47 protein-coding genes and 2 pseudogenes (1 of these 49 running past the window's edge) are annotated in these 57,671 nt (G+C 43.9%); 17 read left to right on the top strand and 32 right to left on the bottom strand.

Features of this window, described 5'->3' with window-relative positions; genetic code table 11:
- The 4 genes from ACE1CD_RS22030 to ACE1CD_RS22015 all read left to right on the top strand — a co-directional run.
- Window positions 1-182, top strand: the final stretch of a protein-coding gene (locus ACE1CD_RS22030) for a ribulose bisphosphate carboxylase small subunit (RefSeq protein ID WP_374794606.1). Its footprint begins 1,453 nt before the window's first position; the window shows 182 of its 1,635 coding nt (coding positions 1,454-1,635); the start codon falls outside the window, past its left edge; the stop codon is at window positions 180-182.
- Between the two features lie 167 nt (window positions 183-349).
- A complete protein-coding gene (locus ACE1CD_RS22025) occupies window positions 350-1,057 on the top strand; it encodes a carbon dioxide concentrating mechanism protein (protein ID WP_374794605.1) in 708 nt (235 codons plus the stop codon).
- Window positions 1,058-1,257: 200 nt separating this feature from the next.
- The gene (locus ACE1CD_RS22020) at window positions 1,258-1,995 is read left to right on the top strand and encodes a carbon dioxide-concentrating mechanism protein CcmK (protein ID WP_374794604.1); all 738 of its coding nucleotides are present in this window, start codon (window positions 1,258-1,260) and stop codon (window positions 1,993-1,995) included.
- Between the two features lie 261 nt (window positions 1,996-2,256).
- A complete protein-coding gene (locus tag ACE1CD_RS22015; protein WP_374794603.1) occupies window positions 2,257-3,198 on the top strand; it encodes a LysR substrate-binding domain-containing protein in 942 nt (313 codons plus the stop codon).
- 115 nt (window positions 3,199-3,313) lie between these two features.
- Here ACE1CD_RS22015 and ACE1CD_RS22010 read toward each other — a convergent pair whose 3' ends face one another.
- The 3 genes from ACE1CD_RS22010 to ACE1CD_RS22000 all read right to left on the bottom strand — a co-directional run bounded on the left by ACE1CD_RS22010 (window position 3,314) and on the right by ACE1CD_RS22000 (window position 8,566).
- Window positions 3,314-4,411 (bottom strand): DnaJ domain-containing protein, encoded by a 1,098-nt coding sequence (locus ACE1CD_RS22010; RefSeq protein WP_374794602.1) that lies wholly within the window; start codon window positions 4,409-4,411, stop codon window positions 3,314-3,316.
- A 26-nt stretch (window positions 4,412-4,437) separates the two neighbouring features.
- The gene (locus ACE1CD_RS22005) at window positions 4,438-7,776 is read right to left on the bottom strand and encodes an EAL domain-containing protein (RefSeq protein WP_374826249.1); all 3,339 of its coding nucleotides are present in this window, start codon (window positions 7,774-7,776) and stop codon (window positions 4,438-4,440) included.
- Between the two features lie 430 nt (window positions 7,777-8,206).
- The gene (locus tag ACE1CD_RS22000) at window positions 8,207-8,566 is read right to left on the bottom strand and encodes a hypothetical protein (RefSeq protein WP_374826248.1); all 360 of its coding nucleotides are present in this window, start codon (window positions 8,564-8,566) and stop codon (window positions 8,207-8,209) included.
- Between ACE1CD_RS22000 and mrdA the strand changes: the two genes are divergently transcribed.
- On the top strand, window positions 8,553-10,220 hold the full coding sequence (gene mrdA / locus ACE1CD_RS21995; protein ID WP_374826247.1) for a penicillin-binding protein 2: 1,668 nt from the start codon (window positions 8,553-8,555) through the stop codon (window positions 10,218-10,220). The two genes, ACE1CD_RS22000 and mrdA, sit on opposite strands and share 14 nt — an antisense overlap.
- A 220-nt stretch (window positions 10,221-10,440) precedes the next feature.
- On the opposite strand, the gene ACE1CD_RS21990 is transcribed toward mrdA, so the two are convergent.
- Window positions 10,441-15,969, bottom strand: a complete 5,529-nt coding sequence (locus ACE1CD_RS21990; protein WP_374826246.1) for an AAA family ATPase — start codon at window positions 15,967-15,969, stop codon at window positions 10,441-10,443.
- Window positions 15,970-16,274: 305 nt separating this feature from the next.
- Here ACE1CD_RS21990 and ACE1CD_RS21985 point away from each other — a divergent pair, with 305 nt between their 5' ends.
- Both ACE1CD_RS21985 and ACE1CD_RS21980 read left to right on the top strand, forming a co-directional pair.
- Window positions 16,275-16,388, top strand: coding sequence for a type II toxin-antitoxin system HigB family toxin (locus tag ACE1CD_RS21985; protein ID WP_374826245.1), 114 nt, complete (start codon window positions 16,275-16,277; stop codon window positions 16,386-16,388).
- Complete coding sequence (locus ACE1CD_RS21980) at window positions 16,342-16,770, top strand: type II toxin-antitoxin system HigA family antitoxin (protein ID WP_374826276.1); 429 nt, start codon at window positions 16,342-16,344, stop codon at window positions 16,768-16,770. Before ACE1CD_RS21985 ends, ACE1CD_RS21980 begins: the two co-directional genes overlap by 47 nt.
- 128 nt (window positions 16,771-16,898) lie before the next feature.
- Here ACE1CD_RS21980 and ACE1CD_RS21975 read toward each other — a convergent pair whose 3' ends face one another.
- From ACE1CD_RS21975 to ACE1CD_RS21960, 4 genes are all read right to left on the bottom strand, one after another.
- Window positions 16,899-17,081: a hypothetical protein gene (locus tag ACE1CD_RS21975; protein ID WP_374794597.1), complete on the bottom strand. Its 183-nt coding sequence runs from the start codon at window positions 17,079-17,081 to the stop codon at window positions 16,899-16,901.
- A gap of 99 nt (window positions 17,082-17,180) precedes the next feature.
- Window positions 17,181-17,420, bottom strand: a complete 240-nt coding sequence (locus ACE1CD_RS21970) for a DUF2283 domain-containing protein (RefSeq protein WP_374794596.1) — start codon at window positions 17,418-17,420, stop codon at window positions 17,181-17,183.
- A gap of 30 nt (window positions 17,421-17,450) precedes the next feature.
- The gene (locus ACE1CD_RS21965) at window positions 17,451-19,958 is read right to left on the bottom strand and encodes a tetratricopeptide repeat protein (RefSeq protein WP_374794595.1); all 2,508 of its coding nucleotides are present in this window, start codon (window positions 19,956-19,958) and stop codon (window positions 17,451-17,453) included.
- Window positions 19,955-21,112 (bottom strand): hypothetical protein, encoded by a 1,158-nt coding sequence (locus ACE1CD_RS21960; protein ID WP_374794594.1) that lies wholly within the window; start codon window positions 21,110-21,112, stop codon window positions 19,955-19,957. The genes ACE1CD_RS21965 and ACE1CD_RS21960 overlap by 4 nt, the downstream gene beginning before the upstream one ends.
- A gap of 137 nt (window positions 21,113-21,249) precedes the next feature.
- On the opposite strand from ACE1CD_RS21960, the gene ACE1CD_RS21955 reads away from it, so the two are divergent.
- Window positions 21,250-22,221 (top strand): SGNH/GDSL hydrolase family protein, encoded by a 972-nt coding sequence (locus tag ACE1CD_RS21955; protein WP_374826244.1) that lies wholly within the window; start codon window positions 21,250-21,252, stop codon window positions 22,219-22,221.
- Window positions 22,222-22,230: 9 nt separating this feature from the next.
- Here the strand turns inward: ACE1CD_RS21955 and glsA are convergent, their stop codons facing one another.
- Window positions 22,231-23,256: a glutaminase A gene (gene glsA, locus ACE1CD_RS21950; RefSeq protein ID WP_374826243.1), complete on the bottom strand. Its 1,026-nt coding sequence runs from the start codon at window positions 23,254-23,256 to the stop codon at window positions 22,231-22,233.
- Window positions 23,257-23,357: 101 nt separating this feature from the next.
- Here glsA and ACE1CD_RS21945 point away from each other — a divergent pair, with 101 nt between their 5' ends.
- Window positions 23,358-24,395, top strand: coding sequence for a sodium:calcium antiporter (locus ACE1CD_RS21945; RefSeq protein WP_374794591.1), 1,038 nt, complete (start codon window positions 23,358-23,360; stop codon window positions 24,393-24,395).
- A gap of 251 nt (window positions 24,396-24,646) precedes the next feature.
- Here the strand turns inward: ACE1CD_RS21945 and ACE1CD_RS21940 are convergent, their stop codons facing one another.
- Window positions 24,647-24,841, bottom strand: a complete 195-nt coding sequence (locus tag ACE1CD_RS21940; RefSeq protein WP_374794590.1) for a hypothetical protein — start codon at window positions 24,839-24,841, stop codon at window positions 24,647-24,649.
- 307 nt (window positions 24,842-25,148) lie between these two features.
- Between ACE1CD_RS21940 and ACE1CD_RS21935 the strand changes: the two genes are divergently transcribed.
- Complete coding sequence (locus ACE1CD_RS21935) at window positions 25,149-25,466, top strand: Mo-dependent nitrogenase C-terminal domain-containing protein (protein WP_190475025.1); 318 nt, start codon at window positions 25,149-25,151, stop codon at window positions 25,464-25,466.
- Window positions 25,467-25,490: 24 nt separating this feature from the next.
- Here the strand turns inward: ACE1CD_RS21935 and ACE1CD_RS21930 are convergent, their stop codons facing one another.
- On the bottom strand, window positions 25,491-25,982 hold the full coding sequence (locus tag ACE1CD_RS21930) for a 2TM domain-containing protein (protein WP_374826242.1): 492 nt from the start codon (window positions 25,980-25,982) through the stop codon (window positions 25,491-25,493).
- 450 nt (window positions 25,983-26,432) lie between these two features.
- Here ACE1CD_RS21930 and ACE1CD_RS21925 point away from each other — a divergent pair, with 450 nt between their 5' ends.
- Window positions 26,433-27,551: a site-2 protease family protein gene (locus tag ACE1CD_RS21925; protein WP_374826241.1), complete on the top strand. Its 1,119-nt coding sequence runs from the start codon at window positions 26,433-26,435 to the stop codon at window positions 27,549-27,551.
- Between the two features lie 332 nt (window positions 27,552-27,883).
- On the opposite strand, the gene ACE1CD_RS21920 is transcribed toward ACE1CD_RS21925, so the two are convergent.
- The 4 genes and pseudogenes from ACE1CD_RS21920 to ACE1CD_RS21905 form a co-directional block, all read right to left on the bottom strand.
- Window positions 27,884-28,576, bottom strand: a complete 693-nt coding sequence (locus tag ACE1CD_RS21920) for a hypothetical protein (RefSeq protein ID WP_374826240.1) — start codon at window positions 28,574-28,576, stop codon at window positions 27,884-27,886.
- The gene (locus tag ACE1CD_RS21915) at window positions 28,576-29,208 is read right to left on the bottom strand and encodes a ParA family protein (RefSeq protein ID WP_374794586.1); all 633 of its coding nucleotides are present in this window, start codon (window positions 29,206-29,208) and stop codon (window positions 28,576-28,578) included. Before ACE1CD_RS21915 ends, ACE1CD_RS21920 begins: the two co-directional genes overlap by 1 nt.
- 281 nt (window positions 29,209-29,489) lie before the next feature.
- Window positions 29,490-29,636 (bottom strand): annotated as a pseudogene (locus tag ACE1CD_RS21910) (IS200/IS605 family accessory protein TnpB-related protein); the annotation flags it as partial.
- 76 nt (window positions 29,637-29,712) lie between these two features.
- Window positions 29,713-29,934 (bottom strand): hypothetical protein, encoded by a 222-nt coding sequence (locus tag ACE1CD_RS21905; RefSeq protein WP_374826239.1) that lies wholly within the window; start codon window positions 29,932-29,934, stop codon window positions 29,713-29,715.
- Between the two features lie 121 nt (window positions 29,935-30,055).
- Here ACE1CD_RS21905 and ACE1CD_RS21900 point away from each other — a divergent pair, with 121 nt between their 5' ends.
- Both ACE1CD_RS21900 and cydB read left to right on the top strand, forming a co-directional pair.
- Complete coding sequence (locus ACE1CD_RS21900) at window positions 30,056-31,498, top strand: cytochrome ubiquinol oxidase subunit I (RefSeq protein ID WP_374826274.1); 1,443 nt, start codon at window positions 30,056-30,058, stop codon at window positions 31,496-31,498.
- An 8-nt stretch (window positions 31,499-31,506) separates the two neighbouring features.
- A complete protein-coding gene (gene cydB / locus ACE1CD_RS21895; protein ID WP_374826238.1) occupies window positions 31,507-32,535 on the top strand; it encodes a cytochrome d ubiquinol oxidase subunit II in 1,029 nt (342 codons plus the stop codon).
- 140 nt (window positions 32,536-32,675) lie between these two features.
- On the opposite strand, the gene ACE1CD_RS21890 is transcribed toward cydB, so the two are convergent.
- On the bottom strand, window positions 32,676-33,839 hold the full coding sequence (locus tag ACE1CD_RS21890; protein WP_374826237.1) for a glycosyltransferase family 4 protein: 1,164 nt from the start codon (window positions 33,837-33,839) through the stop codon (window positions 32,676-32,678).
- Window positions 33,840-34,065: 226 nt separating this feature from the next.
- On the opposite strand from ACE1CD_RS21890, the gene ACE1CD_RS21885 reads away from it, so the two are divergent.
- The 3 genes from ACE1CD_RS21885 to ACE1CD_RS21875 are packed head-to-tail and all read left to right on the top strand — an operon-like array spanning window position 34,066 to window position 37,122.
- Entirely contained in the window at window positions 34,066-34,902 is an 837-nt protein-coding gene (locus tag ACE1CD_RS21885) for an ABC transporter permease (RefSeq protein ID WP_374826236.1), read from the top strand.
- A 3-nt stretch (window positions 34,903-34,905) separates the two neighbouring features.
- Window positions 34,906-36,213: an ABC transporter ATP-binding protein gene (locus ACE1CD_RS21880; RefSeq protein ID WP_374826235.1), complete on the top strand. Its 1,308-nt coding sequence runs from the start codon at window positions 34,906-34,908 to the stop codon at window positions 36,211-36,213.
- Window positions 36,214-36,222: 9 nt separating this feature from the next.
- The gene (locus ACE1CD_RS21875; RefSeq protein ID WP_374826234.1) at window positions 36,223-37,122 is read left to right on the top strand and encodes a hypothetical protein; all 900 of its coding nucleotides are present in this window, start codon (window positions 36,223-36,225) and stop codon (window positions 37,120-37,122) included.
- A gap of 33 nt (window positions 37,123-37,155) precedes the next feature.
- Here the strand turns inward: ACE1CD_RS21875 and ACE1CD_RS21870 are convergent, their stop codons facing one another.
- From ACE1CD_RS21870 to ACE1CD_RS21850, 5 genes and pseudogenes are all read right to left on the bottom strand, one after another.
- Entirely contained in the window at window positions 37,156-38,007 is an 852-nt protein-coding gene (locus ACE1CD_RS21870) for a class I SAM-dependent DNA methyltransferase (protein WP_374826233.1), read from the bottom strand.
- 40 nt (window positions 38,008-38,047) lie between these two features.
- Window positions 38,048-39,088: a UbiA family prenyltransferase gene (locus ACE1CD_RS21865; protein ID WP_374826232.1), complete on the bottom strand. Its 1,041-nt coding sequence runs from the start codon at window positions 39,086-39,088 to the stop codon at window positions 38,048-38,050.
- Window positions 39,081-39,611 (bottom strand): annotated as a pseudogene (locus ACE1CD_RS21860) (glycosyltransferase); the annotation flags it as partial. The pseudogene ACE1CD_RS21860 and the gene ACE1CD_RS21865, both read right to left, overlap by 8 nt.
- Before the next feature lie 62 nt (window positions 39,612-39,673).
- A complete protein-coding gene (locus tag ACE1CD_RS21855; RefSeq protein WP_374826231.1) occupies window positions 39,674-40,435 on the bottom strand; it encodes a hypothetical protein in 762 nt (253 codons plus the stop codon).
- A 73-nt stretch (window positions 40,436-40,508) separates the two neighbouring features.
- Window positions 40,509-41,594 carry a glycosyltransferase family 2 protein gene (locus ACE1CD_RS21850; protein WP_374826230.1) on the bottom strand — a complete coding sequence of 362 codons (1,086 nt, stop codon included), beginning with the start codon at window positions 41,592-41,594 and terminating at the stop codon, window positions 40,509-40,511.
- Between the two features lie 293 nt (window positions 41,595-41,887).
- On the opposite strand from ACE1CD_RS21850, the gene ACE1CD_RS21845 reads away from it, so the two are divergent.
- Complete coding sequence (locus tag ACE1CD_RS21845; protein ID WP_374826229.1) at window positions 41,888-42,217, top strand: hypothetical protein; 330 nt, start codon at window positions 41,888-41,890, stop codon at window positions 42,215-42,217.
- Window positions 42,218-42,231: 14 nt separating this feature from the next.
- On the opposite strand, the gene ACE1CD_RS21840 is transcribed toward ACE1CD_RS21845, so the two are convergent.
- The 11 genes from ACE1CD_RS21840 to ACE1CD_RS21790 all read right to left on the bottom strand — a co-directional run.
- Complete coding sequence (locus ACE1CD_RS21840; RefSeq protein WP_374826228.1) at window positions 42,232-44,964, bottom strand: glycoside hydrolase family 10 protein; 2,733 nt, start codon at window positions 44,962-44,964, stop codon at window positions 42,232-42,234.
- 225 nt (window positions 44,965-45,189) lie between these two features.
- Window positions 45,190-47,850, bottom strand: a complete 2,661-nt coding sequence (locus ACE1CD_RS21835; RefSeq protein WP_374826227.1) for a DEAD/DEAH box helicase — start codon at window positions 47,848-47,850, stop codon at window positions 45,190-45,192.
- A 230-nt stretch (window positions 47,851-48,080) separates the two neighbouring features.
- Window positions 48,081-48,260 (bottom strand): photosystem II assembly protein Psb34, encoded by a 180-nt coding sequence (gene psb34 / locus ACE1CD_RS21830; protein WP_374794571.1) that lies wholly within the window; start codon window positions 48,258-48,260, stop codon window positions 48,081-48,083.
- Between the two features lie 304 nt (window positions 48,261-48,564).
- Window positions 48,565-51,567: an O-antigen ligase family protein gene (locus ACE1CD_RS21825; RefSeq protein WP_374826226.1), complete on the bottom strand. Its 3,003-nt coding sequence runs from the start codon at window positions 51,565-51,567 to the stop codon at window positions 48,565-48,567.
- Window positions 51,564-52,556, bottom strand: a complete 993-nt coding sequence (locus ACE1CD_RS21820) for a PEP-CTERM sorting domain-containing protein (protein ID WP_374826225.1) — start codon at window positions 52,554-52,556, stop codon at window positions 51,564-51,566. Before ACE1CD_RS21820 ends, ACE1CD_RS21825 begins: the two co-directional genes overlap by 4 nt.
- 92 nt (window positions 52,557-52,648) lie before the next feature.
- Window positions 52,649-53,248 carry a hypothetical protein gene (locus tag ACE1CD_RS21815; RefSeq protein WP_374826224.1) on the bottom strand — a complete coding sequence of 200 codons (600 nt, stop codon included), beginning with the start codon at window positions 53,246-53,248 and terminating at the stop codon, window positions 52,649-52,651.
- A gap of 335 nt (window positions 53,249-53,583) precedes the next feature.
- Window positions 53,584-54,219 (bottom strand): hypothetical protein, encoded by a 636-nt coding sequence (locus ACE1CD_RS21810; protein ID WP_374794567.1) that lies wholly within the window; start codon window positions 54,217-54,219, stop codon window positions 53,584-53,586.
- Window positions 54,220-54,829: 610 nt separating this feature from the next.
- Window positions 54,830-55,672 carry a thiazole synthase gene (locus tag ACE1CD_RS21805; RefSeq protein ID WP_374794566.1) on the bottom strand — a complete coding sequence of 281 codons (843 nt, stop codon included), beginning with the start codon at window positions 55,670-55,672 and terminating at the stop codon, window positions 54,830-54,832.
- 53 nt (window positions 55,673-55,725) lie between these two features.
- Window positions 55,726-56,970: a glycine oxidase ThiO gene (gene thiO, locus ACE1CD_RS21800; RefSeq protein WP_374826223.1), complete on the bottom strand. Its 1,245-nt coding sequence runs from the start codon at window positions 56,968-56,970 to the stop codon at window positions 55,726-55,728.
- A 46-nt stretch (window positions 56,971-57,016) separates the two neighbouring features.
- Window positions 57,017-57,262 carry a hypothetical protein gene (locus ACE1CD_RS21795; RefSeq protein WP_374794564.1) on the bottom strand — a complete coding sequence of 82 codons (246 nt, stop codon included), beginning with the start codon at window positions 57,260-57,262 and terminating at the stop codon, window positions 57,017-57,019.
- Between the two features lie 123 nt (window positions 57,263-57,385).
- Window positions 57,386-57,671, bottom strand: a 286-nt coding sequence (locus ACE1CD_RS21790) for a zinc ribbon domain-containing protein (RefSeq protein ID WP_374826222.1), incomplete at its 5' end; no start/stop codon positions are given.

Genomic DNA, 57,671 nt, shown 5'->3' with positions numbered 1-57,671 from the left:
TCCGCACCAGCTCCTGGCAAAGCTGTGCCCCTGCACAGTCCAACAGCGCCTCGGAAGTATATGCTGCTCTGGAAGCTTGTATGAAAGAGCATAGCGGCGAATACGTGCGCTTGATCGGCATTGACCCGAAAGCGAAGCGTCGCGTCCACGAGCAGATTATTCAACAACCAACAAGCCGTTAAATAAGGGGGTATGGTGTCGGGGATATCAGATTTAATTAATTTCAGATTGCAGATTTGAGATTTCAGATTCAAAGCTTTGAAATCTCAAATCTTAAATTTGAAATTAATTTAAATCTGAAATTACCCGGTCGCCCAGTCAATGGCCCTCATTTGAGGTGATAGTTTAAATGCAATTGCCGCCACTGCAACCGCTCGAAAACTTGCAATCTTACGTTAGTGGCAATGTCACTATCGATCCGAGTGCGGCGATCGCGCCAGGGGTCTTACTTATTGCAGATGCAAACAGCCGCATCATCATCGCCGCCGGAGTTTGTATAGGCATGGGGTCAATTATTGACGCTCGCAATGGCATTGTGGAAATTGAGGCGGGAGCTCTCCTGGGCGCAGGCGTCTTGGTAGTCGGCAAGGGCAAAATAGGGGCAAACGCTTGCATCGGCTCAGCTGCGACGATTTTCAACACCTCGATCGCACCACGCCAAGCAGTACCCCCAGGTTCTATCATCGGAGATTCGAGTCGTCCCCTCAAGGAAAAGCCAATCCCAGAAGCCCCAACTAAGTCGGCTTCAGGGCCTAACCCAAACAAAACGACGCTGCCGACAATCGTCATCTTGCCTTTGGTAGAAAAACCACAGCCCGTGGAAAGCAGCGCACCCGATAAGCCTGCTGCCACTGTCGATCTCAAAGAGCCCACTCCAGAAGCATCTGCCTCCAAAAGTAGCACCGAAGTAGCTCCAGCTCCCACTCCGCCTGACTCACAAGAGACTGCTGGGATGCAATTTGCCTACGGACAAGCTCATTTAAACCGACTCCTGGTGACCCTTTTTCCCCAAAATCAATCTTTAAAACCGCCGCGTCAAGACGACAAGAGTGATTAGCTGTTAGTTTTTAGGTGTTAGTTATAAGAATTTGGTAGGAAATTCAGAATTGGGAAATATGTGATGGATGATGGGTGATGGGTAAAGACAAAAGTCTTTCCCTGTCCGCTAGCGGCTTTTCGCAAAAAGCTCTTACCCACTCGCCAGTTACTTACTAACAATTAACAAACTAACAACTAAAAACTAAATGGAGGTTTTATATGCAGCTACAGCCCAGTCAAAAGAGAGATTTTAGGGATACTGCTTTGGGTTTAGTATCTACGCGCAGTTTTCCCGCGATCGTCGGATGCGCTGATATGATGCTCAAGTCAGCTGGAGTAATGTTAGTCGGGTATGAGAAAACAGGTAGCGGTCACTGCACTGCGATCGTCCGTGGTGGCATTGCCGATGTCCGCTTAGCTGTCGAAGCTGGTGCCCAGACAGCCCAACAGTTCGGTGAATTAATTTCCAGCTTGGTCATTGCCAGACCCCTAGCTAATTTAGAAGCTGTGCTTCCCATTGGCAATCGGTTGTTCCAACTATCTCAAAACCAAGGCTACAGCCGCTTAAGCAATATGGCGATCGGTCTATTGGAAACGCGAGGATTTCCAGCTATGGTCGGAGCAGCCGATGCCATGCTCAAAGCAGCTGAGGTACACCTGTCATCTTATGAAACTATTGGGGCTGGTTTGTGTACGGCCATTATCCGAGGTTCTGTGGCAGATGTGGCAGTAGCTGTTGAGGCGGGAATGTACGAAGCCGAACGCATCGGCGAATTAAATGCCGTCATGGTCATTCCTCGACCTTTGGACGATCTGGAACAAACTCTGCCAGTAGCCAGTTGTTGGATTGAGGAGCGGCAACCACTAAACTTACCAATAAGTGTTAAGGAAGTGGAAAAAGAGTTAGTCAAACTGCCCGATTTAGCAAAATTACCTGTGCCGATGCCACAAGAATAGAGGAAAATACGAAAAAGCGTTGCAAATCTAAGACATGATGCTGATAGAGACTTTCTTTTGCTATTGCCGTTGGCAATAGGTGGGTTTGGTAGAAAGACTCGCTTCAGCGATCGTGACCCAGTATGCAACGCTACATTGAAGATGTCTTACGCTCTTGCCGGTGAGTACATCATAGCCCGAACTTTTTATAAATAAAAATAGTTGTTTCAAATGGTTATAATAGATAAATATCTATACTTAACGCTTCTAGGAGTGTGAGCCTTGAAGCATACCACGCTTCATCAGTTAAAAGTATTTGAAGCCGCAGCTAGGCATAGCAGCTTTACCCGTGCGGCTGAGGAACTGTTTTTGACCCAACCCACCGTATCGATGCAGGTGAAACAGCTCGCCAAGGCAGTTGGCTTACCGTTGTTTGAGCAAATCGGTAAGCGCCTATACCTGACAGACGCGGGTCGCGAATTGTTGGCAACTTGCCGGGATATTTTCGACAGGTTAGCTCAGTTTGAAATGACGATCGCCGACCTCAAAGGCGTAAAGGCAGGACAGTTGCGGCTGGCAGTAATTACCACCGCTAAATACGTTGTGCCGCGTTTGTTGGGGCCGTTTTGTCAGCGTTATCCGGGAATTGATGTATCCCTCCAGGTGACAAATCACGAAATCATCCTGGAACGGTTTTCCCAAAATCAAGACGATCTCTATATTATCAGCCAACCGCCAGAGAATTTCGAGGGGCTGATGCACCCGTTTCTGGAAAATCCTTTAGTCGTCTTAGCACCCAGCAATCATCCACTGGCCCAACAAAAAAATATCCCGCTGGAAAGCCTTTCCGGGGAACCTTTTATCATGCGGGAACCGGGTTCCGGTACGCGCCAAGCAGTGCAAAAATTATTTGAGCAGCGCGGAATTAGTGTCAAAGTTAAGGTAGAGTTGGGCAGCAACGAGGCGATTAAGCAAGCGATCGCCGGTGGTTTGGGTATCTCAGTTTTGTCCAGCCACACTGTAGCTTTGGAAGGAACAACCAGTCATCTTACCATCTTGGATGTGGAAGGTTTTCCGATCGAAAGATATTGGTATGTGGCTTACCCTTCAGGCAAACAACTATCTGTCGTTGCCCGCACATTTTTCGACTATTTGCTTAAGGAAGGAAAACAAATTTTAGAAGAAACAGCCTCTCACAGTATTACCGGTTTTGGTTCCTGTTAGGGCTAGGGGTTAGGGGAAGAGTTAAAAGCCAAAAGCCAAAAGCCAAAAGTCAAAAGCCAAAAGTCAAAAATTTCTCTTCCCGACGCCCTCATCCCTAACTCCTAACCCCTAAACTCTAGCTTTTCTCCTCGAATTTAGCATAAGCCTCATTAATTGCCTGCATCATATCTTTAGCATTTACAGAATGATTGATATCGGGATGATATTGTTTAATTAAACGACGATAAGCTAGTTTAACTTCTTGAGGAGAAGCTAACTTATCCACTCCCAAAATTTGCCACCATTCCCCAGATAGCTTCGGCGCGATTGCGGATTCGCTAACAGCAAAAGACTGTCGCCAAATTTTGATAGTAAAGGCATCACCACCAGTAACGAGCGTTTTGCCATCAGGACTGAAAGCCACCGGATTGCGCCCAGAAAGAGTTTGCGTAAGTTCGGCAGAAGCTATGTTCCAAAGATTAACTTCCTTCTTGCTACTGCTGACGATATTTTTGCCATCAGGACTGAAAGCAAGAGACCAAACAGCAGCTGAATGTCCTGTTAAAGTGCAGAGTAATTTCCCTGTAGCAAGATGCCACAATTTAATTGTTTTGTCTGTACTGCCGCTGGCAATAATTTTACCATTACGACTGATAGCAATCGATGTTACCCAACCGGAATGGCCGCTAAGAATGCGCGGGTTTTCCCAACTCTTCAAAGGCCAAATTCTCATAGTTTTATCAGCACTAGCACTAACGAGAGTTTTACCGTCGGGAGAGATCGCCACAGACCAAACTGCATCTGTATGACCTGTTAAGGTGCGCGTTGACACCCATCTGGGGATATCCCAAATTTTGATAGTTTTGTCCGCACTGCCGCTGGCCAGAGTTTCGCCATCAGGCGTAAATGCAAGTGAAAAAATGTAGCTGGAATGATTGTAGGCGGAATCAGAATTGCACAAGCTACGCACCACTTTGGTATCCAGATTCCAAGTAGCGATCGTTTTATCGAGGTCGCCACTAACGAGAAGGGGCGATCGCGGACTGAACGCGACGGCAAAAACCCCGTTCAAAAGTCCAAAAAAAGTGAAAATATGTTTTCCTGTATTTAAATCCCACAAACTGACCGTTTTGTCATCGCTACCGCTGGCAAGGATATTACCTTGTGGGGCGATGGCAAAAGTATTGACAGAGGCTGTATGTCCGGTCAGTTTGTGTACGCATTTCCAATCCACCGCAAATTCTCACTAAAAAAAGCTTTTCACTTGACCAAATTTTTTTCTAGAAAAGCTGAAGCAGCTTTTCTATCTAAGGGTTTAGCGAAAAAGTAGCCTTGGCCGTATTCGCATTTTAACGCCTCAAGGAGCGCTATTTGTTCGACATTTTCTACTCCTTCCGCTATCACATCCATTCCTAAATTATGAGCCAAATTGACAATGACGCGCACAATTTCTAAATTTTCGGTATCCACACTCATTTGACTGACAAAAGAACGATCGATCTTTAAAGTATCGATCGGAAAACGGTGCAGATAGCTTAAGGATGAATAACCCGTTCCGAAATCATCGATCGACAGTTGAATTTTTCTTTGTTTTAGTTCTTTAAGCAGACCGATCGCGAATTCGGTATTGCTCATAATGGTGCTTTCTGTAATCTCCAGTTTCAGGGTATTTGGTGCTATCCAAATTTCTTGGAGAATTTCATCAATTTGGGCAATAAAATTCTGTTCTCCTAACTGAATTGGGGATAAATTGACGCTGACAGTCAAATTACGACCAAATTGGCGTTGCCACATCCGCAGCTGACCACAAGCCGATCGCAATACCCACTGACCGATGGGAACGATCAGTCTCGTTTCTTCCGCTACCGGGACAAACTCAGAGGGGGGAACTAGACCCCGTGTGGGGTGGAACCAACGCAGCAGCGCCTCGAAACCGATCACTTGGCCAGTTGACAGAGAGACAATCGGTTGGTATTGCAGCTCGAACTCCTGCCGCTCAATCGCTCGTCGCAAGTCTGTGTCCAGCTGCAAGCGAGCTACAGCAATAGCGTGCCATTCTGGCTGAAATATGATTGGACCTCCACGTCCCCTGGCTTGGTGCATAGCTGTATCGGCAGCACGCAGGAAGTCTTCGGGGCGATCGTAATCCGGGGAACCAAATAGATTTGCTGCGATGGCAATACCGATGCTGCAAGTGCAGTATATTTCGTGGCCATCCAAATTGAAAGGCAACAAGAGCCGATTGTAAATGCGATCGGCTATATTCTTGGCAACATCGGCATCTTCGATATTTTTCAGCAAAATTGCAAACTCATCTCTACCCAGATAAGCAACCTTATCTGTGTTATCTGTGCATCTCAAACACGCCTCGATCTGGCGAGAAGTAGCAATTAACAATTTATCTGCAATCAGATGTCCAAGGCTGGATTTAACAACCTCGAAACGGTCTAAACTGAGCAGAAGTACGGCGAAATTGGCGATTTGTCGATCGGAATTAATTTGAGATTTTTTTAGTATTTCAGATTCGGGTTTGCGTTTTTCAATTTGGTATTGGGAACCGGGAACCTGCCTTTGAAATTTGATTTTCTCTTCTTCTACTTGCAATTGTAAATCTGAAATTTGCGTTCCTTGCAAAATTTTTCCTAGATTTTCTAAGAACCAAGCGCGGTTTGGCAGTCCCGTCAGCGCATCGTAAAACGCATACCTCATGCGTTCTTCCTGAGCTTGCCTGCGCTCGGTAATATCTTGAACCATGAGAAGATGACCGAAGACTTTCCCATCAGCTTCCTTCAGGGGGGTATTCTGCCACTCGCAAAGGATTATCTTGCCATTTTTTGTGATATTTTCGTTAACGCTGTGGGCTGTCATATCCCCTTGTTCAAGGCGCTGCAAAATTATGTCCACTTCAGCTTTAGCTGATTCTGGCACAATTAGGGAAATTTTTTTGCCCAGAACTTCTTCTTTAGTAAAACCGAATATTGTTTCGGCGGCAGGATTCCAATCTAAGAAATGAAAGTCTTTATCAGTGAGAATAAATCCTATAGGCATCCGCTCTATTTGCAATTCTCGAAATTTCTCTAATTGCTGAGTTTGTTGGTAGAGTTGGGCGTTCACAATTGCCATTGCACAACGTTCTGCTGTAATTTGCAGCAGATGGGTTTCGCGATCGCTATAAGGATGGATGTCTAACCATCCCAGATGAAGAACGCCAACACAACTTTCGTTGCGCTTGAGCGGTACGCCTAACATTGAACGAATACCCATATTTAAGATGAATTGTAAGCTAGTAGGTTGCAATATTTCTACAGTGGGACTCTTCAAGGGATCTTCCACATACAGTGGTTGCAAACTTGCGGCAATAGTTCCTGCAAAGCCTTCCCCGATAGGCATTGTATAGTTAGCACTAACTTCGTGGCTGACTCCCATACCGAAGGCGTAATTTAAAATGCCATTATCTGCCAATAAAATTACTGCTATATCTGCTGCCAGTACTTCTACAATTTGCTTAAGCAGCTTATCCAAAAGTTGTTCTAGATTCAACGTGGTGGGAGCATTGGCAGTTACTTCTGTAAGTGCAGCTAAGTCTTGAGTATCGCGTCTGAGTTGTTCGAGCAGCTGGAAGCGTTCGTGCTCTGCCTGTTTGTAATCGGTGATATCTCTTAGTATGCTAATCAAACCCAGCAAGTTACCTTGGTAGTCACCATAAGGGCTTTTGCTAATTATAAGTATCCGCTCGGAGCCCATTAATGTAGCAATTTGTTCGTATGTTTCAGTTTCTTTGCTGGCGATGACTCTGCGATCGCTCTCTCTTAGTTGTTGGGCGATTTCACGCGGGAATAATTCCCAGTCATGCTTACCAATTATTTTATTAACTGATTTACCCACATAGTTAGCGGCGGCGGTATTAACCATCAAATACTGCCCTTGAAGGTTTTTGACAAAAACCGCATCTGTCATTCCTTCAATTACTGCTCGTAAAATGTTATTGCTTTGTTCTGGTAAATTTTGTTCTGTTTCGGTAGCAGATCTGGTAATATCTACGACTCTACCTTGGTAGTATAACAGCACGCCAAATTTATCGCGAACTGCCTGGATATTTTCCGCTGTCCAGATAATACTGCCGTCTTGCCGATAAACCTCGAATTCGACTCGCACGACAGTATCAACTTGTTGTAATCTGTTGAGGACATCGGTACGCTTGCTGGGGTCTACATCTAATTTTTGCCAGCTGAGTTTGGCCAGTAGTTCCTCTGGGCTGGAGTAACCGTATATTTTTGCTAATGCAGAATTTACCTGAAGAAAATGTCCGTCTGGGGCTACCTGATAGAAACCTTCATCGGCGCGATCGAATATGCTGCGATACTGCTGTTTGACTGAGTGCAGCTGGCCCTGGAAACGGTTACTGACCTCATACAGAAACCAACTGGTAAGCAGTATAAAAATCCAACCTTTAAACGTCTGTAGATAAGTTAAAAGAGTTTTGTCATTTGTCAAAAGCTTCAGCAGCTGGTCAGAACATACAATCCAAAGGCTGCTTAAGAAGGCATAAAAAAATATGTTACGTCCCAATTGGTGTGCTGACAAAGCTTTGCCTTTCATCGAATTTTCCCTGATGAATATTTGATTATCTTGTGGATAAGGCGCTTTAGTAGCGTTCCGAGTTGTCAGTGTTATAGTTGCCTCGTGTGGCGGTTTAATAAACTTGCCACCGCACGAGTCGGAATAAGATAGCTTATATGAAAACCCGGCTTTTGAAGTTTTCCTTCTAGCTTAATGTTTATGCACGGTTGTAACAACAAGGAATAAGGCAAAAGCGGTAATTTTCGACGGATTGTATAGTTTTTCAAGGAAAGAAAAAGGTTGCCTCCGATTATTTTGATTTTGCTGCTGCTGGCTGTGGGTTGGTTGTTTACTGACTTTATAGTATTAATTCCCCTAGAATTCATAAGGAATTTCAGCATACCGAGCTGGATTGGCTTGTTAACGATCGCGCTTTTGCTTTGCTGGTGCTTCGGCGAATAAGTTGCGCTCACAGAAGTAATTTAACTCGCCCTCTGGGGTTGTGGGGTGTGGGGTGTGGGGGAGTGGGGGAGTTTTTGTTTTCACTTTTGACTTTTGTGAGGATCGTTTGCCAATACCAGATTCCGGATCGAGAAGAGAGTGCGATGCACAGTCGGATAACACACTTGTCGATCGCAAAACAGTAAGGCGTGAAAATGTCTACCAGACTTCCTTTCCCTTCTCGATCGCGTTTTACTCGTAGGGCAAACAGATCGGGCTGGGCTAACGCGGCTTTCCAGGGAAAAGTAGTAAACGCACCAGCAGGAAACCGATCGCTGCGGGCGATCGCATTAATGTCGATCGCCACCCTTTTTATGAGCGTTTGCATCGCTCGTCTGGTACAACTCCAACTGATTGAAGGGGAGTACCACCGAAAAAGAGCAGAAAACAACCGAGTTCGCTTAGTTCCGATTACCGCAGAACGAGGAAACATTATAGATCGAAAAGGTAAACTGATAGCAACAAATCGCCTCTCCCGGTCTGTGTACTTGTGGCCAAAGGAAGAATCCCCCGCCCAATGGCAAGTTACAGCAGTCGAGCTGAGCCGTATATTAAATATTAAGAGCGATGAAATCCTCGAAAAGTTAGGGCAAGCCGACTATACATCGGCAATGCCCGTGCGAATCAGCCAGAATCTGACTCCAGAAGCTTTTATCGCCCTAGAAGAGCGATCGGCTCAATTTCCTGGATTGGAAATCAGAATAGAATCCAACCGCTACTATCCACATGAAAATTTAGCTGCCCATCTCTTAGGATATATTGGCGAAGCGACTGCAACAGAAATGAAAGCCCACCCGGAATTTCCCGTCGGGATGATTGTCGGTAAAGCGGGTATCGAACGCATCGCCGACCCAAAGTTGCGAGGTATCTGGGGCAGTCGTTTAATTGAGGTGGATGCCAGACGGCGAGAATTGCGCGAGTTGGGAATCAGTTCCCCGACGGCGGGGTCTGACCTGCAACTCACCCTCGACCTCGACCTTCAAAAAACGGCTGAAAAAGCCCTGGCAAATCGGCGAGGTGCAGTGGTGGTGATGGATATCAAAACGGGGGCGGTACTGGTGCTGGCTAGCGGGCCAACTTTTGACCCCAATATTTTTACCGACAAGGTAACAAAAGCCGAGTGGCAAAGTCTTCAGCAGACAGAAAATCCGTTGTTGAATCGCGCCCTTCAAGGTTATCCACCCGGCAGTACTTTTAAAATTGTCACTGCGGCGGCGGCAATGCAGTCAGGCAAGTTTTCACCCAATTCAAAGGTGGCAACTTCTGGTTATATCACCGTTGGTGGAGTTCGTTTCCGGGAACACGGCGGTAGCGGTTACGGTGTCATCGGTTTTCCCGATGCGTTTGCTTACAGCAGCAATACGTTTTTCTACCAAGTGGGTATGGCAACCGGTCCGGAAGAGATCTCAAAATGGGGTCATCGGTTGGGCATCGGGGAAGGGAATAATTTGGGGCTGACTGGGGGGAAAGGCGGTTCTATCCCCACACCCGATCGCAAAAAGCAACTTTACGGTCAACCCTGGTATGTTGGCGATAGCGTGACTATGGCCATCGGTCAGGGTTTGGTACTGGTGACTCCTTTGGAAATGGCGATGATGGTGTCTGCGATCGCTAATGGTGGTTTCCGTGTCAAACCGCATCTATTCACCTCTCATACCAATACGCCCGAAACTAAACCAGTACCGATCGGTTTGGCACGCGGAACGATCGATACAATTCGCGCTGGATTAATTGCTGTGGTAAAAAAAGGCACAGCCAAACGTCTCAATGACGGTTCTATCCCCCTGACTGCGGGTAAGACCGGTACCGCTGAAGTGCCGGGAGGCGCAGACAATGCTCTGTTTGTGGGCTATGGCCCTGTTGACAATCCGCAAATTGCTGTGGCAGTCGTGGTCGAAAATGGCGGATTTGGTGCTGTTTCTGCCGTACCCATAGCTCATGAAATTTACAAGGTTTATTTTAAGAAAGGGGCTAGGGATTAGGGGTTAGGGGTTAGGGAAGAGGGAAGAGGGAAGAGGGAGGAGGGAGGAGGGAAGAGGGAGGAATTTTGAATGATTGGCTTTTGAATGATTGACTTTTGAATGATTGACTTTTCCCTCTTCCTCTTCCTCTTCCCTAACCCCTAACCCCTAGTCCCTTTTTTGACTTTTGACTTTTGACTTTTGACTTTTGACTCCCCCGCTCCCCTAGCTATATTGCATATCACTCGATCGGGATGACGATCGCAAACTCCGTACCCTGTCCAATTGAAGAAGTACAACTTAGCTTGCCGGAGTGTTCTTTTTCGACAATTTGGCGTGAAATTGATAACCCCAAACCCGTACCTTTACCGACTGGTTTTGTGGTAAATAAATGCTCAAAAACGCGGTCTTTCACTTCCGGCGGTATGCCGATGCCATTATCGGCAATCCGAATCGCGACTTGACTGTTATCTCGATCGATTTCTGTGGTAATAGTAATCCGGTTGGGGTTTTTTTCGATTTCTTTATAAGTCTTACCATTATTTGCTTCGTCCAAAGCATCAATCGCATTTCCCAGGATATTCATAAACACCTGATTCAGTTGTCCGGGATAGCACTTTATTTCTGGTAAGTCACCATAATTTTTGACAATTTCAACGGCAGGACGAGTGTCTTTTGCCTTGATGCGATGATGCAAAATTACCAGTGTGCTGTCAATGCCTTCGTGAATGTCAAATCGGATTTTATTACTGGTATCCAACCGCGAAAACGTCCGCATCGAATTACTGATATTGCGAATGCGATCGGTTCCCTGTTTCATGGAAGAAAGCATTTTCGGCAAGTCTTCTAGTACAAATTCTAAATCGATGTCTTCGGCATCGTCTTCAATTTCTGGTGCGGGTTCGGGGTAGTGTTGCTGATAAAGTGACAGGTGATTAATCACGTCTTCAGTATATTCGAGCGCGTGATCGATATTGCCGGCAATAAAGCCAAGGGGATTGTTGATTTCGTGAGCGATCCCTGCCATTAATTGACCGAGAGTTGCCATTTTTTCGCCCTGTACGATCTGGATTTGGGCTTCTTGTAGTTTTTCTAGGGAATCTTCCAACTGTTTGGCATAATTTTGAGATTCCTGATAAAGTCTGGCATTTTCTAGGGAAATTGCAGCTTGAGAACAAAGAACTTTTAGCACTTCTAATCTGTCGCTGGTGAAGGCTCCTTTGGTGAGATTATTTTCCAGGTAAAGTATAGCGATCGTGTGGCCTTGATTGAGCAGCGGAGTACACAATATACTTTTGGGTTGATGTTCTATTATGTAAGGATCGGCAGCAAAGCGATCGGCACTCGCGCCATCATCCATGACTAGCGTTTCTTTCGTATTTTGCACGTAATTAACGATACTCATTGGAGTATCAGTGGAGCAATAAATCGGAATCGATTGGATGATGGACTCGGTTTGGCTGACTCCATTCGCACTACCACAAATGGCAAGTGCTTCCATGTCCAAATTCTCCGATTTGGTCAAGATGAGACAAGCTTTTTGGGCACCAGCATTTTCCATCAATACTTGCATTAATTTAGAAAGCAACTTATCGAGATTAATTTCCTCTGATAGCGCTTGAGAAGCTTTGATTACCGAATAGATGTCCAGCACGTCTGAAATTGTTTTGCTAGTAGAACTGATTGTTTTGTTTATGGGATGCGTCGCGAGCGCGTCGCGGAGGTTGAAAGTAATTTTTTCTTGTTGCAGAATAGGAGTGAGTAATTCGGGATAGCGTCTTTCCAAATCCTCTACTTTAGCTTTAGCTCCCCAACGACTGTAGGCGTAGTAAGCATCAATCATGTAAGTTTGGGCAATTTTAGCTTTTCCCCATTCCAGGTAAAACTTTGCTGCGAGTTCGTCAGCGAGAGCTTCTTCTTGAATATACCCGTTTTCTTTAGCTCCGGCAATGGCGCAATCGTACATTTTCATCGCTTCTATTTTTTTGTCCAAAACTCTATTTAGTTCTGCCTGGACTAAATCGAGCTTATGTAAATGATTCATGGGAGCAAAATTTGCCCAGTTTTCCATTTTTTTCTGATTGGCGATCGCTTTTAACAAAATATTTTTTTGTTCGGATTCGGGAGCCTCATTATAAAGCGCCAGCCGCGCCAAAGAATCGTACAAATAAAATGTTGGAATTACCAGCATTCCCGTCACACCGTCTAAATACTTTTCCGCTTGTTCTGCATTGGCTAAAGCTTGCTGAAATTCTCCAAATATATAACTGAGAGTAAGTTTATTAAAATATAATATATGCAGCGCAAGGCGATCGTTAACTTTTTCGTGTTGCGGTAACGATTCCGTTTCATTGTAAGCTTGTCCTACCAAACAGGACGGACGATCCGATCGCTCCATTAAATTTAATACAGTTTGTCGATGAATCGCACTCCAAGTACATACCGTTTCTTGCTTGAATTGACTGAAAGCACGGCTGTAGATGGCTACCTCTTGTTCGTGTTGAGACAATTCTGCACCGATTAAGTAAGAATTGAAACATTCATATACTCCACAATAAGCTGCAAATTCTAAATCTCCCGTTTCTAACCCAATTTGATATCCCGATCGCAAAAATTTTAGCGTTTCTCGTCCATGTTCTTGCCAATGCTTGATGTCTCCACCTACATTGATCGATACTTTAGCTGTAATTTCTTTAGCATTGAACCGCGCCAGTGTCTTTAAAGCTAATTGACCGAATTGATAACCCGCTTCTAAATTTCCGACTACGCCACACAAAATTGTGCCATAGATAGCATAACTGTATGCTGATAGCGGAGCATTTCCATATTTGATGGATAAATTTATTTCTTCGCAGACAATCAGCGGTAACAATTGAGGAATAGCTATATAAGCAGCGGCTGTTATACTTGCCAAAAAACGTAGCGCGGCTTTTTTATCTGGTTCGGTCATGTCCGGCAGATTGATTAAATCCTCGATCTGCTTGCTATTCCAATTGGCAGCAGTTGATTCTAATGCGTATTGAATATCCAACTGGCTGGGGGATTTGGGAAAACTTACACCTAACTGTTCTAAAATTGGCAGTGCAGTTTCTATCGCTTCTACAAACTTCTTTTGCGCTGCATAAGCCTGAAGTTTAACTTCATAAACTTTTACTTTATCCAGCAAAGTTTTAGCTTGTTGCAGCACATCTTCAAATAGCGAATTCATCAGATCGAATTTGCCGCATAAGTATCCAGCTTCTGCGGCTTCTTCGTGCAAAGCTAATGTCAGATCGTAATGATTTTGCCAGCTATCTTTTGGCAGCAATTTCATGCCACTGTTTAAGTATCTGAGTGCAGCAGTGTAAGCCGTTGAAGCTTTTACTTTGCGTCCGGCAATCAGATTCAGTTGCGCTAATTGACTGCGTTCGGCTGGATCGCTAATTAACGGGGCTCCATAATTTAACTGATTGACAATATCTAAAATATTCTCTTCTTGTCGCTCTACAGGTGTATTGCTCAATAGCAGTTGCCCAATTTTTAGGTGAGTAGCTTTTTTTCGCTCTTCTGGAATTAGAAAATAAGCTGCTTGCTGGACGCGATCGTGCAAAAATTTGTAAGCAGCTAATTCATAATTGGCAATCTGTAATTGCTGAAATTCTGACTCATTGGCTGTTAGTAATAAATTGCGATCGCTTGATTGAAAAAATTTGTAAATTTCGCTTTTGGGTATAATCAACCCTTCTTGCAGCGCTTTCCACAGATCGGCTGCCGTTTCTGCGGGCGACTTCTCGTATACAATCGCAAGAGTGTTTAAATCAAAAGAGTTGCCAATACAGGCAGCCAGTTTCAGCACTTCCTGAGTAGTTGCCGGCAACTTCTGTAACTGAAGCGCCATAAACTCCACCACATCATCTGTCAAACACTGCGCCTTAACTTGAGCGAGATCGCATTGCCAATACCTCGCCTCAAAATTAAAATTAATCAATCCATCTTCATATAAAGCTTTGAGAAATTGATTGCTAAAAAAGGGATTTCCCTTAGTTTTTGTATAAACCTGTTGGGTAAGCGGCAGGGCAATTTCTGGCGGACAGATGAGCGTGTCGGCAATCAGACGATTTAAGTTGTTTGAATTTAAAGGTGCGAGGGTAATTGTATTAACAGTTATCTCTTTTTTGCGAAGTTCCTCTAAGGTCAGCATCAAAGGATGCCCGTTCAAAACTTCGTTATCTCGATAAGCACCGATGAGCAACAAATAGCCCATATCGGTTTCGCTCATCAACAATTCGATTAACTTTAAAGAAGCAGAGTCTGCCCACTGCAAATCATCCAAAAATATCACCAGAGGATGAGTTGGGCTGCTCAAGGAGCGCATAAACTTTAAAAACACCAAGTTAAACCGATTTTGAGAGGCACTTGGTTCTAATTCCGGCACTGGTGGCTGTGCCCCTATCAGTAGTTCTAGTTCGGGAACAACATCAATAATTACCTGTCCGTTTTCTCCAACTGCATCGAGAATTTTTACTTTCCACTGTTCTAATTGTTGAGGAGTTTCGCTGTGCAGTTGACTTATCAAGTCGCGCAAAGCTTGCACGAGTGCAGAAAAAGGAATGTTGCGCTGGAATTGGTCAAATTTTCCCCTAATGAAACAGCCGCGTTGCCGCACGATCGGTTTGTGGACTTCGTTGACGACGACGGTTTTGCCAATTCCTGAATAACCTGTCACCAACATTATTTCGATGTTGGATTTGGGATTGTGGATTTGGGATTGGGGGTTAAATTCTCCTCCAATTCTATTGTCCCTGTTTTCTTCTCTACTGACTGGATTGTCCTGGGGACACGCGACGCGATCGAACGCCGCCAGCAGGGTAGCGACTTCATTTTCTCTACCGTAGAGTTTTTCGGGGATGAGAAAGCGATCGGAAATATCCCGCGCACCTAACGCAAAATTGGCAATCTTTCCAGAATTTTCCCAGTCTCGCTGGCAGATTTCTAGGTCGTGCTTCAACCCCAAGGCACTCTGATAGCGCTCTTCCGTCATCTTCGCCATCAGTTTCTCAACGATATCAGAAATAACTTGGGGAATTTCCGGGTTAATACTGTGTACCGAAGGGGGACGCTTGGCAATGTGACAGTATACTAACTCCATTGGGTCGGTTGTAGTAAAGGGTAACTGTCCGGTCAGCAGCTCGTAGAATGCGATACCCAAGGAGTAAAAGTCGCTGCGATAATCAATCCCTCGGTTCATTCGTCCTGTTTGTTCGGGAGACAGGTAAGTGAGGGTACCTTCCAAGACGTTGGGTGAAACAAGTGCTTGACTTTCGCGGGGAAGAAGGGAAGAAATACTGAAGTCGGTGATTTTAATTTCTTTTGTATCGGGGTTTATTAACAGGTTGGCGGGTTTGATATCTTTGTGAATCACCCGATGGCGATGCAGTTTTTCTAATGTGGCGGTAATTTGAATGGCAATGTCAAGAAATTCTGATAGGATTACGGGACGAGTATTTGTATAGTCTTTCAATGAAATTCCGCCAAAGTCTTCCATGACTAGGGCAAAACCGTTACAGTAGTTTTCTAGGCTGTACGGTTGAATGACGCCTTGTAGGTTAAGATTTTTGGCTATGGTATACTGATTCCGGAACTGAACAAGTTGGTTGAAGCTGGGATACTCGCTCCGCATCATTTTCAGGATGACAGGTTGAGAATCCGACTGCCGCAGTCCTCTGTATACCACTGTTCTCGAACTTGAGTAAATTTCCGAAAAGATGCTATAGCCAGATAAGACAATCATGGTAGGGGTTTCAGCGAAATAGCTTTGAGAACGATCGGCACTTAGTAAGCTTGCGTTCGGTAGCTCTTATATTATCGGTGATAACATAAATATTTTTCTAGGGGGGAGGAAACAAAAAAATTAAAATAAACTTTAAATTTTCAAGTAAATATAAATTTTCTAGGAATTCGACGTATTCAGCTTCTAGGAAAGCAATTGAATTCAACAACTAAATTCTGGTTAAACATCACCTTGTTAACGAACCGATCCAGGAAGAGAGGACGCTCCAGAGAAGTGGAAGAGAATAAAGGCGTAATCAAAATCGCTTGATTACTTTCATTGATTACGATGAGCAAATAGTGTTTATCCGCAGTGTTTTAACTCATGCGGAATATGATAATAAGACTTGGAAAAATTACGACTGGTTTAAAAACTCCTAGCAGCTACTATATGGAACTAATTACTACATTTCCGCCACGTCCGATTACTTGTGAAGCTGAGTTAACCGCTACTCAAAATCGGATTAATTCTATTTTGGATAAAAAGAATATCACCCAAGACGATCGCGACTACTTAAACGTACTTGGTACTTTAGTTTATAATTACGAACAAAAACATGAGATAATGCCAGTTTTGAAAGGAGTCAAGCTGCTGAAAGCTTTGATGGTGGAAGATAATATAGAAGCAAAAGACTTGGTTCGTATATCGGAAAATGAAGTACAGGTATCTGAGATACTGAATGGGGAACGGGAAATGACGGCAACTCAAATGCAAAAATTAGCTGAGTTTTTCCATGTTTCTGCTGCTGCGTTTTTGGAGTGAATATCGCCAGATGTTTCGCTATCGCTAGATTCTTCTTCCAGTAGTTCTTCTATTGTCTCTAAATGTCCTAAAATGTGAGGAATAGAACCATATTGGAAAAAATCAAATATTTTTGTAAGCTTTTCTATTTATGGCTCTCCTTTTGCTACATCAATTATCTGTTTGGAAATGCTTTCCAAATCTAAGCTAATTTCTTTGAGGTTAAATAGCAATCGATCGAGCTTTTTTTTACCAAGTTCAATTTCTAGTTTATCTCGATTTTCTTTGATAGTATTTATTGCATCTCTTAGAGAGTATCGTTGGGGGAGCATAAGGTTAATTCGTTGCTAAATTTGCAGATAAACTCAGCCGCGATCGCACTCATTCTGCTGTTGAGCATTTAACTGTCAATGCGGATTGGCCAAACAATTTCATTCCTTTAATGCTTCTTGTTTTAATTCCACAAAAGCGATATTTTCTAGCACAACAGAAGGTAGTTCGCCTTTTCCCAATACCTGTTTTGCATCCAAAATTTCAATACCTACGAGTAATTCCCCTTCGGCAATATCTAAAGCAATGTCTTCATTTAAACGTAAAGTTCTGCATTGGCGATCGCTTTCTATTAAACTGATGTAAAGTGCATCAGCTTCAGAGTCGTAAGTGATTTTCATTTGATAACCCGGATATTTTTTATATTCCTCTTATTTTACCTTCATATTAATCGGTTCGATCGCTCCCAACAAAGGTTCTAACAGTTGTCGTTCTTCGATCGCTAATTCCAGCAAAACACGCTGATCGCCTTTCCTCACCTTATATTCAACCGCAGCATTGAGCAGGCGGAGAGTTATTTGAAATTCTTTATATTCGCTCGTCAATTCCCGCCATACTTTCAACCATTTTTGTGCTGCCTTGTCGCCGATCATTTCTGACATTAATGCAGGAATGCTTCGCACTATTCCTTGTCCTAATTCAACAATTAATTTATGTTTATTGTAAATTACTATTAGCTTATTAATCCGAGCTAACCACATTTCATTATGGTGAATATCGTTGAATAAGTTACGGATAATTGTTGTCGTATCAGCTGCATTTTCCTCTGCATACGCATACTCTGCTAGCGCTTTATCCAAGGCTGCACAACCGTCTTCCCATTCATTCAATGCTAGCAGTACTTGAGCGCGGGCGAAGAAAATCCAGGCATATTTTTCGCCTAGTTCGATCGCTTTATCGTAGGATTCTAACGCCTTATTCCATTTTTCTAATAGCTCCAGTACCCAGCCTTTTTGACACCAAGCCCAGCTATAATTCGGTTCAAGTTCGATCGCTTTATTGTAGGAAGCCAAAGCGTCATTGTAGCGTTCGAGTCCGCACAGCACCCAGCCTCGATTGCTCCAAGCCGATACATCAAGAAGGTCAAGAGAAATTACCTTATCGTATGACTCTAAAGCTTGCTCATACTTTCCCAGTGCAGACAGTTTCCAAGCTCGATTGCTCCAAGCTTCTATATTATTCGGGTTACGCTCAATTTCCCTATCCAAGGATTCTAAGTCATCGTTTTCGCCTTTTTTTTCTTTGTTTTTGAGATAGCAGCGCTTCCACTCAAACAAAATTATCGGATTGTGGGGATCGAGCTTATATGCTTCGTCAAGAGATTCTAAGGCTTTATCATAGTCTTCTTGTTCGTAAAATACTTTACCTCGTCCCCACCAAGCTATTGAATTGTTCGGTTCAATCTTAATTGCTTTGTTACAGAATTCCAAGGCTTCATTATAGCGTCGCAGAAAAAGCTGTGGAAATGCCACGGCTAAAAAGTCTGAAACATTACCACGAATTTTTACCAGTTTGTTTGCTTCTTCTAAAGCATCGTCAAAGTCGGTCTTTTTAATATGAGTTTCATATTCCTCCCACAAGGCTGGTATACGCTTATCTTCAGGTTCATTTTTTTCACTTTTCTTAAGTGCCGCCAGCACAAGTTCCAACTCGGATATATTGTTTGAAGGAGACTTTGATTGCTCCTCTAATTCATTCCGTGAATACCATTTTCGCAGAAAGTCTACGCATAACTTTATCGGCTCTTTCCGCTTTTGTTTGACTTCCGAGCAAAGGCGCATCAGAGGGTCTTGTAGTTCGTAAAAATATTTGCCTCCGATTTTTTCAGAAATTACATACCCTTTTCTCTCAAGCTCATTAAGGTTACTAGAAGCTTCTTCAGCTTCCATCAAACAGGATTCCGCAATTTCTTGTACAGGAATAGCACCTTGTCGATCGCACAAAAACTGCACAATCTTTCTTTCTTCCTGCGAAAGCCATGCCATCCGCCCTTGATAGTATGGCGTCAGTTCATCCACCGTCCGATTAAATTGTTCGATCAATTCATCTAACTTCTTTCGAGTGAGGAATTCTGCGAATATAATATAAATGCGGTGGTTCCCACAAGCAAGGTGATGGACTGCTTTGATGCGATTTTGTCCTGTTGACGTTTGGATGAAAGATTCTAGTTCGCTATCACCCTGTAAGTTAGCAATTTTTTTCAACAAATCAACCGCCTCATCTACCTTTAACTTTTCTAAGTTATGAGAATAAAAAGTGCCATAGAAAGGGTAATCTTGCAACCTAACTCCATCAAATAAACTCTGTGCTGTTGCCAAAATTGTCAAAAATGAATAATTTTGAATATATGCCCGAAGTTGCTTTTGTCCAATCTCACCCAAAGCGTCAAATAAATCATCTAAGTTTTCTACCAGCAGCAGCAGGGTACGCTTACCGACAAAATCCTTAAGCAAAGCTTTGGCTGTATGTGTAGCCTCATCAGGTGATGACTTATAAATTGCCTCTAGTTCCTTAACTTTCTGGTTTAGCTGAGCATTATATTCTTCTGGATATTCTTTCTCAAGCGCCCAAAATATCCGTCGCAGGAACTCCAAAAATGATGTGACCCCCCACTCTTCCTCCGCTAACCACGCGATCAGCAATTTATCTCGCAAATCCTCGATTTTGGAAACGCGGTGATAAATCAGTGCTATTAAGTGCGTTTTGCCAATACCCCGCATCCCAACTAAAAGTCGGAAATGTTTATTGGCTGTCGTAGCACTTATACGGATTTTTTCTACCAAATCTTGTGCTAAACTATGACGCTGCACAAAGATAGTTTCCAGAGTTTCCTGCTTCATTAAACTGGGGGTGAAGCGAGATATGAAATTGCTTGTCATGCTGTTAGCCCTCTGGTCAACTGCCAGTAACGTTTAATTAGCGGATAACGGAAGATAAATTTACCGCTATTTTCTTGAACAATGTAATAATCACGCTGTAACAAGGTTATCACAGTCAGTGCTATTTCGCGGTCTTGTATTGTTGGGTTAGACTTGAGATTATCGAACAATTCATTAAATGATAAAGGCTGGTTCGTAACCGCCAAGCTATCCAGCAAATTTAGGGCATAAGGACGCTTTTCGTCATTGTAGTAAGTATCAATCCGCGTCCGATAGTGAACCATGTCCCAACGACTGAGCGGATCTGTCAAGGAACTATTGACAATTTCAGTGACAGTTGCTGCACTAATAACACCACCCCGCGATTTTAATTGCTCAACAACGTGGTGAATGTAAAAGGGAATATTATCCACGGCTTGTGCAATGTCGGCAGATGTTATCTGTAAATCAGGCGTAGAAATATTTTCACCTTCAAGTAACTGACGTGCTAATTCTGTGGCGTCAGTTGGAGATAAAGGCGGTACATCCTCAATGTACATATCATTGGTTGGGGCGTTCGCATATCCTGCTAGTCTGAGAGAACCGATCGCATGATGTAAGCCGATCGAACCTGTAAATACCATCCTAATTTCAGGGTACGTTTGACGGATCGATCGCAAAGTATCCAACACTTCCATCGCCGCTTCGTCGCCGATATTACCCAGCATATACGGCACTTCGTCCCAAAACAAAATTACCGTGCGATCTTTATTTTCAACCAAATCTTCAATAGTTCGAGTTAGTAGTGTTTTCCAATGGGGAGCCGCAACACTAGGGAACTTGAAGCCACTAAATTCTGCCCCCCCCAGTTGCGTCAATAGCTGGCGCGTCCGCCTTGCTGTCCGCCTCAATCCACCCAAATATTTTTCTACACGCTCCCATAATGTTTCGACGAATTCCAAGGGAGATCGCACTTCTTCCAAGTCATGATAAATTGGCCATTTGTCTGCTGGTGCTTCCGCTTCCATCTTCTTGATTACGCAAGTTTTTCCCATCCGGCGTTCAGCACTCAGCACAAGGCTCTGTCTATCCAAAATGTCCCACAAGCGTTGAATTAGTCGATCGCGTCCGATCACTTCCTCTGGCGCAACTTGTCCCCCAGGATTTGCCCTCATTTTTTATCCTCTATTACTTATGACACTTCGAATAGATTTTAAAGCTTATTTTACCAGGTGATTTTATATCCTGCAAGCCGAGCGATCGCCGCGAAAATTTGTTACAAAGTAAAAGAACTGGTAAGACCTTAAATAATATGTTGAACAAAAATGTGACGATCGCTACTGCGGCAGTTACGATCGCGCTTTCTACTGGTTTATTGCTTCCAAGTGCAACTTCGGCACAAAGTTTCGATCGCATTTACGTTTTTGGTGATAGTCTCTCCGATATTGGCAATGTTTACCAAGCTACTGACAAAGAAAATCCTCTCAGTCCGCCTTATTTTAAAGGACGATATTCTAATGGCCCTGTTTGGGTAGAATATCTCGCATCTGATTTGAAATTACCTTTAAATCTAAATAATAATTTTGCTTACGGAGGTGCTACGACTGGGGATTCGCAAAGTTTACCTCTGGGGGTGTTAGCACAAATCGAAAAGTTTAAAGCCACTAAATCTACAAGCGATCGCAATCCTCTTTATATTATATGGGCTGGTGCGAATGATTATCTGGGCGGGGGAACAGATACTACTGCACCTGTTAATAATTTAACCAATGCGGTGAAGTCGATCGCCGCTGTTGGCGGGAAAAATATTGTCGTAGTTAATTTGCCGGATTTAGGTAAGCTTCCGGGAACGCGAACAAGCGAACGCGCCTCTATACTCAGCAATTTGACCGCCAAACATAACAGGGAATTAGCTGCTGCGATCGACAATTTGCGGCAGCAATTAAATGCCGATATCAAATTGAAATATTTAGATGTTAACTCTATCTTTAACCAAGTTGGCAGCAATCCGAGCAAATACGGCTTTACTAATGTAACCGAACCGTGTTTCAAAGTACCAATTAAATGCAGTAATCCCGATCGCTATTTATTTTGGGATAACATTCACCCCACAACCGCCGCTCATAAGTTATTAGTAGAGTTGGCCTCTCCTACGATAAAAGATAAGTCAAAGTCTTCTAGCTTTTCTATTCCTCAATTTACGATTTTGCTGACCGCTTTGATTCTTAGTATTTTAGGTTTTGGCTTGATAGCAAAACGCCGCAAAAACAGTAAAAAAAGGTAAAATAATCTGCTAGATATTCTTGGGATTAGACAACATTTCCACAACTTTACATCTCCCCATCGCCAAATCAAACAGATGCAATCCAAAATGTCGGGAGAGTTCTTCGCAAACTTTCACACCGCGAACGCTGTTACCCCTTTCATCCAGTAACGGAGAAAACACAGCAATACCAATTTGATTGGGAACTACAACAATAATTCCCCCACTAATGCCGCTTTTGGCGGGAAGTCCGACTTTGTACGCCCACTCACCGGCATAGTTATACATACCGCAGGTGTACATAACGCTGAGAATATCTTTAACATAAGAACTATCGACAGCTTGTTCTCCCGTTATCGGATTGATGCCATTGTTAGCTAAAGTCGCCGCCATCACTGCCAAATCGTGACAGTTAACCATTAAAGAACACTGCTGAAAATATAAGTCGATCGCTTCATCAATTTTTTCGTCAATCATGCCAAAATGGTGCATGAGGTGAGCCATTGCCCGGTTGCGATGTCCGGTAGTTCGTTCTGACATAAAAACTGATATATCGATAAAAATATCGTTGTGACCGATATATCGGCGGAACATATCTAACATTCGATTCAGGCGTTCTGTTGGCCCCGCACCTTTGATTAAACTGGTAGTAGCGATCGCACCCGCATTCACCATTGGATTATATGGTCGTTTCGATCGTTCATCTAAGACGATCGCATTAAATGCGTCTCCCGTCGGTTCCACACCAACTTTACTCAAAACATAATCGCGTCCGCGATCCTCAAGCACCATTCCATACACAAATACCTTAGAAATAGATTGAATTGTAAATAACTGATGGCAATCGCCCACCTCGAAAACCCGACCGTCCAACGAGATCGCGCAGATACCGAACAAATCCGGGTTTGCCTTTGCCAGTTCCGGGATGTAAGTCGCTACCTTACCATCCCGCAGTGACTGGTACTTGAGATGCAAGTCGTTCAAAAACGACTGAAATGGCGATGCGACAACCTCAGATGGGTTAATCTCTGCTTCCCGATTGTCTCCACTTGCCATAATCTTTAAGATCCTGCCCTTAAGAATCTCTCTTTTTCAAGAATATCTTTTATGGGCAACAGACTGATGATGGAATGGGAACAGAAAACTAAATTACATCAATGCTAGAATTTGTTGACCGATCGCTCGCCATTAATATAGGTATATTTTTGGTTTCAGCTTTGGCAATTGCCATCAGCGGTAGCTGGATGACGGCTATAGCCGATCGTCTATCCGAAAAAACCGGACTGGGACAAGCGCTGATGGGTGCCCTATTTTTGGGGTTCAGCACCTCCTTACCTGGGATTGTCACCTCAGTCACAGCTGCCGCCTCTGGCTATCCGGGACTGGCAATTAGCAACGCACTGGGCGATATCGCCGCGCAAACGGCATTTCTGGGAATTGCCGATATCACTTACCTAGAAGCTAATCTGGAATACGCAGCGGCTGATGCTGCTACTCTGACGCAAGGAACTCTGCTGATCGTTTTACTGGCTATTCCTCTGCTGACGAGGGCTTATCCATCGGTTAGTATTTGGGGAATTCATCCCGCTTCGATCGCACTCGTAGCCACATATATTTTCGGTTTGCGTCTCGTCGCCGATGCACAAAATCTGCCTATGTGGAAACCCCACCAGACAGAAAAGGCAAATGTTGAGGAACTGCAAGCAACCGAGTCAGATAGTCCGGGATTAATTGGGTTGTGGTTGCGTTTCTTTTTCCTTGCCCTCATTCTTGGCATTGCAGGCTATGGAGTGGAAGAAGCGGGAGTCGCCATTGCCGACTCTACAAGTCTTTCCGAGAATGCGGTTGGCAGTCTCTTCACTGCTATATCAACCTCACTCCCGGAACTGGTGACCACAATAGCGGCTGTACAGCGTGGGGCTTATACTCTAGCAGTTAGCGGTGTTTTGGGTGGCAATAGCTTCGACGTATTGGTTTTAGCTTTGTGCGACTTAGTTTATCCCCACGGCTCGATTTATCAAGCTTTAACGCAAGACGAAGTTTTTGTCCTTGCCTTAACTATCCTGATGACTGGTATTTTACTCTTGGGCTTGTTGCGTCGGGAAGAACACGGGATTGGCAACATCGGCTTTGAGAGTTTCTTCGTTCTGTTGCTGTATTTAGGTGGGTTTTTGCTGGTGTTTTTCTCTGGTTGATCTTTTCTAGGGGATAGGGGATAGGGGTTAGGGGTTAGGGGTTAGGGAAGAGGGAGAGGGAGAGTGGGGGAGAAAAGAACAACAGGTAGCTTGCGATCGATAATCTTACGGCGGGAAGGGAGTAATATTTTGGCTTTTCCTTTTTCCTTTTCCCTCCTCCTTCTCCCTCTTATTTTTGACTTGTTTTATTTCCCAGATGAATCTGGTGAAGCCAAAAAAAGCTTCTCCAGATTAGGTTTTGACGATCTGATTTAATAGCTATCTTGACCGGGAACTTTATCGCTATCAGCAGCGGAGAAAACCTGATTTAGGGAGGCATCGCGAATAGCCTGCCACTGGATGAGGAGTTCAGAACCGCTGAGGTCACTAGCTTTGTACCGTTGAATAGCTTGTTCCACTTCTTCTGGTGTTGTGAGAATGGGAACTGTGTAGTTAAGCTCTGACATAGGGCATCTTTAATGATGACAGGACTGAAGTCGTCTTAGACCTTATGCCTTCTATTTTAATTAAACTGCTATATAAACAGTATCAAAGATAACAATATGTATTAATTTCGATCGCAATTTGAGTAGAAGTGATACAAATCACAGTTGGAGACGATAGAGATCGCAACTCTATAGGAGTCACATCACCAGCAACTTCTAAATTTATCACAAACAATTCTAGTTTGCATCACCGGAAAAACTTAAAGCGGAAGTGATGATAAAGATATCAAAGAAATTCTTCCACTTAGAAGTCTCGTGCAGGTGAATTATGTCTTTTATCAGCAGCACTTCTTCTCAAACAAACCTGAAATCTCAAAGCGCGATCGAAACCATTCTTCATCCAGTACGCCAGTGGCTAGAATCAATTGAAGTGCGCGACTCGAAAGTAGCCAAAGCATTATGCAAACTCATCCCTTCCCAATGTCCCTTTGAAAGAGATGTGCAGGTATTCGGACATACGCTTTTCCACATCCCGCCTATGTGCAAACTGAATCCTCTCTACGACCAGTTGATGAGCTTGCGTTTTCGCGCTTTAACTTTCCTGGCCGATGTTTGCGGAGAAGATATCACTCCATACTGCTGCTAAATTAGCGTTATTCTCTTTATTGGTCTACCAAGCCTTCAGCAACTTATTGAAAAAGCTACTAACTGATGTCCGTAACTGGTGATTGCGATACCACTGCTGGAATGCTCTTTCGTACTCTTCACCCTGCAACAAAAAAGTATTCCAAGTATTAAGACCGAGCCCTAATCCCCAGAATAATAAAATATAAAGCGACCAAGTAATCTGGCCGGCACTAACTAGGTTCAACAGCACCAAAAATGTATTGACGATCGCAAATTTGCCAAAACTTTTCTGCAATCTCCCACGGCGGTAGGTATTGAAAGCCTGCCGCTTTTCTATTTCTCCCTGCTGGGCCAGCCACTCCTGTTCTGCCAGCGCCAGATTTTCGGGCGGAATTTCTAACTCAGCCGCAATTTCCAATAACTGTTCGCGGGTGAATTCACCTTCGTAATTTTGACGAGAAATCGCCAGATGGAGAATTTGCTGGATTTCTTCTTGGTTGTAGGAACGAGTAATTTTGCTGTCGGAGACTGACATAATCTGATTTGCGATCGACTTTTGTAATGCTTGGCCGTACTAATTCTATTATGCCCAGAATTGTAGGTTGGGTTGAGCAGGCGCGAACCCCAACAAAACGTCGTTCAATGTTGGGTTTCGTTACTTCAAGCCAACCTACGAAAGCTTGGCCGTACTAATTCTAGTATGCCCATAATTGTAGGTTGGGTATTGCAGCCGCGAAACCCAACAAAACGTCGTTCAATGTTGGGTTTCGTTACCTCAACCCAACCTACGAAAGCTACGAAAGCTGATTCTATTATGACCAGTCTCTATTAATTGGTGGGCGTTTCCCACCCTACAGTTCGTTAAACCGAACCTGAACGGACGGCTAACGCGATAGTTGAATTATGAAAAATCGCTTTACGTTTCGTTACACTCGAAACAAGAGAGCAAAATCAAACTCTCAAAGCTGAAATCAGAGGAGTCGTCATGAACGGCACTTTTCGCGTTGGCAACCTGTTTGGTATTCCCTTTAACGTCCATCCATCTTGGTTCTTAATCCTGGGTTTGGTAACTTGGACATACGGAAATGGACTAGCTGCGGCATTTCCAGGATTGTTTGGGCCATTACCTTGGATATTGGGATTGGTGACAGGGTTGCTGTTATTTGCCTCTGTCTTGGCGCACGAATTAGGACACAGTTTTGTCGCCATTAGTCAGGGAATTGAAGTTAAATCGATCAATTTGTTTCTGTTTGGTGGTTTAGCGCAATTGGAGAAAGAGTCCAAGACACCAGCTGAAGCATTTTGGATTGCGATCGCAGGCCCTATTGTTAGCTTACTTCTCTTCGGTATCTTCACAGCCATTGGCGTAGGCACGCCTATTTCTGGGCCACTGGCAGCTATTTTAGGATTGCTAGCCTCGATTAACTTAGCCTTAGCGCTATTTAACTTAATTCCTGGCTTACCTTTGGATGGTGGCAATATCCTCAAAGCTGCTGTTTGGAAAATTACTGGCAATCCTTATAAAGGTATTATCTTTGCCAGTCGCGTCGGTCAAATCTTCGGTTGGATTGCGATCGCTTCCGGTTTGCTGCCTTTGGTATTATACGGCAGTACCGCCAACTTCTGGAATTTGTTAGTCGGTTGGTTCTTGCTGCAAAACGCCGGACAGTCTGCCCAATCTGCGACAGTTCAGGATAAACTGGCAGGATTGACAGCAGAAGATGCCGTAATTCCCAACAGTCCGATTGTGTCAGCCGATATTTCCCTCAGAAAGTTTGCTAACGATTACGTTATCGGACAAAATCGCTGGCGCAAGTTCTTAGTCACCGATGAAGACGGACAGTTGGTAGGTGCGATCGCAGTTGATGACCTCAAAACAGTTTCTCTCGAACTTTGGCCGCAAATTAAAGTTACAGAACTAACGCGATCGATTGATGAATCTAAGACTGTTAAATCAGATCGATCGCTGTTGGAAGTAGCAACGCTACTGGAAGAACAAAGCCTGACTCAATTACCAGTAATTCGCCATAATGGTGTGTTAGTAGGATTGCTGGAAAAAACCTCAATTATTAAACTGCTTCAGGGACAAGCACAACCAGCGTAATAGATTTTGGTTAAACAGAAACCGGGTTTCTTGAAGAAACTCGGTTTTTAGGTATTTGTTTAGATATTCTTCCATTAATATCTTCATACCCAATCCTGGTTAAATACTCTCTTTATTTTCTTCCTGTTCTTTGCGTCCTTTGCGGTGCATTTAAAAAGGGAATCATAAAAGGATATTTAGTATCACTTAAACTATAGCTGCCTTTCTACTTAGAGAGTTTTCAAGCAAAGGCGGGAAAGTCTTTGCTTGAAAAACTTATTGAACGCCGATCGCTCCTGGAAACTCAGAGGAAGCGCACTGTAAGCCATCCCCTAATTCAACTTACAAAGCGACTAATCCAACAACCACATTTTGTTAGCAAAATCATCAGATTTATTACTTTCATTTGGCGAATTTGTGCCTATTTTACGCTCGATTGGTTTGTAGGTGCGGGTAGTAATACTTTCCTTTCCTTTCTTGAAACCATTGTTTTCTTCAATCAATTTAGAATTACTTTCGGCTAATTCTAAAGCTTCTTTTTTAGTTTTCTCTAGTTCTAATTTCAGCGTTTGAATACTTTCCTTTTCTTTCTTGAAAGCATTGTTTTCTTCAATCAATTTAGAATTAGCTTCTGCCAATTTCAAAGCTTCTTTTTTAGTTTTCTCCAGTTCCGCTTTGAGTGCTTTAACTTGTTCTAAATCTTGCTGCAACTTTTGAACCAGAGATTTTTGTTCTCCTAATTCTGCTTGTAAATCAATCACTTGTTGCTGCAAAGAAACTTCGTGTTGATGAGCGATTTCTAATTCCTTCGTTTGTGCCAAAGCTGCTTTTAATTCGGCAATCGTTGCCTCTAACTCAGCCTTAGTTGGACTAGAATCTTTCTCAGTATTTTGGTCTACTTTATCTGTTGCTGATTCGGTTACTACTAGCGCTTCTTCTTCTACAACCACCTTAGCAGTAGTATCGATGGTGGGTTTATCTTCATTTTCGGGTAATTTTTGCGCTTCTTGACGTAGCAAATCGGAAATCCGTTTTCTAGTAGCCATTATTTTCTCCAATCACGCTGTAGTTCATCAGCCACGCGGCGGTAATCAGCCTCAGCTTCCCGTGCATTGTTCCCTCGCCATTCCGCGATCGGCACGCCCTCCAGCGCCGCTCGTTCGTGGGCTTTGTAGGAGCGGACAAAGGCATTGCAGGCGGGGATTCCCAACTCCAGGAGGGTGTTTTGGGCTTCCAGCGCTTCCCCCAAACTGCGAGAATCGACTCTAGTCAGAAGCACGCGATGAGCAATACCCATCGGCGTAACTGCTTGACGTACCGTATCAATCAGCACAGCCAGATCCATCGGCGCTGGTGGTGTTGGCAAAACGAGATAATCGGCGATCGACACTACCGCCGCTAATGCTTCCGATCGCAGCGCCGGAGGCGTATCCACCACTACTAAATCATACCCTTCTATCTGGCGTAAACTACTCAAAAGTTGTGGGTCTGTCTCTTGGGCTAACTCAAAGTTCCATTTTTCCTTATTGCGCTCAATCCACCAAGTAGCAGAACCTTGAATATCTGCATCGACTAGAAGAACTTTTCTTTTCTTTGAGAAAGTAGCAGCCAAATTGACAGCGGTAGTAGTTTTACCTACTCCTCCTTTACCGTTGACGATCGCGACTATTCTTGGCACTGGAAATTTCGACGCTGACTTTACAACAGAGCAATATAGTTACAGGTTTTCTAGGCAAATATCTCACTTGCCCGGTACAACCATTTTGTAAGGTGTGACCCTTAGAGGACGTACTACCACGCCCTGCATTCCCTCGGTGTAAGCGTTGGGAAATACTTTTCTAACCATATTAGCACTGCCATTAACGTCTGCATTAATCAGCCTACCGTCACTAGCGCCAAACAAACCTCTTTTAATTCGCTTACCTTTGTACTCGCAATGCTTACTATCGGTTCATTGTCTCAAAAAGAACACTTAGAGGTATAACTTTCTTCGACAATTTTCACAGCTACTCCCGCTAACTGGGCTTGATAAGTTAGCATTTCCATAAACCGTGTATGAGGTATAGCGACAAAGTTTTGATTATTCCGAGAACCCAGATTTATTTTCTGCTTCCATCCATCATTTCAGATAATTCTACTGCATAACACCAGAAAATACACACGAGATTATAAAAGTTTATAATCACCTTCTAGCATCAAAGTTTCGGGATTCGTCATCATTGGTAACAGTAGGCGCAACACAGAAGTTACTATGAACCCAACTAACAGCATGGCTGATGGCCCAAATGCTCCCGCACTGCGGCGATCGCTCAAATTTGTTTGACAGCCGATCGGCTACCTCCTTTTTTTCCCTTTTTCCCCTTTCCCCATTTCCCATACCTTTAGCTGTATTTTCTGAAACCATAAAATAAATCTATAAATTGGTTAAATATGACCTTGAGTCGCTTGATTTATTTGAGATGCAAGAGTTACAAAATATTTGACCGCTGTAACATCTGTTTTAAATTACACCAAAAACCAACATGATAGAATTGCTTTCCAATACCGTAGCCCTATCGCGCCTTCAGTTTGCGCTAACGGCCATTTTTCATATGCTTTGGCCCGTTTTAACAACGGGAATGGCTATTTATCTCGTCATTATTGAGGGTTTGTGGCTGAAAACCCGCAATTTGGATTACTATCACCACGCCCGCTTTTGGTCAAAGCTGTACATCCTGAACTTTGGGATTGGGGTAGCATCGGGATTGCCAATGGCGTTTCAATTTGGCTTGAACTGGGCACCCTTCTCGGAAGCAGTGGGTGACTTTTTTGGAACGGTGCTGGGCTTTGAAGGCACGATGGCATTTATGCTGGAGGCTAGTTTCCTGGGCATTATGCTGTTTGGTTGGGAACGAGTACCGCCGATCGTACACTGGATATCGACAATACTGGTAGCATTTGGAGCCAACCTTTCCACATTTTGGATTTTGTCAGCCAACTCCTGGTTGCAAACTCCCGCTGGCGGAGTGTTTGTCAATGGCAAGTTTGTGGTACAAGATTATTTTCAGGCGATCGCCAATCCGTTCATGGTAAACAGCTTTCTGCATATGTTCTTTGCTACATTGGAGACTTCGCTGTTTGTCATTGGCGGCATTAGTGCCTGGTATGTCCTCCAACAACGTGATGTCGCTTTCTTTTCCCGATCGCTGAAAGTCGTTTTAGCAGTTGCGATCGCCGTTGCACCCTTACAAATTTTCATCGGACACCTGAGCGCCGAACAAGTATACCACCATCAACCCGCCAAATTAGCGGCAATGGAGGCGCAGTGGGAAACCGTCCCCGCCGGACAGCCTGCCGGTTGGAGTGTGTTAGCATTACCTAACGATCGCGCCGAACGCAACGAATGGGAAATAAAAATCCCCGGTGCTTTGAGTTACTTACTGGAAGTCAAACCCGCCCTCGATACGCCAGTCAAGGGATTAAAAGAATGGCAACCCGCCAACCGTCCCCATATGATTGGTTTGATTTACTACTCGTTCCGCATCATGGTAGGAATTGGCTTATTTTTAGTCGGAGTGATGCTAGCGAGTGCAGTGCAATGGCTGCGCGGTAAACTATCGCCAGAAGCAATCGCCCAACAGAAATGGCTGATGCGTGGCTGGGTGTTTGCCGCCCCCTTGGGGTACATTGCTGTAGAAACGGGTTGGATCGTGCGCTGTGTGGGAAGGCAACCTTGGCTCGTGTACAATCAACTACGCACCGTCGATTCAGCTTCTCATATACCTGCGGGGGAAGTCTTGTTTTCTCTCACAGGTTTAACCAGTATGTACATTGTCTTTTTTGTCGCTGTTTTGTATTTTGGGAGCAGAATTATACGTAAGGGGCCTAACCTGCAACTCGCCGCACCTCACGAAGCAACTGAGCCCAAACTAAATATAGAACCCGCTCAACACGAACGCGATCGGCGTCCCGCAGAAACGCAACAATAGGAGCTGAAATGGAACCTTTACAACCCTTACAACAGTTTCTCCCCCAAGTATGGTTTTTCATTCTGGGTTTGTTTCTGTTTCTTTACGTTTTGCTGGATGGCTTTGACTTAGGTGTTGGGATTCTCTCCCTCACAGCATCAAGCGAGGAACGGCGCAGTATTTTGATGACGAGTCTGGGAAATGTCTGGGACGCGAACGAAACTTGGCTGGTGCTAATGGGCGGTTCCCTGTTTGGGGCATTTCCCCTCGCTTATGCCACCATTTTGAACGCCCTTTATCTGCCTGCGGTGATTATGGTGGTAGGCTTGATTCTGCGAGCGGTTTCGTTTGAGTTTCGGGAAAATGCCGAGCGCAAATTCATCTGGAATATCACCTTTGGGATAGGCAGTTTTCTGGCTGCTTTGGGGCAGGGATTTGCCCTCGGTAGCGTGTTTGAAGGCATTAAAGTAGATGCCGCCGGACACTTTGCTGGCGGGATATGGGATTGGCTGACTTGGAGATCGATCGTAGTTGCACTCACTCTGATTCAAGGGTATGTGTTGATTGGGTCTACCTATCTGATTCTCAAAACCAGTGGCGAGTTGCAAAATACCCATTATAAAACCGCAACGCTCGCCACTTGGACAACCTTAGCAGGTGCAATTTTCATCACCATCAGCACACCGATTTTTTCCGAACAAGCCAGAACACAACTGTTTACAGCACCGCTTGTCTATATCTTCGGACTCATTCCCATTTTAGGTATCGTGTTAGTAGCTTTACTGTTGCGAAGTCTCCAGCGTCGCCAAGAAAATGCTCCCTTGGTTTGGACATTTCTCATTTTTTCCCTATCGTTTATAGGATTGGGATTTGTAATTTTCCCGAAAATTATTCCCCCCAGCGTTACAATTTACCAAGCCGCAGCATCCCCAAGTTCCCTAGTTTTTATGTTGACATTCATCGGTTTTTTGATTCCGATTGTCTTGTCCTACAACATCTATAACTATGTGGTGTTTCGCGGCAAGATTGTCAACGAATCCTACGGGAGCGGTGAATGATAGTGAGAATCCCGTAAAATACAGCGGCTTGCAAATAAGTGAGGTACAGCATTTAAAATAGCGGTTGAGTGAGCGATCGCACAAAATTATGTCCACTCACGCATCTGCAAACCGCTGTCGTGTTCGGTTAAATCGATTATTTAAGAAATTATTTCCATTAACTTAGTAACAAAATCTTCGCTCGGCTCGGATTTGATAATATTGCGGATAGACCGTGCTGCTTTTTGTCCTATTTTTTCCCATTCATAGCGTTGACTCCAAGCTCTTTCCATAGCTTCATCTAAGGCATGAAAATTAGCTCCAGCCGCTAAAAATCCAGTGAGATTATCTTCTATTATTTCTGGTATACCACCTACATCTGTAACAATTCCCAACCTGCCACACATCATTGCTTCTACTAAAACTAATGGTAAACCCTCACATCTTGAGGGCAATATTAGAGCGTGATGATGACGCCAAACCTCAGTAATATCTTCAATAAAGCCAGGGAAACTAACATTAGTAATATTCAAGTATTTAGCCATACCAACTAGCGCTTCCCGATGAATTCCTTGTCCGAAAAAATTGACATAAAGCTTTCTTTTTTTCCATTTCTCTTGAGCTAATACTCTTAACAGAATGTCTTGTCCTTTATCGTAGATAAACAACCGACCCACACAAGCTAGGTATAAACCATCATTAATGTCAGACCAAGGTAGCAAGTTGGAGGGACTAACGCAATAAGGATTTCTCACTACTTCCGCATTATTAAGTTTTTCCCCAATCTGAGCTTCTGTGAGCAATAAATTGTGTTCCGCCACAAAGAAACAGCGTTTAGCACTCCGAAATACTTCCTGCATTACTGGACGTATTTCATCGTGTGGCCAGTAGCAATCAACTGCTTTTTGGCAAATAATTACATAGGATAATTTCTGGCGAAAACAAATATTAGCAAATCTCAACCCGTCAAAATTTTCACCTTGAGAAATTACTACTAAATCAGGCTGCAACTTTTTCAATTGATGAGCTAGGATAATATCGATCGGATCTAACGGTAAAAATTGCCATCTACCAGGTATAATTCTGTTCAGGTATCGAAGTTGCCTGGAAAATTTCAGACGATAAATGTCTACTACAGGTATTCCAGAAGATTGTAGCTTTAGGATACGGGAGTGTCGATCGACTACAAGTGTTTTGTACGCCTTTACTTTTTGACCTTTTTCTGCTAAAATCTGCGCCGCAGATGCCCAAAGTTCTTCACTGCCGCCCCAAGGTTCGGGACAAGAACTGATAAAGACAATCTGCTTACCACGATCGAAGAACATTTAATTCAAGCAAATCTGGGAATTTTTTGATGTTTTGACTGGAGTCTGAGTGCAAATTTGATATTTTGCACAATCTTGACTATAGCTGTAAAGAAAATCAAAGTCAATACTTAGGGATAGTTGGGATTGGTGGTAACTTAAGCTAAAGTATAGAAGCAGTTATGTCAAGTCGATCCCCTACTGAATTTAAGATTTTTGTTTCCTGATTTTTGGGAGAGCAAGAGGAATGAAAGTTAATAGCGCGGCAAGTCAACTATACCAACCCAAAAAGTTTATCAAGCTAGCAGTTTATGATTTAAAAAAATCTTTTGGGACAGCTAAATCTATATTTTTACAAGGAATAGCACAGCAATACCGTTATTCTACGTTAGGTTTATTTTGGGCTTTTATTCCTTGCTTGGTCACAGCAGCTTTACTAACATTGGGAGAACGATCGCGCTTCTTGTCTGCACACAAAGGAGCAATTCCTCCTCAACTTTATGGAATTTTTGGGTTAATTATGGCTCAGACTTTTCTAGAAGCTCTCAATAATCAAAGAACCCTATTTTCTAATTACCGTCATCTTTTAAGTAGGCAAAAATTTCCTATGGAGAGTTTAGTTTTGGCCAGCTTGGGTCAATGTATTTTCGGTACGTTAGTTCGTCTAGCTGTTTTGGTGCTTGTCTTTATCATTTTTCTGGTCACACCTGCGACTACTGCGCCTTTAGTGCTAATTTGTTTGGGATTAATTGTTGTTTTGGGGACAGGAATAGGTTTATGGTTAGCTCCCTGGAATGCGCTCAGCCGCGACTTAGAAAATATTATGAATTTCTTTCCTTGGATTCTATTTGCCATCACCCCCGTTTTTGTGCCAGTTAGTTCCGATGGCGTGTTGTATCGAATCTACCAGCTAAATCCTTTAACCCATATTTTTGAAGCGGCTCGATGGTTAGCTTATGGAAGTGGAGAATTTAATATCATTATTTTAATAGTATTGCTGCCAGTTAGTATAATTTTGCTATTGACTGGTTGGTGGTTTTGTCGGCTTTGTTTACCTTATGTCATGGAGCGATCGCTAATTTAGTATATGGAACGCATTCTATTAGAAATCGAAAATTTATCTAAACGCTTTTGCCGTCGTCCAGAGTTAGGATTGTGCTACACAGCCAGCGATATTTGGCGAGAATTGCGCCGTTTACCAGATGGAGGCGACTTTTTGCGTCCGGGTGAGTTTTGGGCATTAAGAAATGTCAATTTGCAGATCAAACAGGGCGAAGTTGTTGGCGTTATCGGACATAATGGCGCAGGAAAAAGTACACTCATTAACTTAGTAATGGGTATTTTGCGTCCTACTTTAGGGCGAGTTATTCATTACACCGATCGCGTAGTATTAATAGACTATCAAGCCGGACTTAACCCAATTCAAACTGGACGGGAGAATATTTACAATCAGTTGTCTATACATGGATTTTCTCATCGTCAAATTGATAACGTAGTAGATGCAATTATCGAATATTCTGGCATTCGCGAATTTATTGATGCTCCAGTTGGTAGCTATAGCACGGGTATGAGACTGCGGTTATGTTTTTCCATTTATACCCAAATGCGACCGGATATTTTTATTATTGATGAAGCTTTAGGCGGTGGAGACATTCGCTTTCGGCAAAAGTTTATTAATTATCTACAAGAATACACGGCTGGGGGAGGAGCTATTCTGCTAGTTTCTCACGAATTTTACGCGGTGCAAAATCTGTGCGATCGTTGTATTATTTTGGATCGAGGAGAAATTAAACAAATTGGTTCACCCACAGAAGTCATTCATACCTATCAAAAAATGATGCTAGAAAAAGAGCCGAAACTATTGGCCACAAAAGAACCAAATGTAGCGCTTTCAGTGAATCAAATAAATCCGGTAATTAGCAAAAATCAATCATTATACGATCGATCTGACATTAACTTAGAATTATTGCCTGATTTACAGATTGAAAACTTGGAAGTTTTGGCAATTGATGGCAGCGAACCAAAAACTCTTGATTCCATTCAATTTTGTGTTACTTGTAACTCCCAAATAGAAAATAGTCACGTTCGATTAGGTTTATTAATTGGAAATAACGAGATTTTTCCGCTAGTTGCGATATTAGGTGGAATGCCTGAAACAGAATATGTGTTAGTTAAAGGGCATAATAAATTATGTTTGACGATCGACAAATTTCCTTTACTTCCCGGTCAATACAAAGTACAAGTTATATTGTCAGATAAGAAAACGGAAAGAGTACTGTTCCATACAGGTGTTCAAGATATTCCTTTTACTATTGAAATCAAAGGTTATCCCGATCCGATGCTAAACTTGGTTATATACAGTAAGAGTTTTATTTATCTGCAATCTAACAGCTAGAGATACTATATGAAGCCAGAACTACCACCAATCTACTTCTTCCATATCCCCAAAACAGCCGGGATATCGCTGCGTTCGATTATCCGCTCTGCTTACCCGCCAGAAGACTGTTTGCCTGTATATGAAATTCAAGATTTATTAACTCTGAATCGAGAACAGATTAATCGCTATCGATGTTTTATGGGTCATTTTGGCACCGGACTTTTTAGCCTGCTAGAACGTGATGTTTGCTGCGTAACTATGTTACGAGATCCATTCGAGCATATAGTCTCAAATTTCTATTTTTGTCAACAAATGCTTCCGAAATATCAAAAATATCTGCCATCAGAGTGGAATCAAATTATAGCGGATATTACTTCCTCTGATGAACTTGGGAAAAGTATCAACACTGATTTTTTCAGAAAATTATTAGCTAATCCTCAAACTCTTTATCTCAGTACCGATATCGATTTAATTCCATTTCTCAAGCAGCCTACTTCTTTGCTTTCAGTTGAGAGTTTCTATATTCAGGAATTAACAGAGATTGAGATGAAAGAAAGAGTAGACAAAGCCAAAAAACGGCTAGACCAGATGGCAGTAGTTGGCGTTGTGGAGCAGTTTGCTGAGTCTGTTTCTCTGGTGTGTGACTTTATCGGTATTGATTCGCCATCGATAATTGCTCACGAAAATATAGGCCCAAAACGACAGGCGATCGGCAAAAAAAGTTACAGAGAATCTGGTTTAATCCCACCTGATGTAGTTGAACAAATTGATGAATTAACTGTTGGCGAACGCGAAGTTTACAACTATGCTAAAACTTTGCTTGCCAAAAAATTAGCAGAGCGTCAAAGGAAAAATGCAACTTGTGCTAGTAGTTCCAGTTTAGTCAGCAGAGTAGTTAACAAAGTGCGTAGTAGAATGAATTGGTAAGCTAGCCTGAATAATTATGAGTAATGGTGACTACTAACTGCGGAATAACTTGCGAATCAGCCGCTGCAAAAAGTTTGCAGAATCAACAGGCGGGATGTCAGTAGATATTCGATCGCTCCCATCGGCAATAGATTCGGATTCCTTCATTAACTGAGTTCGGATACTCTCAAACTGCCTTGCATTTTTAGCTGCCAGAATCCCCCAGTAAAAACCATTGGCGTATTCAATACTCTCCACAGTCTCAAAATGCTTCTTAAATAGTTCAATCATGTATTCTATTTGAGGAACAAGCATATTGTCATGGCGTTTACCATTCGGCTGAATCCATGACCACATAACTGCTGTAACTAAGATTTTTCCTCCATAAGCTGGCGCATCTTCAAATGCTACATAAGGAACTTTTGTTGGATCGCTGTAAAGATTTTTAGAAGGTTCGCAAATGGGCATAAAGCAAACACCATCGTCAGTCAACCAATCAGATATATTTTCGATCAATATCTCAATTTCTGATATAGATTCTGCAAAACTATAAGCCCACCACATTGAGGAAATAACATCCCATTCTCCTTTATTAATCAGCAATTTATCTCTAAAATTGCCTTGAATTAATGGAATATTAGGGTTTTTTAGTTTGGCAAGATTAAGCATTGCTTGTGAAATGTCTAAACCTGTTCTCTGTACTTCTGGAAAACAACTGAGATAGTACCCTGTACCGCAGGCAATATCCAACCAACGAACTGTACTGCCTTTCTCGCGCAAAAGTTCTGTTAATATCTGAAGCTCAGAAGCGGTTTTTGTCTGCGAGTGAATATCTGTCAGAAATTTTTCATTGTAAGCCTCTGCATAGGCTTCATCATAAGTTTCTAAAACTTGTTCTATTTTCATATTTTCCTGTAATTTAGTATTAATGCGCTCTTTAATATTATTATATATCCTTCTGGAGGAGAGTGGGAATATCCCATCTAAGTAAACCCCAGAAATCTTTGATCCAAAACCATAGACGTTGATAATAAAATAATAAGTGAATTCCTAAAATAATTAAATTTACAGGATTTCTCCAGCTAGTCAAACACAAAAATCCCAGAGGATAAAATACATCGTAATATTCAAATAGAAAAAGTCTGTGATTCTCTGTAGGCTTAACAATGACGATATCTAATTGCCAAAAATAGTGTCTCAGCCATTCCGTTACTAAATAAAAGCCTAGAAAAGCCCAAACGAAAATATTATGAGAGATTAGTAATATGACCGTAAGAGAGCCAAATTCTGCGGGGAAGACAACCCATTTACCAAGTCTTTGCAACGTTTGTGTAGAATTATTGACAGCAAATGTATTGATACCAGCACGCCGATCGTTTTCACAATCAAATATTTGATGCCAAAGAATGCTTCTCAATCCTGATGCAAATGCCCAAATAGCGATCGTTATTAGCCATACTATTGATAGTGATTTACCAGTATTATGAGCAACTAAAATTACAGCAAATATTTGCGGCACCAAACTTTCTCCCACTGCAATTGCTAAAACACCCCAAAAACCTCGGTTTTTCAGACGGATAGGTGGTAGAGAGTAAATAGTGAAAAGTAGCCAGTTTCCTATATAAACGCTTAAGGCTAAAGGAATTTGAATCAATAGTCCCGATCCGATAAGACCTGGTACAATACACGCGATCGTAACCAAAGCGCTAAATAAATTAGAGCGTCCTATAAAGTAGTTAGCTTTGCCACTGATTCGATCTTCTTCTCGATCGCATAAATTATTAATTACACTGGCGTAGCTTGCACCGATCGCTAAAGCAATCACGATAAATAAAAACGTACTCCCAAGCGAAATTAAGGATATGTTTGAAGTTGCCGCAATAGCATAGGCAGTTCCTAAAACAGGAGCCAGCTTGTATGACCACCATTCCTTTGCTCTCACCAGAGCGAGCATCTGTTGAAAAAAATTTAGTGTTTGTTTATTCATTATTTGCAAGCGAGCAAAGTTGCAAAAGTTTATCTGCAAAAATACGTTCGGGATGGGAAGGAATAATTTCTCGAATCGAGACTGCTGCTTTCCGACCAATCTGTTCCCATTCATTTCGACGTTGCCACGCTCGCTCCAGCGTTTCATCAATTGCATGAAAGGAAGCTGTTGGCGCAATAAACCCCGTAACATCGTCTGTCACCACTTCTGAAACCCCTCCAACATTGGTCACAATGCCAAATCTGCCGCACATCATAGCTTCAACCAAAGTAATCGGGAGTCCTTCTGCTCGTGAAGGCAAAATCAAAGCATGAAACTCCTGCCAAATATCAACAATATTTTCCACAAAACCGGGAAAGCTAACATTGTTGAGATTTAAGAACTGTGCCAACTCTACCAATCCATTCCGATTGACTCCCTCGCCAAAAAATGACACATAGATGTGGCGCGATTTCCATTTACTTTGCGCCATTACTCTTAACAGAATATCCTGTCCTTTGTCAAGCAGCCAAAGACGAGCTACACAAGCAAGTTTAAAGCAACCATTTTCAGGGTTTTGCCAAGGTAGAGGAGCTACTACAGATGTTAGATAAGGGTTTTGACTACTTCAGCATGAAGTAATTTCTGGCTAATCTGCATTTCCGTAACTTGCAGGTTATGTTGAGAGACAAAATAACATCTCACTGCCTCTTGAAATGCTGCTTTCATCAATGGGCGTACTTCATCAATCGGCCAACGATCTTCTCCTGCTTTGTGGGAAATTATAATGTAGGGTAGATTCATTTGACGACACAGAGTAGCAAATTCCAAACCATCAAAGTTATCCCCCTGTGAAATAATCACTAAGTTGGGATCTAGTTGTGCTAACTCCTTGGCTAAAGATGATTGCAATTCACTTTCTAATTGCAATTCACCTTCTAATTGCAATTCAGTTTCTGGAACGAACCGTGATTGGGGACGTAACCATTCACTGAAAAAACGATAGCAACGTCTTAAACCGCGAATAACTTTGTTGATTATCCACACTTGACTGAAACGCCGCCAAACTCGACCTAGTAATGTTTCCTGCTGAGCATCTAATGTTTCCTGTTGAGCATCTAAAAGCAAGGTATCAAAAACAGGAATATTGAATTGTTCTAATTGATTAATTCGATGATGAGTTGAAACAACATTAGTCTTATAAATATATACTTCATGTCCCTGTTGCTTGAGATACTTTGCAGTTGATGACCAAAGTTCTTCACTTCCACCCCATACACCGTAACAAGAACTCATAAATACAAAACGGCTGATTTTAATCGTCGTACCAGCTTCTCTTATAAAAGTTAAGTTTTTTTCAATTACCATTGACTCCTCTATAACATTTACTCTGTTATACCTATTACTACACTCGATTGGTGCTGGAAACGTTAATTTTTCCTTATTGAGACGATCTCTGCGAGTGCTTAAAATCCTGTTGGATATTCAATTTTAAAATTGTTATATGACGAACATATTTTTTGAGTTTATTTTTGACAATTTCCAAAATGTAAATTGGTATATCTACAGGACTGAGGACGAAAGAATATAATAACATTCTCAACGCCCGAAACTGACAATTTGATTTTTGCCAGTATTGCCATGCTCCGCTAACATAACATCTAGCTCGGTTACGGATAAATTTACGTTTTTCTTGGTTAGTAAGTAAGTGACCGAGATAATCTAAAATCAATTTATTATCATGGATACCAAAGTCTTCAATTAGATCTAGCCAACAACACCCGTCGTGAATTCCAGTTCCATCAGCACGTTTGACCCACAATATTTCTCTAGTTAGTCCAGCGCGACAAGGTTGGGAAAGAACAGTTTCTAGCAAAAAGCACCAGTCGTCAGCAATTCTCAGTTGTGTATTCCAGTTTCCACTGATACTCGCTCGCCGAAATACTACACCAGAAGACGGTGCAGGACAAATTTCCAAGCACAAATTGCGGCATCGATCGGGTGTAATCAGCCTCCATCTTCCGTTACCTAATATAGAGTAATCCTGCCAATTAATTATTTTTTCTATAGGATTGGGGATCGGATCGCCATTAAAGTGGTAAAGTTCCCAATTAGCAAAGACCAAATCCAGATCGTAGGTTTTTATCGCGTTAATACATTGTTCTAGAAAATTAGACCGCCAAACATCATCTGAATCGAGGGTGGCTAAGTAGGTTCCTTGGGCATATCTAAGACCTAAATTGCGTGCTGCCCCCTGCCCCTGATGTGTTTGTCGCAAATAAAGAATTCTGGGAAAATTTGCGAGTATAGTCGGTGTTTCATCAGTAGAGCCATCATCTACGACAATAATCTCTACATTAGGCCAGGTTTGCTGCTGAACGCTGTGAATTGCGTCCTTTATCAAACCCGCCCGATTCCAGGTAGGAATAATGACGGAAATCAGTTCTAAGCGATCGACTCCGCTAGGGCGCTCTGCGGAATTGACTGTTAATCCTTGAGAATTATCAAAAGAATTGCTATAAAGCATCTATCTTAGGACTTAAACATTAACCAAATAATACCATATAGGCGTTATTGTTGGGAGAGCGGGGGAGCGGGGGAGCGGGGGAGTGGGAGATTTCAAATTTCAGATTTCAGAGTTTTACCGAATCTGAAATTTTCTTCCCTCTCCGTCTTCCTTCTTCCCTGTTCCCCCTAATCCCTAGCTAGAGGCTAGACAGCTTGAAAAATAGTAGATTTCGGTCTACTGAAAGAGGCTTTGCTGTGCTGGGATGGTCGGCAGAGTATATTCTGAAAAAATTCAGCCCTTAACTTCCGAACATGATTGGCTTCATCTTCGCTCTGATTCTCTTTGTCAGTCCCACCCTGATAATTCTGTGGAGTGCGTTGACTCGCGTTGGCTTTGTCTGGAGTTTACTTTGGATATTGGCTGGCTCGATAATTGGTGGATTACTGCTAGCGATCGTCGGCGCAGTTTTTTACGGATTGCTGACTGCGTGGGACGATCGCCGCACTGGGCCCCCGGAGGCAGGCGCGATCGGTGCAGGTCTTGGCAGAACGATCGTCACGCTGATTTTTATGGTGATGTTTGGTTGGATTGGCTCCGGATTGGGAGCTTTTCTTGCATTCAACTATCTGGTGCATCCATAGTTTTATTTCTCAAACTATCTTTGAGCCGCAGAAGAATTTGCTCGTTTCAACACAACTCGCTCACCATAGTTAAGTAACTTCTCCAAACTAGCTATACGATTATTCCATGTTTGCACTTGATAAGAATTCTGTGTAGAATGCTGCCTCATCCAAATGCCAAACTGAGCGCGAAAATCCCTTAAAGAATTCCTTGCAGCAGCGAGATTATTAGCATTTGGCTGTTGCGCCAGCCGATCTAAAACTGTTGCCAGTGCAGCACCTTTGGTATTAAAAGACGATCGCCCAGCTTCTGTCATCTGAAGTTGATTGATTTGCAGCAGAAAAGCCCATTCCCGCTGGAGAGCCCCGAAACTGGAAGCAGCGGCGGCGAAAGGTTGACGGTAGGGAATTGGCTCTCTTGGTGGTTGTGCCGTACCTTGAGTTCGACTCAAAATGGAATGCAGGTGGTTACCGAAATGCTCGAAGGCAAACAACGAGTAACCGCCGTTCGGCAGATCTCTGATAAACTGAATTTGATCGATCGCATTTATTTCGGGCAGGTTTAAAAGCAAAATCCCCGGCAGTACCAAAGTTGAGCCTATATCCTGATTGCTCAGCCAAGGTTGCGCCAGTTGCGCGAAACGATTGGTATCCTGAGCGTAAGCCATCGGCACAATCAAATCTACATCGCCTCTTCTCGCCCACAATTCCCAATTTTGTTGTAACTTTTGAATTCGTTCTTGTAGGGGATAGCCGAAAACAGCAGCCGACAAAATTAAATTCGGGCGACGTTCTCGTACCATCTGCGATACTTCCGCCACAAAAGAATTGATTTGGTTAGTGCGAAACTCTGTCCACTTTTGCCACAGAGGACGATTGCTGGGAGAAATTTTAATAGGGTCAATCTTATTGATTTGCTGAAATAGCTGACGCGCTGCTTTCCCGTAACCGTAAACAGCTCCCCGACTGGGGTCTTGAAACGGGTAGCGAATATAGTCAATCTGCAATCCATCGACGTTATAGCGAGTAATTATTTCCTCAAATAACTTAAGTAAATAGCGGCGTACTTCTGGATTGGCCGGATCTAAAAAAGGCTTCGTTTGTCCCGCCGGAATCATCCTACCTTGATTATCGTAATTTGCCCAATCGGGATGAGCGGAAATAATTGGGCCGGGATAGTTAGGAGGTTGGTTGAGAATAGCATTATGGCGCTGATTGCCAGCTGCAAAAGTCCAAACCCAAGCGTGCAATTCCATACCGCGTTCGCGGGCTAATTTTACAGCTGAAGCTAGGGGGTCCCAACCTTTTGTGAGTGGGTTTTGTTCTGGTGCGACTCGACTGGGATAAATGGTGTAGCCGGCATTGACCGTTTCAAAAAAGACGGTGTTTATACCAGCTTGAGCCAATCGATCGAACAGTCTGGCTAAGCCGCGTTCGGAAGCTGCTTGCACGATCGAACCGCGATCGAGCCAAATTGCCCGCACTTCCGATTGTGCGATCGGCTTATCGGTTGGGTACAGATTCCATAGACTTTGACGAGCTTGCAGCCACTGACTTCTAGCTGTGGCGTAGTCTCGTTTGGCAACCCATTGGGGAAATCCGTCAAGCACTTCTCGCGCTTTTTGTAAAGCACCAAATACTGTATTTTGAGTGCTGACTGAGAAAGCAGAGGCGACCGTCGGAGCAGAGCCGATCGGGATAGTTTCTTTTTTCCCCGCCTCCAGAGCTCCCCCACTCCCCGGCTCCCTTGCCACGTTAGGATTAACGGCGTTGGCAGCTAAAAGGGCGCTTTCGACGCGACCGATCAAATTTGCCAGCTCTTGCCTCATCACGATCGCGTCTTTAGCTGCGATCGGTTCTCCCCCCGGTGTAGGGCGAATGGCAGCGGTTGCCACCCGCTCGGTTGGGTCAGTCGGTGGTGGAGACTGACGACTGGGTGGTGGAGACTGGCGATTGAGAACAGCCGATGGCCGACTCGCGACTGGTGACTGACGATTGGGTGCTGGAGACTGAGAAACCCTCCCCCCCGCTCCGACTCCCCCGCTCCCCCTTGCCGGAGCCGCAGCCACATTGGCTAAGGCACCGGGAGCAACGCAATTGCCTGTTGTTTGGGGTGCTGTTCCTACTTGGGCGATATTGCCGTAACGGGTCAGAGCCGCCTTCAGCCAAGCCAAATCTAATTGGGAACTAGCGGCAGTGTTGACACCCCAGCGCCAGCCAAAAAAAGTTGTCCGGTTGGTTGTCACAACTGCCGGTGGCGAGTCGCTAATCGTCCATGTGGCGGCGGCTTGACTGTTCAAGCCGGTAGGAATGACGACACCGCCGTGAATAGTGCCGCTGAGTTCTTGGCGCACCCACTCTTGCGTTCTGGTTCGCATGGGTTGCAGCGCTTCCGGTGCTGAGAGGGGAAAAGCCCAGTAAGCGCCCAGGAGGCTGCGTAACATTTGGCGCACGCCAGGGGGAGAGAGGTTGCCCACCGGCCCGCTGACGATCGCACGACCGCCTTTGCTCATCCATCCTTCCAGAGCGATCGCCTGCTCTTGAGTCAAACTTTCCACATTCGGCAAGAAAAGAACCGATATCCCGTTCAAATCTGCCGCATTCTGGACTTTTTGCAAATCTACCACACAATAAGGCAGTCCGCTTTCGCCTAACCGAGTGGTAATACCGCTCCATTGGGTAGCGTTATCGGGGCTACGCACCACACCCAAGCGAATCGCTTGTGCTTCCGCAGGAGCAAAAGGTAAAAGCGAAAAGGAAAAAGGCAAAAGAAACAAAGTAATGAGATAGTTTATTTTTGTTCTTTTTGCCTTTTGCTGTTTATTTACGAGTAACTTTTGCCCACAAATAAATAGAACTGGAACTGACGCCTTTCTCCTCACTCCTAACACCTGATTTGTCACTCCTCAAAACGATTTCAAATTTTAGATTTGAGATTTCAGATTTGAGATCGAACTTAAAATCTCAAATCGAAAATCTCAAATCTAAAATCTTTAGCCGACAATCTCATTCACTGGGAACCGATCCATCAGTTGGATGGCGCGACTGGCATTTTGCTTTAATGAATCCGACAAATAAGGTACGTGGGGTATTTGCGAGAGAAAATCTAACGTCCGGCGTAACATCCGCACTACGTCTCCTTCATCTAAGGTTGTGTTTTCGCACAGATGCACCCACTCTACGCCCAACGCCCATTCCTGCACCAAACCAATTAAATCATCCTCCAGCCAAACTGGCAAAGCTACGTTGTGTCGGCGCTGCATTTGGAATAGCTGGCGGCGCAAAGAGCGCAATTTGCCCATAGCTTCTTCCACTTGTGGAGCGGGATCGTAGTTGGTTCTGGCATCTGGGCGGGGTGTCTCGGTGACCAGAGCTGCACAAGCAGCCGCTAGGTGATGAGGGTCTAAATCGTCAAATTCTCTGGACATCAGCGCCAATCCCAACCACAGCTCGTTATCGCCCCTAATTGCTGCTGCTGCTTGACCCATCGGGGTGGGCACCAATCCTTCCAAACAACCAAACCCTTGTAAAATTTGGATCAGGTCGAGGAATTCTTCCCAATGGCGTTGGGTTTGTCTGTCGAGTTTTGCTTGACGATCGCTTATCTCTTCCTGCAAAGATACGATCCGGCGATAGCGTTTGAGCAGCGTACCGGGATTGCCCCAGCGATGGATGGGATGAGCTGCCACCTGCGCTTCCAGTGCTTTAACCGATTCAGCTTGGGCTACGACTTCTGGGGGATCTGACGGCGGCGGTGGTATGGGGATGGTATTGGCGACAACAGCAGTTACTTCCGTACCTGTACGCACGCTACCGAGTTTCATGGCCATATCGGGCGGTGGCCCTGACAGGCGATCGACAGCGGCAATCCGAGGCAATTCGGCATGAAAACCAACCACGTCAATTGTTCCCACCACATACCAGCGGTTATCCTTTCCCAGACAGATCAGGTAGGGGCTTTGTCCGGGGCCGGGTATTTTATTGACCAAGGTGGCCGGCATAGGAGTAGACACGGGTACGTGTTTACCTTTGAGGCTGAGTATAGTTCCCGCTACAGCATAGTGGAGGGCTAATCCCATATCGCCCGCTTGCATAGAGGCAGACTGCTGTTGCAGGGTTTTGAGCAACTGCCGTTCTACTTTGAGCCGCTGTTGTAATTTTTCATAATTAGCTAAAGCGGTGGGTTCGACTTGCTGCATTTGGGACTGAAGATTTCCCAGTTCAGATTCCAGATCGGCGATCGCTTGTTGCTGCGGTTTGAGGTACAGTGTTGCCAGATACTGACCGAAGCTGCGTTCCACTAAAGCTTTCGCTTCTTGGATCGTGTGAGTTTGCAGTAAGTTCAACACCATACCGTAGCTGGGTGTAAACTGGCTGACGAGCGGATCGGGTTTGGATGTTGCCAGGTAAGCAGCTTCCTTCGCTCCTTCAAAAGGTGTTTGCAGCGTCGCCACATAGCCCCGTTCGTCCATCCCCCGACGCCCCGCCCGTCCGGCCATTTGCAAGAATTCCGAGGCGTTGAGCAACCTGTGTCCGCGATCGGTACGCTTGGAGAGTGTGGAAATTACGGTTGTCCGTGCGGGCATATTAATCCCAGCTGCCAGAGTTTCCGTGGCAAACACCACTTTAATCAATCCTTCTTGAAAAAGTTCTTCTACCAAACCTTTCCAAGTCGGTAAAATGCCCGCGTGGTGGGCAGCAATGCCCCTGGAAAGCGGTTCGATCTGTCCCGTTCTGCCTGCTTCTGGATAGCGTGCCAAAAATTCTTCGATTCTCCGCCTTAGCTGTTGCGCTTCTGCTTTATTCACCAGCGTCAGGTCGCCCACTTCTTCGACGGCTTGGTCGCAACCCCGACGGCTGAAGATAAAATAAATTGCCGGTAACATATCGCGTTCCCGCAATTGACTCAGCACAAAGTTCAAACTCGGACTTTCCGGTCGTTTTCCCGGTTGTTTTTGTGGGCCTTTAGGTTTGAGGCGAGGATTGATTTTGGTGAGATCTTCGTTCAGGAGAGGAAATAATCCTTTGGGAGAACAAAAGTGAAATTCCAGAGGTACGGGGCGGAAGTCTGAGTAAATCAGTTCGGTTGGCCCGTGAACGTTACCGATCCAGTCGGTCAGCTGTTCGCTGTTGGCGACGGTGGCGGAAAGCGCGACTAATTGAATTTCGCGGGGACAGTAGATGATCGATTCTTCCCAAACTGTACCCCGTTGGCGATCGTTCATGTAGTGGCACTCATCCAGGACTACCGCATCCACTCCAACTAACGATGTGCCAACTTCCCCTATTGGTGTGCCGTAGAGCATATTGCGGAAGATTTCTGTGGTCATCACCAAGATAGGCGCGTCCCGGTCGATCGACATATCGCCGGTCAGCAATCCCACTATGTCAGGCCCAAACTGCTCGCTGAAGTCGCGCCACTTTTGGTTGGAAAGTGCTTTGAGGGGTGTGGTGTAAAATACTCGTCTGTTCCGCGCTAAGGCACGGTGAATGGCGTATTCTCCAATTAATGTTTTCCCCGAACCTGTGGGGGCACAAACGACGACGGATCGATCGGCATTTAATGCAGCGATCGCTTTGAGCTGAAATTGATCCAGCGCAAATGGAAATAATTTATTTAGGTCGAGCTCTGCTGTAGTAGGCGAACGGTTCACACACAAATATTCCAATAATGTTGCAGACTGGATTCACCAAAATCTGACACAATCGAGATGCCGAGTCTGCCTGATTCTATCCAATTTTTACATTTATGAGGGGTTTGTCGCCCGGTACAGTTGCAGCAAACTGGCCCTTAAACAAATTCAACCGGACATCCTCCGCTCTGGGAAGTCCGGTTATTTTGGCAAGGAAACATAACCGTGCCGCTTATTGATGGTATTGATTTCTAGCCGACGTTAGAAGCAGAAAAAGCCACTACGACCAATCCGGCAACTAAAGCGATCGCTGCCACTCCCATGATGAGATAGTTCCGCTGCTGGGTCTTGTTGGGAGGGGTTGCTTCATAAATCTTTGGCTCAATGGCAAAGTTGTTCAGACGACCGCCTTCTTCTGTGGTGTAGGGCATGAATCTTATCCTCGGTTTTTCTTATTTTAACTTATCGTAACAATTCTTATTGTATACCATTTCTTAAAAAATTTACAAAAATTTACAAATTTTGCCAACTAGGTACTCGCTCGCCAGTTGAGGAGAAGGGATTGACAAAAAGAACAAAATATGTATTGTGTAGGGGCGATCGCGTAGCGTGCGACGAGAGCGCCCCTCCGAGAAATAAATAGAGATTCACACTATCTTACTTTTGTCAACAACGATTAATCGGACTGGCGCTCTAGAACTTGATTAGTCAGCAACAAGCGAAACCTTCTTCTCCCTACCCGGAGGGCAGAGTCTTCAAACAAGGTTTAAGTTTAAAACCATTATTCCCTTCCACCGCCACATGACAAGAGTACTTGAGAAAGCCACCCGGAGAACCAGTATTGTTTTTAATCGTATTACCGCTACCCCCTTTGCTTGCTCTCGACATCACCCCGCCATTAATAACATTATCCTCAATTCTCACATTCTCCATAGCATGAATACCGTTATTGGTATCCGCACTGACATAGATTAAAGGAGTATCTGTGACATTAGATAAAAGTTTGTTCCGAGTTATTTCCACATTTTTTACGTAGGGAGTCTTATACAAACCGATGTAACTATTCCCTTCATTCTCTGTTATGAAAACCCCATTAATTTGAGTGCCGCCACAGCACTCTTGAATCAAAATGCCTTCTCCATCTACGCTATAGTTTTTTGTGTCTAAAAGTTGATGTCGGTACACTTCATAGCGGTTGCCTTGAATTAATACATTCCACCCCGCCCAATCGATCGCCCGGTTCTCGTATGTTACATTGATAATGGGGAGTCCATTTCCCCAAGGGTTTGTCCACCACTGCTTGTTGGGTTGGTCTTTAATTTGGTTGTCTTTGATAACCAACCCATCCCCAGCAGCGCGAATAGCCGCTCTCATAGTATGATATATCCAGTTGTCTCGAATCACTATACCTTTACGGAAAAGTCCGGGTTCTGCATTGGGGTCTGCCGCTGGTTCAAAGTCAAGTTCAATACCTTCTGCTTTTGTCCGATCGACTACAATTCCATAGTGGTTTCCGTAGTGAAACGGCACTTTCCAACCTTCAGTATAGGTGATAGTTGACTTATTATCAAAAGCTTTGATTTGATAGCCTGGTTGGTCGTAGTTATCGGTAATCGCATCGTTGAGACGATTGTTACTAACTAAGACATTGGCATCGGCTGTAATTTTAATATTGGCAGCGAAGGGGTGGCTGTAGCGCAACCAAGGTGATTGATACGATCGATCGGGAACATTAGGGATGGGGTCAGCCACATTGTTGCTGCGAATTCCGTAGATGATAATATTTTTACTTCTAACCACGTCAACATCCCCCAACAGGTAAATACCAGCGCGGTTGATGTCTACATTAATAATGCCTATATTGCTGTCGGTATTGGGTGAAGTAGTAAGTATTTTCTTAAAGGCTGTACTATTTGGAGTGCCACTGCCTGACAGTTTTGGCTCATATTTAGGAAAGATGAATTTAGTAGTCGGGTTGTAGTTAGTTGATTTAGCATCAGAGAGAGAGGGAGTTTCACCTCGGATGACTACACCATCTTTCAAATAGAGGTTGTCTGTGAATTGATAGATTCCGGCTGGGAAATAAACGACTCCACCACCGTTGGCGACGGCGGCATCGCGGGCTTTGTTATATCGATCGAGTATTGTTTCTCCCGGAAAGTCTTTGATGTTGTATACGCAGTTCCACTTGATGTTGTTAGTCCAAGGATAAGCAGAGTCGCCGTACCTTTTGGCGATGGCATTGTCTGTTGGGCTACTGGTGGAACTGGCACAAGTTGATTGATTAGAAGCTGCTTTGAGAAAAGGCAGATGTTGGTTGATAAAATAGTAAGTTGCAGTAGTGGATAATAATAAGAAACTGACAATTAAAATTACTAATAAGGGTTTATTTTGGGTGGCGGCTATTAAATCTCTGGGTGGGTGTATGGGTGCGGTTTGTTCAAGGGATGGGTTGACAGAGTTCGAGCGATTTGTCAGGTTGGAAGTTCCCCAAAAACTAAGCGCCCACCACATTATATGGGTGTACTGGGCGCATTCAAACCAGGTGAAGGTAAAGATTAGATAACAGATGGCTATTGCTTCTATGCCTTGGTAGGGCGATTGGATAGTTTGCTTGATTGCAAATATTATGAGTGCCGAATATGATAGCAATCCTAAAATACCTACAGATAGGGTGGTGTCTAGGAGTAGGTTGTGAGCTTTGGCGGTAGGTAAAGGTATCGTGCTTAGCTTTCCTTTTTTGTTAACGTAGTCGAGACTGAAGTCACCCAAACGTACAACTTTTACCGTCTTGTCAGGGTTTAAAATATACGGATAAGCAGTGCCAAAACCATTCATTCCCCATCCAAGTAGAGGACGCTGACTTATTCCCCGCTTTGATAGCTGCCACAGATAAATTCGGTCTGACGTGATTTGTTTAATTAAAGGTAAATTATCTATCTGCCGGGTGGTAGTAGCGATACCAATTACGAGCAGACAGACAATCGTAGCAGGAACTAACAGTTTATAGTATTTTTTCCCTAATAAGTAAACAGTTGCTATTAGCAGAGCTAATACTGCCTGCCTGGTCTGAGTTAGTAGGAATGCTAATATCATCAATACTCCTACCATTTTCACCGTGCGGCTGCTTATCCACTGTCGCTGCCAACTGACCAGCAGAAAAATTACTATTGCTGCGAGTACAAATGAGGCATGACCTCGATGGGAATACAAACCAATCGGTTGCTGACCTTGGAAAATGGTACTAGCCAAGACATTTTTCTGGATCAGTTGACCCATCGTGGCGGTATAGTCAATTCGCCAGTCGATGACTTGGGGAAAGATGCTAATAGCAAGGATAACTCCTCCTATCAGCAGTCCCTTTAGTTGGGGACGAAAAAGTTCTGGGTGATGTGTTAATAGTAGGGTATTGCTGAGTGTAAAAGCGGCTATTGTTAACCAATATAACCAGCCATCACCCATCTGTTCTTGACCGAATAAAGAGCGGAGTGGGAAAGGACTTAATAAAGTGGAAAGCAGTCCTATTCCTAAAAATAATGCCCACAGTATCGAGTAGGTTTTCCAGTTGCGGGGTATGGTGAGGGATTTTCTTTCTTCCCAAAGGATTGAGAAATTTAACAGAGTAATTAAGAGGACGGCTAATACTTTTGGTTCTGTCCAAATGGAACCTCGACTGTTGCCAAAAGGGTCGATGAGGATGATGCACAAGGCGAATAGCAGGGTGTAAAAACTTTTCACTGCTGTTTGGTAAATTTGTTTTTCAGCATTTGAATTGTACCAGCAGCACCTAATGCCAACAGTCCTAATATAGTGGTGGGTTCGGGGACTCTTTCCGCTGATTGATTTGGGTCGCCGCTGTCGAAGTCGGAAAGTGGCAGTTCTCGGTTAGTAAGTGTGTTAGTATTAGTAGCAGTAACAGTGAAACATCCACCACCGCCGCTACTTCCGTTACAAGTTGATTTTCGACGACTGTTGTTTCTCCAACCCCATTTCATCCCGTTATAAATCGTAACTGTCCTTTTCTGGCTTCCTATAACTTGCGCCTCTTCAACCAAGTAGAGTTCAGCATCCCAGAAATGGCTTTCTACAGGATCTACTCTGTATGGTCTGTCTCCAAAGAATCTGTACGGCGGGACGCCAAATCCGTTTCCCGCAACACCGGAATAGTATGGGGTAGTTTGTCCAATATCAATATCGAGAACGTTTTCAATCGAACCATGTCGGTCGGGATTGAGGCTATGATTACTGTACACCCGTTGAATCCATTGGACTCGTCTAGTAATACCCGTAGGGTCGGGTAAGGGGTCGCCTGGTGGTAACAGGGCTGGATAGTACCGTAAGTCAAGAAGAGATCCAACACCTCCTGATACAGGAATACCTATTTCTGCTCCACAATCTGTAGTTTGTGGGCCGCAGATGTAATAATTTAGGAGATCAAAGCTACCCTGTAAGTCGTTCTCGGCACGCCGAAATTCCCAGCGTCCAGGATACCTATTAGAAAAATCGTTTAGCAATTGCCAAAGCTTATTAGTTCCACCCCTTTCAATCTCTTCTGCAACAACTAAATACGCCTCGCCCTCGTAATCAGGTTCGTTGTAGCGAATGAAAGCATTGGATCTTCCATCTGGAGGAGGATAATTGATAGTAAAAGCAACACCAGACTGTCCGGTAAGGGTTACTACCAAGGTTATAGCCAACCCAAGTAGGGAATATTGTCGCGATGGCATTTTGTAACTCCTTTAGGTATTAGGTTCCAAAAAAATAATAGTCTTGGCGCAAAACAAAATCTAGACAGTAATTGCGATGTGATTTCAATTCATCAATAGACTAGGCGGAACTCCTCCCAAGGTGTAGATGCCTTTCCTGTCCACAGTCCTTCCACAGTTCCTCCATAAGGGATTTTTCTCATGGCGTTTTGATTTTCATAAGTGAACCGAACTCGATATCTACCTGGATTGAGAGTGCGAAAAGTCCAAACCCCGCCAGAACTTTCATAGCCTCTGAGTTCAAACTTGTCTTCATAGCAGTACAATTCGCCTTCTACAAAAAAAGTCAAATTCTCTCCAGGCATAGCCAATATAAAATCGGTTTCTTGCGGGGTTTTGGTGGCATTTATGCCCCAAGATCTCTCTATTACTCTCCCCTTGGCATCTTGAAGTTCTGGCATCAAGCCGAAGAATTTAAAGCGATAGAGAATTTCCGAAAGATTCGTAACGCGAATCCCGAATTGCACGGTAGTTTTGGTATTCTCTTTCGTAGGAATAATAAACTCGCGCTCTGGCACTAAAGTTTCAAAGCGGATGCCATCTACTTCAACTGCATTGTTGTCAGTTGATTCAAAAGATTTCAAGTTAGCTACCCTCCCTATTGCGGCATCTTCAGTCGCAGTCAACCCTGGCGGCACATAAAAATGCGTCATCCCCTTAGCAAAAGTAAAACCAAACCCAAACAAAAAAGAAAGAAGTTACACATAAAATATCTACTGACATCACAACTTTTCAACAGACGGATACCCAATTCGAGCGGAGTACTTACCCCTAGCTGATTTTTTGGGATGGCATAGACCCTGGTGGGGAAGACTATTGGGTTCGGATTCCCAATTTCTGCGTATATGCCCTCCGCTTCAGCGGGATTGCTGTTAAAAGATTCTCCAGATGTCATGTTGGCTGCCTTATTGCTAATTTTTCTGTAGCACTCAATTATGAAATTCACTGCTGTTTGGTAAACTTGTTTTTGACCCAATAATCTTTTTAATCAAGGGTTAACTAAACGGATATCAATAAAGGGAGTTGTTACCCGGCCTGTCCAAATACCTTCTAATCGTATGGGTTGCTTGGTTTCCGGTTTATAGTAAGTTGCTTGGGGTTCTCGGTTACTATAATTGAATCGAATGTAATATGAACCAGGCTTAATATCCTGATAAACCCATGTACCGAGACGCAAGCTGACACGCGAGTTATGAGAACCAAATAAAAGTTGGTTCTCATTCCAAAACAGCTTTGCCTCCCTAAAATGAGTGACGCGCTCTCCTGGCCTTACTAACAGAAAATCGGATTCTATAGGATAGGGCATTCTATTGCTCCCACCGCCCGACAGAAGTGATTGACCATCAGATTTTACAAGCTCTGGCAACATATAATTATAAAAACTAAAGTAAAGTGGATTTGATGTATTGTTAGTAACGCTGATACCCAACTGCACGGATGTAGCCACACCCGGTTTATTTTCTGGAATGCGCCATACACGCTCCGGGATTGCAGTTTCAAACCGAATACCATCGACTTCAACTGCATTGCTGTCAGTCGATTCAACAGGCATCAAGCTAGCTACTTTCCTAATGCCAAAATCTTCCGTCGCACTCAACCAGGTTGGGCTCGGAAAATGTGCCATTGCCCCGAGAAGAACTAATACCAAAGCCAAACAGAAAAGAAAAAAGTTCCGCATGAAATTTGTACTGACATCACTACTTTTAAAGAGAAAGTAGTTAGATGCTTTGGGCTGGCAAATTTGTTGATAGCTTACACTTCTACCCTCATATTTAAACTCTATCTAAAGGCGTAAACCTACGAGAGAGCTATCATAAACTGATCGTTGCAGCATCGAGTTTAAGCGGGGCTTCTTACAATAGCAAAAAGATTTCTTGGTCGCCATCGAAATTTTACTAATATAGGTCAATCTTTTTTTCGCTTTTCGGTAAAATCGACAGCGCCGCTTACATTAAATTTGAATTCATATAAAGCGTAAATTTGCTGATACAGTCTTAAATAGAATATTTACGGGATCTATAGAAAAACACCCTTATTGCTAACACAGACGCCTTCTAAAGTTGGCGGAAGCCAATCCCAGACAGCGCCTACCTTACTGCGGTACATCGATTCAGTTGCTATTTAACGAGGGATTACTTTCAAATTGCTTGATGCCTTTTTATGGCATAGGAGGCAGAGCCTCCAGACTTGCGTTACCAGGCTAAAGCCTGGTAACGAGGCACAGCCCCTATCCTCTAACCGTTAATTGTGCCGCTGAGGGGCGAACTAGCGCTGGCGTATGCTTTGACGGGAATTCGGCCAGCTAGATAAGCGAGACGCCCCGCTGCTGCTGCCATAGCCATTGCCCGTGCCATTGCTGGGGGATTCTGAGCTTGGGCGATCGCAGTATTGATCAACAAGGCATCGGCTCCCATCTCCATTGCGGCGGCGGCTTCGCTGGGCGCTCCAATTCCGGCATCTACTACCACAGGAACTTGTGCGTTGTCAATTATTATTTGAATATTGGCGGCATTTTTTAGGCCCTGTCCCGAACCGATCGGCGAAGCGAGAGGCATAACGGTAGCGCAGCCGACTTCTTCTAAGCGTTTTGCCAGTATGGGGTCGGCATTGATGTAAGGCAGAACGACAAAGCCTTCTTTAACCAGTTTCTCAGCGGCTGCCAAAGTGCCGATCGGATCTGGTAGTAAATATTTAGGATCGGGAATCACCTCTAATTTGACAAAGTTATTGTCTTCCTGGCCCAATATTTTGGCCATTTCCCGTCCCAGTCTAGCTACGCGGATGGCATCTTCAGCCGTTTGACAGCCTGCCGTATTGGGCAACATCCAAATTTTAGACCAGTCGATCGCTTCTGCGAGTCCTTCGTGTCCGGGTGCGTTGCTTTGCACTCTTCTTACCGCAACCGTGACAATTTCGCAACTGCTGGCGATGATACTTTGCTGCATTTCTGCAATATTGCGATATTTGCCAGTTCCCGTCATTAGGCGCGACTGGAAAGTTTTGCCGGCGATAGTCAGGGAGTTATCTAAAAAACTGAAATCGCTTGTTTGTAAGGATGATTTATCTAAAGTTTGCATTTCTCTGTTTCCTACGTGGGTGAAGTGCCTCTAGCACCGGTTTCTTAATTTTCTTAGATTTCTCTGCTTCGGTAACGCTGAGTATTGCTAAACCGTGAGTAGTGAAAATGATTCAGAAGCGGGTCGTGTTTTTGCTCTAAAATTACATCGGCAATCAGAAAAGCGGTGATAGGCGCTAACAAAATACCGTTGCGATAGTGTCCGGTTGCTAGAGTCAAATTGTCGTAAGCACTCCCTCCTAATATCGGTAATTCGTCTGGCGTTGTCGGTCGAAATCCCCACCATAATTCTTGAATGGGAAAATGTTGTAATTCGGGATAAAGTCGAATCGCTCGTGCCAGCAATGCTTGTATTCCCCCGGTCGTATTATAAGGTGCGAAGCCTACATCTTCACTGGTTGCTCCTATGATAATTCTGCCATCTCGACGGGGCACGATGTAGATTTCCGAGCCAAACAAAACTTGTTTTAAAGGTAAGCTTCCCTCTGGCCCGACCGTCAATGGTAAAGATGAAAAGGAAGATACTTTCTCTGTTGTCAACGAGGGGGATGAAAGGAAACATTCTTTTCCTTCTGGTGACGGGGGGGATGCCAGGGAAGGTAAAGGCACGCGCACGGATAGCATTTGTCCCTTTTTGGGATATACTGGCACGGGCAATAATTGATTTGACCACGGACCAGTTGCGAAAATATATTGTTGAGCTTGCCAATCTCCAGCAGATGTTTTAACACCGATGACTTGCTTGTTCTGGGTTTGGATTTCTTCAACATTTACGCCTTCGCAAATATGAATGCCTAATTGTTGTGCTGCGGCCCACAATGTTATTGCTAAAGCGCGATTATCTACTTGTCCGTCTTCCGGATACCACCATCCACCGACTACTTCCGAACTCAATCCCGGCTGATGCTGATGAATAGCTTCTTTATCTAACCAGATGCTAACAGGAGATTTTCCGCTGAACTTCTGCTCAGATGAAATATTGCTTGCTCGCTCCTGGATGTCATAGGCTGGTGACAGAATGCCACAAGGCCAGAATCCAGTTGGGGTACCCGTAATTTGTTCTAATTTATTTGTCCAATCTGGATACAATGCCCGACTGCGGAGACATAAATCTAGCATAGGGCTGGGAGGTAATTGTTCGGCTTGGGGTGCTAACATTCCAGCAGCTGCGTGGGTAGCTGCTTGCTGAAAGTCTCGCGTTAGGACGGTAACATTTGCTCCCCGTAATTTTAGTTCGATCGCCAGCGAAAGGCCAACGATTCCGCCACCAATAATCAGAATGTCGCTCAGTATATTCATTCAATCAAAATATCAATCAAAATAGTCACATTTTTAATGCAATTTTTTACCACAGTGCGGGTATGGGATCTTCTTCATTTGGAGATGGAGATGGAGAATGAGAAGGCTTTGGCGTTTGTTCATCGCTGGGTTCGTCTGGGGAGGCAGTGGGACTCGGAGACGGGTGAGAAGGTGTATTAATATCCTCCCCAGGAAGGCGAGTGTTGAAGCCAGCCACGACTGCCATAGCGATCGCCACAATTAGCAAGATCGCAATCAGACCGATAATGTTAACACCAGTGAATCGGTTCATAGATGTCGAGCCGTTTGCCTATCTCAGTCCGATCGATCGCAATCTATCATTTGACAGCAAATTTATCGAGATATTGAGAAGTTGACATCTTTCCCGACCTTGAAGGTACAGGGATTCCAAAGATTACTCTTTGGGTTTCCTCTTTCTGCGAGTTGATTTACTTAGTTGAGTTTCCTCACCCAAGCAGATATCGATCTCTCCAGAGGCGTTACTTTCGGTCTGCCCGACCGTAGTTGATAGTTGTTTTAAAGCGAGTTTTAAAATGTTTTTTGCTGCATTCTCATCTCGGTCAGCAACATATTTGCAATGAGGACATTGATGAGTTCTGTTGCTTAAAGTTTTCACCACTTTTGACCCACAGTTAGAACAATTTTGGCTAGTTAGTTTCGGTTCTACAGCAATTACTGTC

This window comes from Aerosakkonema sp. BLCC-F183 (genome assembly GCF_041929145.1).
GTDB lineage: Bacteria > Cyanobacteriota > Cyanobacteriia > Cyanobacteriales > Aerosakkonemataceae > Aerosakkonema.
The sequence above is the reverse complement of the archived record's forward strand: the minus strand, read 5'-3'. Positions and strand labels throughout refer to the sequence as shown.

Excerpts from the sequence above, each read along its gene's own strand:
- ACE1CD_RS22025 (WP_374794605.1), top strand. The coding sequence starts at position 350 with ATGCAATTGCCGCCACTGCAACCGCTCGAAAACTTGCAATCTTACGTT.
- ACE1CD_RS22020 (WP_374794604.1), top strand. The coding sequence starts at position 1,258 with ATGCAGCTACAGCCCAGTCAAAAGAGAGATTTTAGGGATACTGCTTTG.
- ACE1CD_RS22005 (WP_374826249.1), bottom strand. The coding sequence starts at position 7,776 with ATGAAAGGCAAAGCTTTGTCAGCACACCAATTGGGACGTAACATATTT.
- mrdA (WP_374826247.1), top strand. The coding sequence starts at position 8,553 with ATGAGCGTTTGCATCGCTCGTCTGGTACAACTCCAACTGATTGAAGGG.
- ACE1CD_RS22000 (WP_374826248.1), bottom strand. The coding sequence starts at position 8,566 with ATGCAAACGCTCATAAAAAGGGTGGCGATCGACATTAATGCGATCGCC.
- ACE1CD_RS21990 (WP_374826246.1), bottom strand. The coding sequence starts at position 15,969 with ATGATTGTCTTATCTGGCTATAGCATCTTTTCGGAAATTTACTCAAGT.
- ACE1CD_RS21980 (WP_374826276.1), top strand. The coding sequence starts at position 16,342 with ATGATAATAAGACTTGGAAAAATTACGACTGGTTTAAAAACTCCTAGC.
- ACE1CD_RS21975 (WP_374794597.1), bottom strand. The coding sequence starts at position 17,081 with ATGCTCCCCCAACGATACTCTCTAAGAGATGCAATAAATACTATCAAA.
- ACE1CD_RS21970 (WP_374794596.1), bottom strand. The coding sequence starts at position 17,420 with ATGAAAATCACTTACGACTCTGAAGCTGATGCACTTTACATCAGTTTA.
- ACE1CD_RS21965 (WP_374794595.1), bottom strand. The coding sequence starts at position 19,958 with ATGACAAGCAATTTCATATCTCGCTTCACCCCCAGTTTAATGAAGCAG.
- ACE1CD_RS21960 (WP_374794594.1), bottom strand. The coding sequence starts at position 21,112 with ATGAGGGCAAATCCTGGGGGACAAGTTGCGCCAGAGGAAGTGATCGGA.
- ACE1CD_RS21955 (WP_374826244.1), top strand. The coding sequence starts at position 21,250 with ATGTTGAACAAAAATGTGACGATCGCTACTGCGGCAGTTACGATCGCG.
- glsA (WP_374826243.1), bottom strand. The coding sequence starts at position 23,256 with ATGGCAAGTGGAGACAATCGGGAAGCAGAGATTAACCCATCTGAGGTT.
- ACE1CD_RS21945 (WP_374794591.1), top strand. The coding sequence starts at position 23,358 with ATGCTAGAATTTGTTGACCGATCGCTCGCCATTAATATAGGTATATTT.
- ACE1CD_RS21940 (WP_374794590.1), bottom strand. The coding sequence starts at position 24,841 with ATGTCAGAGCTTAACTACACAGTTCCCATTCTCACAACACCAGAAGAA.
- ACE1CD_RS21935 (WP_190475025.1), top strand. The coding sequence starts at position 25,149 with ATGTCTTTTATCAGCAGCACTTCTTCTCAAACAAACCTGAAATCTCAA.
- ACE1CD_RS21930 (WP_374826242.1), bottom strand. The coding sequence starts at position 25,982 with ATGTCAGTCTCCGACAGCAAAATTACTCGTTCCTACAACCAAGAAGAA.
- ACE1CD_RS21925 (WP_374826241.1), top strand. The coding sequence starts at position 26,433 with ATGAACGGCACTTTTCGCGTTGGCAACCTGTTTGGTATTCCCTTTAAC.
- ACE1CD_RS21920 (WP_374826240.1), bottom strand. The coding sequence starts at position 28,576 with ATGGCTACTAGAAAACGGATTTCCGATTTGCTACGTCAAGAAGCGCAA.
- ACE1CD_RS21905 (WP_374826239.1), bottom strand. The coding sequence starts at position 29,934 with ATGGTTTCAGAAAATACAGCTAAAGGTATGGGAAATGGGGAAAGGGGA.
- cydB (WP_374826238.1), top strand. The coding sequence starts at position 31,507 with ATGGAACCTTTACAACCCTTACAACAGTTTCTCCCCCAAGTATGGTTT.
- ACE1CD_RS21890 (WP_374826237.1), bottom strand. The coding sequence starts at position 33,839 with ATGTTCTTCGATCGTGGTAAGCAGATTGTCTTTATCAGTTCTTGTCCC.
- ACE1CD_RS21885 (WP_374826236.1), top strand. The coding sequence starts at position 34,066 with ATGAAAGTTAATAGCGCGGCAAGTCAACTATACCAACCCAAAAAGTTT.
- ACE1CD_RS21880 (WP_374826235.1), top strand. The coding sequence starts at position 34,906 with ATGGAACGCATTCTATTAGAAATCGAAAATTTATCTAAACGCTTTTGC.
- ACE1CD_RS21875 (WP_374826234.1), top strand. The coding sequence starts at position 36,223 with ATGAAGCCAGAACTACCACCAATCTACTTCTTCCATATCCCCAAAACA.
- ACE1CD_RS21870 (WP_374826233.1), bottom strand. The coding sequence starts at position 38,007 with ATGAAAATAGAACAAGTTTTAGAAACTTATGATGAAGCCTATGCAGAG.
- ACE1CD_RS21865 (WP_374826232.1), bottom strand. The coding sequence starts at position 39,088 with ATGAATAAACAAACACTAAATTTTTTTCAACAGATGCTCGCTCTGGTG.
- ACE1CD_RS21855 (WP_374826231.1), bottom strand. The coding sequence starts at position 40,435 with ATGGTAATTGAAAAAAACTTAACTTTTATAAGAGAAGCTGGTACGACG.
- ACE1CD_RS21850 (WP_374826230.1), bottom strand. The coding sequence starts at position 41,594 with ATGCTTTATAGCAATTCTTTTGATAATTCTCAAGGATTAACAGTCAAT.
- ACE1CD_RS21845 (WP_374826229.1), top strand. The coding sequence starts at position 41,888 with ATGATTGGCTTCATCTTCGCTCTGATTCTCTTTGTCAGTCCCACCCTG.
- psb34 (WP_374794571.1), bottom strand. The coding sequence starts at position 48,260 with ATGCCCTACACCACAGAAGAAGGCGGTCGTCTGAACAACTTTGCCATT.
- ACE1CD_RS21820 (WP_374826225.1), bottom strand. The coding sequence starts at position 52,556 with ATGCCATCGCGACAATATTCCCTACTTGGGTTGGCTATAACCTTGGTA.
- ACE1CD_RS21815 (WP_374826224.1), bottom strand. The coding sequence starts at position 53,248 with ATGACGCATTTTTATGTGCCGCCAGGGTTGACTGCGACTGAAGATGCC.
- ACE1CD_RS21810 (WP_374794567.1), bottom strand. The coding sequence starts at position 54,219 with ATGGCACATTTTCCGAGCCCAACCTGGTTGAGTGCGACGGAAGATTTT.
- ACE1CD_RS21805 (WP_374794566.1), bottom strand. The coding sequence starts at position 55,672 with ATGCAAACTTTAGATAAATCATCCTTACAAACAAGCGATTTCAGTTTT.
- thiO (WP_374826223.1), bottom strand. The coding sequence starts at position 56,970 with ATGAATATACTGAGCGACATTCTGATTATTGGTGGCGGAATCGTTGGC.
- ACE1CD_RS21795 (WP_374794564.1), bottom strand. The coding sequence starts at position 57,262 with ATGAACCGATTCACTGGTGTTAACATTATCGGTCTGATTGCGATCTTG.